The 54,681-nt window shown below is 66.8% G+C and carries 56 protein-coding genes, 1 tRNA gene and 1 pseudogene (2 of these 58 running past the window's edge); 35 read left to right on the plus strand and 23 right to left on the minus strand.

What is annotated here, in order from left to right; translation table 11 throughout:
* Both hflC and KQ910_RS10355 read left to right on the plus strand, forming a co-directional pair.
* Positions 1-339, plus strand: partial view of a protease modulator HflC gene (hflC, locus tag KQ910_RS10350; RefSeq protein WP_216959216.1) — the final stretch only. It extends 549 nt beyond the left edge of the window; only the last 339 of its 888 coding nucleotides appear in the window; the start codon falls outside the window, past its left edge; it ends in the stop codon at positions 337-339.
* 210 nt (positions 340-549) lie between these two features.
* On the plus strand, positions 550-2,034 hold the full coding sequence (locus tag KQ910_RS10355) for a DegQ family serine endoprotease (protein ID WP_216959219.1): 1,485 nt from the start codon (positions 550-552) through the stop codon (positions 2,032-2,034).
* 154 nt (positions 2,035-2,188) lie between these two features.
* Here KQ910_RS10355 and KQ910_RS10360 read toward each other — a convergent pair whose 3' ends face one another.
* Positions 2,189-3,193 carry an NADP-dependent oxidoreductase gene (locus KQ910_RS10360; protein WP_216959221.1) on the minus strand — a complete coding sequence of 335 codons (1,005 nt, stop codon included), beginning with the start codon at positions 3,191-3,193 and terminating at the stop codon, positions 2,189-2,191.
* A pseudogene (serB, locus tag KQ910_RS10365) lies at positions 3,190-4,123 on the minus strand (phosphoserine phosphatase SerB). Before serB ends, KQ910_RS10360 begins: the two are co-directional and overlap by 4 nt.
* Here serB and miaA point away from each other — a divergent pair.
* From miaA to KQ910_RS10385, 4 genes are all read left to right on the plus strand, one after another.
* Positions 4,122-5,057: a tRNA (adenosine(37)-N6)-dimethylallyltransferase MiaA gene (miaA, locus tag KQ910_RS10370; RefSeq protein ID WP_216959227.1), complete on the plus strand. Its 936-nt coding sequence runs from the start codon at positions 4,122-4,124 to the stop codon at positions 5,055-5,057. The pseudogene serB and the gene miaA sit on opposite strands and share 2 nt — an antisense overlap.
* A gap of 108 nt (positions 5,058-5,165) precedes the next feature.
* A complete protein-coding gene (locus KQ910_RS10375; RefSeq protein WP_216959230.1) occupies positions 5,166-6,941 on the plus strand; it encodes an acetolactate synthase 3 large subunit in 1,776 nt (591 codons plus the stop codon).
* Positions 6,938-7,450 (plus strand): acetolactate synthase small subunit, encoded by a 513-nt coding sequence (ilvN, locus tag KQ910_RS10380; protein ID WP_216959244.1) that lies wholly within the window; start codon positions 6,938-6,940, stop codon positions 7,448-7,450. The genes KQ910_RS10375 and ilvN overlap by 4 nt, the downstream gene beginning before the upstream one ends.
* A 2-nt stretch (positions 7,451-7,452) precedes the next feature.
* The gene (locus KQ910_RS10385) at positions 7,453-8,073 is read left to right on the plus strand and encodes a LysE family translocator (protein ID WP_216959247.1); all 621 of its coding nucleotides are present in this window, start codon (positions 7,453-7,455) and stop codon (positions 8,071-8,073) included.
* Here the strand turns inward: KQ910_RS10385 and KQ910_RS10390 are convergent.
* Positions 8,070-8,615: a hypothetical protein gene (locus KQ910_RS10390; RefSeq protein ID WP_216959250.1), complete on the minus strand. Its 546-nt coding sequence runs from the start codon at positions 8,613-8,615 to the stop codon at positions 8,070-8,072. The genes KQ910_RS10385 and KQ910_RS10390 overlap by 4 nt on opposite strands.
* A 201-nt stretch (positions 8,616-8,816) precedes the next feature.
* Here KQ910_RS10390 and ilvC point away from each other — a divergent pair, with 201 nt between their 5' ends.
* The gene (gene ilvC / locus KQ910_RS10395; RefSeq protein WP_216959252.1) at positions 8,817-9,836 is read left to right on the plus strand and encodes a ketol-acid reductoisomerase; all 1,020 of its coding nucleotides are present in this window, start codon (positions 8,817-8,819) and stop codon (positions 9,834-9,836) included.
* A gap of 163 nt (positions 9,837-9,999) precedes the next feature.
* Here ilvC and KQ910_RS10400 read toward each other — a convergent pair whose 3' ends face one another.
* The gene (locus tag KQ910_RS10400) at positions 10,000-10,758 is read right to left on the minus strand and encodes an SDR family oxidoreductase (RefSeq protein ID WP_216959255.1); all 759 of its coding nucleotides are present in this window, start codon (positions 10,756-10,758) and stop codon (positions 10,000-10,002) included.
* Positions 10,759-10,801: 43 nt separating this feature from the next.
* Here KQ910_RS10400 and KQ910_RS10405 point away from each other — a divergent pair, with 43 nt between their 5' ends.
* From KQ910_RS10405 to KQ910_RS10455, 11 genes are all read left to right on the plus strand, one after another.
* Positions 10,802-11,902 (plus strand): Zn-dependent alcohol dehydrogenase, encoded by a 1,101-nt coding sequence (locus KQ910_RS10405; RefSeq protein WP_216959257.1) that lies wholly within the window; start codon positions 10,802-10,804, stop codon positions 11,900-11,902.
* Between the two features lie 96 nt (positions 11,903-11,998).
* Positions 11,999-13,150: an acyl-CoA dehydrogenase family protein gene (locus tag KQ910_RS10410; RefSeq protein ID WP_216959260.1), complete on the plus strand. Its 1,152-nt coding sequence runs from the start codon at positions 11,999-12,001 to the stop codon at positions 13,148-13,150.
* 159 nt (positions 13,151-13,309) lie between these two features.
* Positions 13,310-13,648 carry a hypothetical protein gene (locus KQ910_RS10415; RefSeq protein WP_216959262.1) on the plus strand — a complete coding sequence of 113 codons (339 nt, stop codon included), beginning with the start codon at positions 13,310-13,312 and terminating at the stop codon, positions 13,646-13,648.
* A 192-nt stretch (positions 13,649-13,840) separates the two neighbouring features.
* Positions 13,841-14,881, plus strand: a complete 1,041-nt coding sequence (locus tag KQ910_RS10420; RefSeq protein ID WP_068189726.1) for a rod shape-determining protein — start codon at positions 13,841-13,843, stop codon at positions 14,879-14,881.
* Between the two features lie 41 nt (positions 14,882-14,922).
* A complete protein-coding gene (gene mreC / locus KQ910_RS10425; protein ID WP_216959265.1) occupies positions 14,923-15,822 on the plus strand; it encodes a rod shape-determining protein MreC in 900 nt (299 codons plus the stop codon).
* Position 15,823: 1 nt separating this feature from the next.
* Positions 15,824-16,396 carry a hypothetical protein gene (locus KQ910_RS10430; protein ID WP_216959270.1) on the plus strand — a complete coding sequence of 191 codons (573 nt, stop codon included), beginning with the start codon at positions 15,824-15,826 and terminating at the stop codon, positions 16,394-16,396.
* The gene (gene mrdA / locus KQ910_RS10435; protein ID WP_216959272.1) at positions 16,393-18,288 is read left to right on the plus strand and encodes a penicillin-binding protein 2; all 1,896 of its coding nucleotides are present in this window, start codon (positions 16,393-16,395) and stop codon (positions 18,286-18,288) included. Before KQ910_RS10430 ends, mrdA begins: the two co-directional genes overlap by 4 nt.
* The gene (gene rodA, locus KQ910_RS10440) at positions 18,285-19,439 is read left to right on the plus strand and encodes a rod shape-determining protein RodA (RefSeq protein WP_229600376.1); all 1,155 of its coding nucleotides are present in this window, start codon (positions 18,285-18,287) and stop codon (positions 19,437-19,439) included. The genes mrdA and rodA overlap by 4 nt, the downstream gene beginning before the upstream one ends.
* A gap of 98 nt (positions 19,440-19,537) precedes the next feature.
* A tRNA-Lys gene (locus tag KQ910_RS10445) sits at positions 19,538-19,613 on the plus strand.
* Between the two features lie 275 nt (positions 19,614-19,888).
* On the plus strand, positions 19,889-22,396 hold the full coding sequence (locus KQ910_RS10450; protein ID WP_216959276.1) for a cation-translocating P-type ATPase: 2,508 nt from the start codon (positions 19,889-19,891) through the stop codon (positions 22,394-22,396).
* A 59-nt stretch (positions 22,397-22,455) separates the two neighbouring features.
* Positions 22,456-24,039, plus strand: a complete 1,584-nt coding sequence (locus tag KQ910_RS10455; protein ID WP_216959279.1) for a metallophosphoesterase — start codon at positions 22,456-22,458, stop codon at positions 24,037-24,039.
* A 25-nt stretch (positions 24,040-24,064) separates the two neighbouring features.
* On the opposite strand, the gene KQ910_RS10460 is transcribed toward KQ910_RS10455, so the two are convergent.
* Positions 24,065-24,574, minus strand: a complete 510-nt coding sequence (locus KQ910_RS10460; protein ID WP_216959282.1) for a DinB family protein — start codon at positions 24,572-24,574, stop codon at positions 24,065-24,067.
* Positions 24,575-24,659: 85 nt separating this feature from the next.
* Between KQ910_RS10460 and KQ910_RS10465 the strand changes: the two genes are divergently transcribed.
* Positions 24,660-25,733 (plus strand): ATP-dependent 6-phosphofructokinase, encoded by a 1,074-nt coding sequence (locus KQ910_RS10465; RefSeq protein ID WP_216959285.1) that lies wholly within the window; start codon positions 24,660-24,662, stop codon positions 25,731-25,733.
* Here the strand turns inward: KQ910_RS10465 and prmB are convergent.
* Positions 25,730-26,611 (minus strand): 50S ribosomal protein L3 N(5)-glutamine methyltransferase, encoded by an 882-nt coding sequence (gene prmB / locus KQ910_RS10470; protein ID WP_216959288.1) that lies wholly within the window; start codon positions 26,609-26,611, stop codon positions 25,730-25,732. The genes KQ910_RS10465 and prmB overlap by 4 nt on opposite strands.
* 20 nt (positions 26,612-26,631) lie before the next feature.
* Here prmB and KQ910_RS10475 point away from each other — a divergent pair, with 20 nt between their 5' ends.
* Together KQ910_RS10475 and KQ910_RS10480 are read left to right on the plus strand one after the other, a co-directional pair.
* Complete coding sequence (locus KQ910_RS10475) at positions 26,632-27,039, plus strand: hypothetical protein (RefSeq protein ID WP_216959291.1); 408 nt, start codon at positions 26,632-26,634, stop codon at positions 27,037-27,039.
* A 4-nt stretch (positions 27,040-27,043) separates the two neighbouring features.
* A complete protein-coding gene (locus KQ910_RS10480) occupies positions 27,044-28,183 on the plus strand; it encodes a CaiB/BaiF CoA transferase family protein (RefSeq protein WP_216959295.1) in 1,140 nt (379 codons plus the stop codon).
* A gap of 44 nt (positions 28,184-28,227) precedes the next feature.
* On the opposite strand, the gene KQ910_RS10485 is transcribed toward KQ910_RS10480, so the two are convergent.
* From KQ910_RS10485 to KQ910_RS10500, 4 genes are all read right to left on the minus strand, one after another.
* Positions 28,228-28,611: a thrombospondin type 3 repeat-containing protein gene (locus KQ910_RS10485; protein WP_216959298.1), complete on the minus strand. Its 384-nt coding sequence runs from the start codon at positions 28,609-28,611 to the stop codon at positions 28,228-28,230.
* A gap of 793 nt (positions 28,612-29,404) precedes the next feature.
* The gene (locus tag KQ910_RS10490; protein WP_216959301.1) at positions 29,405-29,731 is read right to left on the minus strand and encodes a hypothetical protein; all 327 of its coding nucleotides are present in this window, start codon (positions 29,729-29,731) and stop codon (positions 29,405-29,407) included.
* Between the two features lie 177 nt (positions 29,732-29,908).
* Positions 29,909-31,435 (minus strand): amidase, encoded by a 1,527-nt coding sequence (locus KQ910_RS10495; protein ID WP_369408321.1) that lies wholly within the window; start codon positions 31,433-31,435, stop codon positions 29,909-29,911.
* A gap of 40 nt (positions 31,436-31,475) precedes the next feature.
* Positions 31,476-32,717 (minus strand): amidohydrolase family protein, encoded by a 1,242-nt coding sequence (locus tag KQ910_RS10500; protein ID WP_216959304.1) that lies wholly within the window; start codon positions 32,715-32,717, stop codon positions 31,476-31,478.
* A gap of 93 nt (positions 32,718-32,810) precedes the next feature.
* Here KQ910_RS10500 and KQ910_RS10505 point away from each other — a divergent pair, with 93 nt between their 5' ends.
* From KQ910_RS10505 to KQ910_RS10520, 4 genes are read left to right on the plus strand one after another with little or no spacing between them, the layout of a single operon-like run.
* Complete coding sequence (locus KQ910_RS10505) at positions 32,811-33,797, plus strand: Bug family tripartite tricarboxylate transporter substrate binding protein (protein WP_216959307.1); 987 nt, start codon at positions 32,811-32,813, stop codon at positions 33,795-33,797.
* A 47-nt stretch (positions 33,798-33,844) separates the two neighbouring features.
* Positions 33,845-35,005, plus strand: a complete 1,161-nt coding sequence (locus tag KQ910_RS10510) for a thiolase family protein (RefSeq protein WP_216959311.1) — start codon at positions 33,845-33,847, stop codon at positions 35,003-35,005.
* Entirely contained in the window at positions 35,002-35,433 is a 432-nt protein-coding gene (locus KQ910_RS10515; protein ID WP_216959313.1) for a Zn-ribbon domain-containing OB-fold protein, read from the plus strand. The genes KQ910_RS10510 and KQ910_RS10515 overlap by 4 nt, the downstream gene beginning before the upstream one ends.
* 22 nt (positions 35,434-35,455) lie before the next feature.
* The gene (locus KQ910_RS10520) at positions 35,456-36,427 is read left to right on the plus strand and encodes a Bug family tripartite tricarboxylate transporter substrate binding protein (protein ID WP_216959316.1); all 972 of its coding nucleotides are present in this window, start codon (positions 35,456-35,458) and stop codon (positions 36,425-36,427) included.
* Between the two features lie 148 nt (positions 36,428-36,575).
* On the opposite strand, the gene alkB is transcribed toward KQ910_RS10520, so the two are convergent.
* A complete protein-coding gene (alkB, locus tag KQ910_RS10525) occupies positions 36,576-37,217 on the minus strand; it encodes a DNA oxidative demethylase AlkB (RefSeq protein ID WP_216963761.1) in 642 nt (213 codons plus the stop codon).
* Positions 37,218-37,263: 46 nt separating this feature from the next.
* On the opposite strand from alkB, the gene KQ910_RS10530 reads away from it, so the two are divergent.
* Positions 37,264-37,653 carry a c-type cytochrome gene (locus tag KQ910_RS10530; protein WP_229600377.1) on the plus strand — a complete coding sequence of 130 codons (390 nt, stop codon included), beginning with the start codon at positions 37,264-37,266 and terminating at the stop codon, positions 37,651-37,653.
* Here the strand turns inward: KQ910_RS10530 and KQ910_RS10535 are convergent, their stop codons facing one another.
* The 3 genes from KQ910_RS10535 to KQ910_RS10545 form a co-directional block, all read right to left on the minus strand.
* Positions 37,654-38,280 carry a hypothetical protein gene (locus KQ910_RS10535; RefSeq protein ID WP_216959319.1) on the minus strand — a complete coding sequence of 209 codons (627 nt, stop codon included), beginning with the start codon at positions 38,278-38,280 and terminating at the stop codon, positions 37,654-37,656.
* Positions 38,281-38,304: 24 nt separating this feature from the next.
* A complete protein-coding gene (locus KQ910_RS10540; protein ID WP_216959321.1) occupies positions 38,305-39,516 on the minus strand; it encodes an MFS transporter in 1,212 nt (403 codons plus the stop codon).
* A gap of 84 nt (positions 39,517-39,600) precedes the next feature.
* The gene (locus KQ910_RS10545) at positions 39,601-40,170 is read right to left on the minus strand and encodes an NADPH-dependent FMN reductase (RefSeq protein WP_216959324.1); all 570 of its coding nucleotides are present in this window, start codon (positions 40,168-40,170) and stop codon (positions 39,601-39,603) included.
* Between the two features lie 85 nt (positions 40,171-40,255).
* Between KQ910_RS10545 and KQ910_RS10550 the strand changes: the two genes are divergently transcribed.
* The gene (locus KQ910_RS10550; protein WP_216959327.1) at positions 40,256-40,729 is read left to right on the plus strand and encodes an invasion associated locus B family protein; all 474 of its coding nucleotides are present in this window, start codon (positions 40,256-40,258) and stop codon (positions 40,727-40,729) included.
* 95 nt (positions 40,730-40,824) lie between these two features.
* Complete coding sequence (locus tag KQ910_RS10555) at positions 40,825-41,514, plus strand: 5-formyltetrahydrofolate cyclo-ligase (RefSeq protein ID WP_216959329.1); 690 nt, start codon at positions 40,825-40,827, stop codon at positions 41,512-41,514.
* Between the two features lie 6 nt (positions 41,515-41,520).
* On the opposite strand, the gene KQ910_RS10560 is transcribed toward KQ910_RS10555, so the two are convergent.
* The 3 genes from KQ910_RS10560 to KQ910_RS10570 are packed head-to-tail and all read right to left on the minus strand — an operon-like array spanning position 41,521 to position 44,554.
* Positions 41,521-41,922 (minus strand): GNAT family N-acetyltransferase, encoded by a 402-nt coding sequence (locus KQ910_RS10560; protein ID WP_216959333.1) that lies wholly within the window; start codon positions 41,920-41,922, stop codon positions 41,521-41,523.
* The gene (locus KQ910_RS10565) at positions 41,919-42,617 is read right to left on the minus strand and encodes an alpha/beta fold hydrolase (protein WP_216959336.1); all 699 of its coding nucleotides are present in this window, start codon (positions 42,615-42,617) and stop codon (positions 41,919-41,921) included. The genes KQ910_RS10560 and KQ910_RS10565 overlap by 4 nt, the downstream gene beginning before the upstream one ends.
* Before the next feature lie 11 nt (positions 42,618-42,628).
* Positions 42,629-44,554 carry a potassium transporter Kup gene (locus tag KQ910_RS10570; protein WP_216959339.1) on the minus strand — a complete coding sequence of 642 codons (1,926 nt, stop codon included), beginning with the start codon at positions 44,552-44,554 and terminating at the stop codon, positions 42,629-42,631.
* Between the two features lie 147 nt (positions 44,555-44,701).
* Here KQ910_RS10570 and KQ910_RS10575 point away from each other — a divergent pair, with 147 nt between their 5' ends.
* Entirely contained in the window at positions 44,702-45,904 is a 1,203-nt protein-coding gene (locus KQ910_RS10575) for a cytochrome P450 (RefSeq protein ID WP_216959342.1), read from the plus strand.
* Positions 45,905-45,950: 46 nt separating this feature from the next.
* Here KQ910_RS10575 and KQ910_RS10580 read toward each other — a convergent pair whose 3' ends face one another.
* Complete coding sequence (locus KQ910_RS10580) at positions 45,951-46,733, minus strand: HpcH/HpaI aldolase family protein (protein WP_216959345.1); 783 nt, start codon at positions 46,731-46,733, stop codon at positions 45,951-45,953.
* 73 nt (positions 46,734-46,806) lie between these two features.
* Between KQ910_RS10580 and KQ910_RS10585 the strand changes: the two genes are divergently transcribed.
* Both KQ910_RS10585 and KQ910_RS10590 read left to right on the plus strand, forming a co-directional pair.
* On the plus strand, positions 46,807-47,433 hold the full coding sequence (locus tag KQ910_RS10585) for a glutathione S-transferase family protein (RefSeq protein WP_216959348.1): 627 nt from the start codon (positions 46,807-46,809) through the stop codon (positions 47,431-47,433).
* Between the two features lie 89 nt (positions 47,434-47,522).
* Positions 47,523-48,497, plus strand: coding sequence for an NAD(P)H-dependent flavin oxidoreductase (locus KQ910_RS10590; RefSeq protein ID WP_216959350.1), 975 nt, complete (start codon positions 47,523-47,525; stop codon positions 48,495-48,497).
* On the opposite strand, the gene KQ910_RS10595 is transcribed toward KQ910_RS10590, so the two are convergent.
* The gene (locus tag KQ910_RS10595) at positions 48,480-48,746 is read right to left on the minus strand and encodes an usg protein (RefSeq protein ID WP_216959352.1); all 267 of its coding nucleotides are present in this window, start codon (positions 48,744-48,746) and stop codon (positions 48,480-48,482) included. The genes KQ910_RS10590 and KQ910_RS10595 overlap by 18 nt on opposite strands.
* Positions 48,747-49,027: 281 nt before the next feature.
* On the opposite strand from KQ910_RS10595, the gene groES reads away from it, so the two are divergent.
* The 3 genes from groES to KQ910_RS10610 all read left to right on the plus strand — a co-directional run bounded on the left by groES (position 49,028) and on the right by KQ910_RS10610 (position 51,692).
* Positions 49,028-49,342: a co-chaperone GroES gene (gene groES / locus KQ910_RS10600; RefSeq protein WP_068199492.1), complete on the plus strand. Its 315-nt coding sequence runs from the start codon at positions 49,028-49,030 to the stop codon at positions 49,340-49,342.
* Positions 49,343-49,391: 49 nt separating this feature from the next.
* Positions 49,392-51,032 (plus strand): chaperonin GroEL, encoded by a 1,641-nt coding sequence (gene groL, locus KQ910_RS10605; protein WP_216959354.1) that lies wholly within the window; start codon positions 49,392-49,394, stop codon positions 51,030-51,032.
* A 255-nt stretch (positions 51,033-51,287) separates the two neighbouring features.
* Positions 51,288-51,692 carry an NUDIX hydrolase gene (locus tag KQ910_RS10610; protein ID WP_216959356.1) on the plus strand — a complete coding sequence of 135 codons (405 nt, stop codon included), beginning with the start codon at positions 51,288-51,290 and terminating at the stop codon, positions 51,690-51,692.
* On the opposite strand, the gene KQ910_RS10615 is transcribed toward KQ910_RS10610, so the two are convergent.
* From KQ910_RS10615 to KQ910_RS10630, 4 genes are read right to left on the minus strand one after another with little or no spacing between them, the layout of a single operon-like run.
* Complete coding sequence (locus KQ910_RS10615) at positions 51,644-52,702, minus strand: hypothetical protein (RefSeq protein ID WP_216959358.1); 1,059 nt, start codon at positions 52,700-52,702, stop codon at positions 51,644-51,646. The two genes, KQ910_RS10610 and KQ910_RS10615, sit on opposite strands and share 49 nt — an antisense overlap.
* On the minus strand, positions 52,695-52,988 hold the full coding sequence (locus tag KQ910_RS10620; protein WP_216959359.1) for a DUF1330 domain-containing protein: 294 nt from the start codon (positions 52,986-52,988) through the stop codon (positions 52,695-52,697). Before KQ910_RS10620 ends, KQ910_RS10615 begins: the two co-directional genes overlap by 8 nt.
* Positions 52,989-53,002: 14 nt before the next feature.
* Positions 53,003-53,866 (minus strand): sulfurtransferase, encoded by an 864-nt coding sequence (locus KQ910_RS10625; RefSeq protein ID WP_216959361.1) that lies wholly within the window; start codon positions 53,864-53,866, stop codon positions 53,003-53,005.
* 57 nt (positions 53,867-53,923) lie between these two features.
* Complete coding sequence (locus tag KQ910_RS10630; RefSeq protein WP_216959364.1) at positions 53,924-54,268, minus strand: hypothetical protein; 345 nt, start codon at positions 54,266-54,268, stop codon at positions 53,924-53,926.
* Positions 54,269-54,395: 127 nt separating this feature from the next.
* Between KQ910_RS10630 and KQ910_RS27205 the strand changes: the two genes are divergently transcribed.
* Positions 54,396-54,681, plus strand: partial view of an AEC family transporter gene (locus KQ910_RS27205; RefSeq protein ID WP_216959368.1) — the start only. It continues 653 nt past the right edge of the window; the window shows 286 of its 939 coding nt (coding positions 1-286); the start codon lies at positions 54,396-54,398; the stop codon falls past the right edge of the window.

Genomic DNA, 54,681 nt, shown 5'->3' on the forward strand with positions numbered 1-54,681 from the left:
CGCATGAAGACCGACCGCGAGCGCGAGGCCGGCCAGCTCCGAGCCGAGGGCGACGAGGAGAACGCCCGCATCAAGGCGACGGCCGACCGCGAGGTTGCGGTCATCAAGGCCGACGCCGGGCTGAAGGGCCAGATACTGAAGGGCGAGGCGGATGCCGCCGCGACCGAGATCTACGCCAAGGCCTTCAGCAAGGATAAGGACTTCTACGGCTTCTACCGGCGCATGGAGGCCTACAAGCAGGCGTTCGGTTCGGGTGGCTCGACCATGCTGCTCAGCCCGGACAACGACTTCTTCCGCTACTTCAACGACCCGTCCGGAATACCGGCACTGAAGAAGTAGAACCCGGCAAGAACCGTACCGGACCGGCGGCTGTGGCACTCCTGCCACGCCGCCGGTTTCTTTTTGGAGACACGTGAAAAACGCAGCAAATACGGGCCTGATAACGGCCTCTTTATTTGCGCCACAATCGGGCCGCAGGTAGACAGGAACTCTAACGCGCGGCGCCGGCCGTACCGACCGTTTGGCCTTGAGCGCCGTTGGAGGTCGGTCGTGATTCTAGCTGATTTTCAAGGCTATTTCAGAGGAGCCGCTCTCGCGGCCATCGCGTCGCTTGGTCTTGTGGCGACGGAGCCGGCTTGGGCGCGCCAGCCGACGGAAAGCTTTTCCGAGCTGGTCGACAAATTGATGCCGACCGTCGTCAACATCACGACGACGCAGAACGTGCCCCAGCAGGGTCCGCGGCTGCGCGACATGCCGCAGCTTCCGCCGGGCTCGCCCTTCGAGGAGCTCTTCAAGGAGTTCTTCGACAAGAAGGGTGGCGAGGAGCAGCAGAAGCGTCGCGGTACCTCGCTGGGCTCCGGGTTCGTGATCGACGGCGAGGGCTACATCGTCACCAACAACCACGTCATCCAGGGCGCCGAGGACATCACGGTCATCTTCCGCGACGACACCCAGCTCAAGGCCAAGCTGATCGGCTCCGACAGCCGCATCGACCTGGCCCTGCTGAAGGTCGAGCCGCCGAACAAGAAGCCCCTGCCGGCGGTGAAGTGGGGCGATTCCGACAAGTCGCGGGTCGGCGACTGGGTGATCGCCATCGGCAATCCGTTCGGCATGGGCCATTCGGTGACGGCCGGCATCATTTCGGCGCGCGGCCGTTCGCTGAACGACTCACTCGACGACTACCTGCAGACCGACGCCGCCATCAACAAGGGCAACTCGGGCGGTCCGCTGTTCAACACCGACGGCGAGGTGATCGGCGTCAATACCGCGATCTACTCGCCCTCCGGCACCAATGCCGGCCTCGCCTTCTCCATCCCGTCGAATCTCGTGAAGCAGGTCGCCGACCAGCTGCGCGAGTTCGGCAAGGTCAAGCGCGGCTGGATCGGCGTCAGCTACCAGAGCGTCACCGACGATATCGCCGATTCCTTCGGCCTCGACCGTGCCCGCGGTGTGCTGGTGGCCAATGTCACGGCTGACGGCCCTGCCGCCAAGGCGGGCCTGAAGCGCAACGACATCATCATCTCGTTCGGCGGCCAGGATGTCCTCGACCTGCGCCGCTTCCCGAAGATCGTCGCCAATGCCCGGGTGGGCAACACCGTCGACGTCGTCGTCTGGCGCGGGGCCAAGGAAGTGCCGCTGAAGCTGCGCGTCGGTGAGCAGGAAGAGGCCGAGAAGCAGAACACGTCGGCGCAGGGAACGAAGAAGCCGGCCGAGCCCGACCAGCCGGTGACCTCGACCATCGAGCAGCTCGGCCTTTCCCTGCAGAAAGTCACCGACCAGCTGCGCGAGCGCTATGGTCTCTCCGACCAGGTGAAGGGCGTGATCATCACCAAGGTGGCGCCCAACAGCCCGGCCGCCGAGAAGCAGCTCCAGGCGGGCGACGTCATCCTCGAGGTCGACCAGAAGCCGGTCACGACGCCGCAGGAGGTCACCGAACTCGTGACCAAGCTGCAGCAGCAGAAGAAGCGCTCCGTGCTCCTGTTCGTCGAACGCCAGGGCGACCCCAGGTTCGCGGCGCTCCGTCTGCAGAAATAGGTTTCGCCTCCAGACAAACGAAAAGGCCGCGCACCGCGCGGCCTTTTTTGTTTCTCTGCCGTCTTGAGCAGAGCGAAAGACCTCGCCGAACGACCAGATTGCGTCCTGCGTTGTTGGCGGGAGGTCCTTCGCTGGCGCTCAGACGACAAACAGGTCAGCCGACCTTAACCACCAGTTTGCCGAAGTTCTCGCCCTTCAGCAGGCCCATGAAGGCTTCGGGTGCCTTGGCGAGCCCGTCGATCACCGTCTCGCGACTCTTGAGCTTGCCCGACGCCACCAGCCCGCCGACCTCGTTCACGAACTCGCCCATGAGGGCCACGTGGTCGGAGACGATGAAGCCCTGCAGGGTCAGGCGGCGCTGGACGATGGTGAACATCTTCTCGGGGCCTGCGATCGGCGTGGCGTCCTGGTATTCCGAGATGGCGCCGCAGAAGGCGACGCGGCCGAAATTGTTCAGGCGCGCGAAGACGGCGTGGAAGATCCTGCCGCCGACATTCTCGAAATCGGCATCGATACCCTGGGGGCAGAGCTTGTCGAGCACCGCGCCCACGTCGCGCTCGGTCTTGTGGTTGAAGCAGGCGTCGTAGCCCGCCTCGCGCACCGCCCACTGGCACTTCTGCTCGTCGCCGGCGCAGCCCACGACATGCGCGCCCGCCAGCTTGGCGAGTTGGCCCGCCACCTGGCCGACCGCGCCGGTCGCGGCGGAGACGAACACCGTCTCGCCGGCCTTGGGCTTGCAGATGTGCTTGATGCCGTACCAGGCGGTGAAGCTCGGCATGCCCAGCACGCCGAGATAGGCCGAGAGCGGGATGCCGGCCGCATCGATCTTGCGCAGGCCCTTGCCGTCATGGACCGTGTGGGTGGCCCAGTTCAGCATGCCCATCACGATGTCGCCCTTGGCGTAGCGCGGGTTCTTCGACTCGACGACCTCGCCGACCGAGCCGCCGGTCAGCGGCTTGTCGAGTTCGAAGGGCGGCGTGTAGGAGCGCAGTTCGGTCATGCGCGGCCGCATGTAGGGATCGAGCGACAGGAAGCGTTGCGCCACCAGGATCTGGCCGTCGGCCAGGGCGGGGAGCGCAACCGTTTCGGCGCGGAAGCAATCGGCAGTGACGTCGCCCTCGGGGCGCTTGGCGAGGACGATCTGCTGGATGTCTGTCATGGGTCTTTCCTCTCTTCGAAGTCGCTCAGGCGATAGCCCTGCAGGTAGAGCAGCGCGCTCAGGTCGCCGTGGTTGATGCCGGCCGGCACTTCGGCCGCCACGGCAGGTTTGGCATGGAAGGCGACGCCGAGGCCGGCGGCCTTCAGCATCGGCAGGTCATTGGCGCCGTCGCCGACGGTCACGGCATCGGCGATGGTGATGTCGTGTTCGCCGGCCAGCCGCTGCAGGGTCGTGAACTTGGCTTCCTTGCCGAGGATCGGGCGGCCGACCGTACCGGCCAGTGAGGTGCCGTCATGTTCCAGCACGTTGGCGGCATCGAAGTCGAAGCCCAGCTTCTTGCGTACCATCGACGTAAAATAGGTGAAGCCGCCCGAGACCAGCGCGCAATAGGCGCCGTGCTTCTTCATGGTTGCGACCAGGGTGGCGCCGCCCGGCATGTAGCGGATGCGCGTTGCGGCCTCGTCCAGCTTGCCGACCGGCAGTCCCTTCAGCAGCCCGACCCGCTCCTCGAGCGCTCCGGCGAAATCGATCTCGCCGTTCATGGCGCGGGCGGTGATGCCGGCGATTTTCTCGCGCAGGCCGAGAAAGTCGGCCAGTTCGTCGAGCATCTCGTTGTGGATCATGGTCGATTCCATGTCCGCGACGAGCAGCTTCTTGCGCCGGCCCTGCGAGGCGAGGACGATCGCATCGACATCAGGAAGGGCGGGCGGCGCGGCCGCGCCGTCGAACGGCAGATCGCAGGCGATGCCGGGGGCCAGCCAGTCGGGTTGGCCGACGGTGGCGCCGGCACGCTTCAGCGCTTCGGCGGCGGCCGCCACGACCGCCTCGGTGAGGGCGGGACGGGCGGGATTGGAGATGAGGACCAGTACGTTTTTCACGCCCCGGCTCTAGCGTCGGGGTCGCGGATTTGCAAACAGTGCGCCGGCTCATGGTTTCGCAGGCAAAAGCTCCTGTCATCGTCGTCACCGGACCGACCGCCAGCGGCAAGTCGGCGCTGGCGCTCGCGCTGGCCGAGCGTCGCGGCGGCACGGTGATCAACGCCGACGCGATGCAGACCTACGACGCCTTCCCGATCCTGACGGCGCAGCCGGCGCCCGAGGAGCAGGCGCGGGCGCCGCACGCGCTCTATGGCGTGGTACCCCTCGGCGAGACCGTGTCGGCGGCAAGTTGGCGCACGCTGGCCAGCGGGGAGATCGAGCGGGCGCGGGCCGCCGGCCGCGTGCCCATCCTGTGCGGCGGCTCGGGCCTCTACCTGCGCACCCTGATGAAGGGCATCGCACCGATACCCGACGCGCCGCCCGAGCTTCGGGAGCAGGCCAATGCCGACTGGGCCGCGCTGGGTCCGGCAGCCTTCCGGGCCCGGCTGGCCGAGCACGATCCCGTCCTCGTCGGCCGGCTGAAGCCGGGTGACCGCCAGCGCCATGTCCGCGCCTGGGAAGTCTGGCAGGCCACGGGCCGCCCCTTGAGTGCCTGGCAGGAGGGCGAGGCCTCGACCGCGCCCTGGCGGTTCGTGACGGTGCTGCTGTCCCCTGACCGGACCTGGCTGCGCGAACGCATCGAGCGACGCTTCGACGTCATGCTGGCGGGCGGTATCGAGGCCGAGGCGCGGGCGGTCTTCGACCGCCAGCCCGATCCGGCCTGGCCCGGTCTCAAGGCTCATGGCGCACCCGAACTGTTCCGCCATTTCCGGGGAGAGATGTCGCGGGAGGACGTCCGGCGGGTCGCCATCGATCACACGCGGCAGTATGCCAAGCGCCAGATGACGTGGTTTCGGCACCAGATGGCACCAGATCTGGTATTCGACCCAAGGGCTGATCAAGCTCTGGTCGCGATTGAGAAATATTTGGACAATCCAGACACCTGAAACTTTGCGTTTCGATCTTTTTGGATTGACCGGTTCCGACCCTGCCACTATGTTCCGCCGCGCCGCAAAACCCCCGTTTTGCGGCACATTTGTCAGAAGGAGAGCACTGTGACGAAGCCCGAGGAGTCCGCCACGACCGGCGCCGATCTGTTGGTGAAAGCCCTGATCGACGAGGAAGTCGAGGTCGTCTTCGGCTATCCCGGCGGTGCGGTCCTTCCGATCTACGATTCGCTGTTCAAGCAGAACCGGCTGCGCCACATCCTGGTGCGCCACGAGCAGGCGGCCGTGCACGCCGCCGAGGGCTATGCCCGCTCGACCGGCAAGGTCGGCGTGGTGCTGGTGACCTCCGGTCCCGGCGCGACCAATGCCGTGACCGGCCTCACCGATGCGCTGATGGATTCGATCCCGCTCGTCTGCCTGACCGGCCAGGTGCCGACTCACCTGATCGGCAACGACGCCTTCCAGGAAGCCGACACGACCGGCATCACGCGTCCCTGCACCAAGCACAATTACCTGGTGAAGTCGGTGGGCGATCTCGCCCGCTCGGTCCACGAGGCCTTTTACGTGGCGCGCTCCGGCCGTCCGGGCCCGGTCGTCATCGACCTGCCCAAGGACGTGCTGATGAACAAGCACGAGTACACGCCGCCGCCGAAGGTCGCGGTGACGCACAAGAGCTACCGGCCGCAGACCCAGCCGGACCCGAAGAAGATCGAGCAGGCGATCGAGATGATCGCGCAGGCCAAGCGCCCGGTGTTCTATGCCGGCGGCGGCATCATCAATGCCGGTCCCAAGGCCTCGAAGTTGCTGACGCAGTTCGTGCATCTCACGGGCTATCCGGTCACCAACACGCTGATGGGCCTCGGCGCCTTCCCGGCGTCGGACAAGCAGTTCCTCGGCATGCTGGGCATGCACGGCACCTACGAAGCCAACCTGGCGATGCACGGCTGCGACGTGATGATCAACATCGGCGCGCGCTTCGACGATCGCATCACCGGCAACCTGACGAAGTTCTCGCCGAACTCGAAGAAGATCCACGTCGACATCGATCCGTCGTCGATCAACAAGAACGTCCGTGTCGACCTCGCCATCGTCGGCGACGCCGGCATCGTGCTCGAGGAGCTGCTCAAGGCCTGGAAGGCGAAGCAGCCGAAGGTCGACCAGAAGGCGCTGAAGGCGTGGTGGGCCGAGATCGACACGTGGCGGGCGCGCAACTGCCTCGCCTACAAGCCGAACAAGCAGGTGATCAAGCCGCAATACGCGCTGGAGCGGCTCTATCATCACATCAAGGACAAGGACCACTACATCACGACCGAAGTGGGCCAGCACCAGATGTGGGCGGCGCAGTTCCTGAAGTTCGAGCAGCCCAACCGCTGGATGACCTCGGGCGGCCTCGGCACCATGGGCTACGGCTTCCCCGCGGCGCTGGGCGTGCAGATCGCCCATCCCGAGGCGCTCGTCATCGACGTGGCGGGCGAAGCCTCGATCCTGATGAACATCCAGGAGCTCTCCACGGCGGCGCAGTATCGCCTGCCGGTGAAGATCTTCGTGCTGAACAACCACTACATGGGCATGGTCCGGCAGTGGCAGGAGCTGCTGCACGGTGGCCGCTATTCCGAGAGCTATTCAGAATCTCTGCCCGACTTCGTGAAGGTCGCCGAGGCGTTCGGCGCCAAGGGCCTGCGCTGCGAGGATCCGGCCAAGCTCGACGATACGATCAAGGAGATGATCGATCTGAAGCACCCCGTAATCGTCGACGTCATCGTCGACGAAAAGGAGAACTGCTTCCCGATGATCCCCTCGGGTGCTGCCCACAACGAGATGCTGCTGGGTCCGGACGACAAGCAGTCCACGACGGTGTCGGAAGAAGGCATGGTGCTGGTGTGAGCAAGGATACGTCTGTGGTCGCCCACACGATCTCCGTCCTGGTGGCCAACGAGCCGGGCATCCTCGCGCGCGTGGTCGGCCTGTTCTCCGGCCGCGGCTACAACATCGAGAGCCTGACTGTCGCGGAGACCAACGCGAAGGAAAGCCAGTCGCGCATCACCATCGTGACCAAGGGCACGCCCATGATCATCGAGCAGATCAAGGCGCAGCTCGACCGTCTCGTGCCGGTCTATCGCGTGCGCGACCTCACGGTCGAGGGCCCGCACATCGAGCGCGAGCTGGCGCTGGTGAAGGTGAAGGGCGTCGGCGAGAAGCGCGTCGAGGCGCTGCGCCTGGCCGACGTGTTCCGGGCCAAGGTGATCGACGCCAAGTCCGATTCCTTCGTGTTCGAGGTCACGGGCAACAGCGACAAGGTCCAGACCTTCATCGGCCTGATGGAGACGCTGGGCCTGGTCGATGTCTGCCGCACCGGCATCGTCGCCATGTCGCGCGGCGGCGAGGCGCTCTAGGCATGGAGTACGTCGCGGCCCTTGCCGGGCTCGCGGTCGTCCATCTGCTTGCCGTGGCGAGCCCCGGCCCGTCGACGGTGCTGGTCGTCCAGACCGCGGCGGTCGCGGGCCGCCGTGCCGGACTCCTCGCGGCCTTCGCCATGATGCTGGGCGCGGTCGCCTGGGCGGCTGCAGCGCTCTATGGCCTGCAGATCCTGTTCGCGCGCTTCGAGTGGCTCTACGTCGCCTTCCGCATCGGCGGCGCGCTCTATCTGCTCTATCTCGCCTGGATGCTGCTGCGCCATGCCGGCGCGCCGCTGCCCGAGGCCGATCCGTCGGCAGGGCGGGGAGGGGCCTGGCAGGGCTTCCTGAAGGCGCTTCTGCTGCAGCTCAGCAACCCCAAGGTCATGGTCTTCATGGGCAGCATCTTCGTCTCCCTGCTGCCCGCCCAGATGCCGTCCTGGATGGAGGCCACGGTGCTGGCCATCGTGGCGGTCAACGAGTTCAGCTGGTTCGCCCTGCTGACGCTGCTCTTCTCGGGCGAGACGGCGCGCGCCTTCTACCGGCGAACCAAGCTCTGGCTCGACCGGTTCATGGGCGGCGCGCTGGCGCTGCTGGGCCTGAAGCTGGCCTTCGACCGCTAGTAGTTCGACAGGCCCTTGATCGACGCGACGCGGCCCTCGATCTCGGCCAGGTTGGCCGGCGCCTTGTCGATCACGAACAGCGCCTGGGTCCGTCCGTTCATCTGCAGGGGATCGCCGCCCTCGCGCTGCTGCATTTCGCCCAGGAAAGTGCCGGCCGGACGGCAGGTCGGGGTGGCGCTCAGCCCGCCGAAATTGACGCCCGGATAGCGCAGGCAGATCTGGGTGATCGGCTGGCCGCTCGAATCGCTGGTGTTCTCGACCATCCATTGACCCTGGAAGATGCGGCGCTGGCCGACCATCCAGACGAGGTCGCGACCGTCCGCCGTCGAGTAGTGGATCTGGGCCGGGCCGTTGCCGCGGGTCCACAGCCAGGTGTGGTTGCGCATGGCCCGGGCGGCCCCGTGCAGCGTCGAGTTCTCCACGGCGTAGTCGATGCCCGGCATGCCGACGGCCGGCCCAGTGGGCGCGTCGGAGGGCTGCGAGCAGGCCGCCAGCGCGAGGGCGGCGAGCGGGAGGGCGAGGGTGGAGCGAAGGGACGACATCAGGAAGCTTTCCTCTCGGAGGCTTGGGCGGGAGCGGCTACCCCATACCATATGTAGAATCGGGGTTCGCTGGCGAGGGGCGTCTTGGGTTCGACGCAGGGCGACCATGCATTGAAGCAGCATTCGAGGCTGGTTTTTACGGGCCGGTTTGTCTACTAACCCCCGTTCTTTGCGAGAAGTCAGCCAGGAGGAATGGCGCCAATGCGTGTCTACTACGATCGTGATGCCGACGTGAACCTGATCAAGGGCAAGAAGGTCCTTGTCGTCGGTTACGGCAGCCAGGGCCATGCCCACGCCATGAACCTCCGCGATTCGGGCGTCAAGGACGTACGCATTGCGCTGAAGCCCGGCTCGGCCACGATCAAGAAGGCCGAAGGCGCCGGCTTCACCGTGATGAGCCCGGCCGACGGCGCCAAGTGGGCCGACATCGTGATGATGCTGACCCCGGACGAGCTGCAGTCGGACATCTACAACGCCGACCTCGCCGGCAATATGAAGCAGGGCGCGGCGCTGGCCTTCGCGCACGGCCTCAACGTCCACTTCAACCTGCTGACGCCGCGTCCCGACCTCGACGTGTTCATGATCGCGCCGAAGGGCCCCGGCCACACCGTGCGCTCCGAGTATGTGCGCGGCGGCGGCGTGCCCTGCCTCGTGGCGGTGGCGGCGAACTCCTCGGGCAATGCGCTCGAGATCGCGCTCAGCTACTCGTCGGCGGTGGGCGGCGGTCGCGCCGGCACCATCGAGACCTCGTTCAAGGAAGAGTGCGAGACCGACCTGTTCGGCGAGCAGGTCGTCCTGTGCGGCGGCCTCGTCGAGCTGATCAAGGCTGGCTACGAGACGCTGGTCGAGGCGGGCTACGCGCCGGAGATGGCGTACTTCGAGTGCCTGCACGAAGTGAAGCTGATCGTCGACCTCATCTTCGAGGGCGGCATCGCCAACATGAACTACTCGATCTCCAACACCGCCGAGTACGGCGAGTACAAGACCGGCCCGCGCATCGTGACCGCCGAGACCAAGGCGGAGATGAAGCGCGTCCTCGAAGACATCCAGTCGGGCCGCTTCGCCCGCGACTGGATGCTGGAGAACAAGGTCAACCAGGCCTCGTTCAAGGCCACGCGCAAGCGCATGTCGGAGCACCCGATCGAAGAGGTCGGCGAGAAGCTCCGCGCCATGATGCCGTGGATCAAGGAAAAGGCCTTGGTCGATAAGGCGCGCAACTAAGCGCGCCTTGGCGGGCGGCAGCGCTTGTAACCAAGCGCGAGAGCCCGCACCGGGCAGAAAGGATAAAGGCGCCGAAACCGGCGCCTTTTTCTTGTCTATTTTGCACGGAGCGGGCTCCCGCGCCTCTGAAGGCGCTGCCGCCCGCCGGCGCGTGTGAACGCGCCTAGATAATATACCCGCCACCCGACGCATCGAGCATCGCGCCGGTGATGAAGGACGACTCGTCCGACAGCAGCCACAGCACCGCCTCGGCGATCTCGGCCGACCGGCCAACGCGACCCATGGGAATCGACTTCTCGATGTTGGTGCGAAACGCCGGATCCTTCAGCCGGCCCTCCGTCATCTCGGTCAGCACCATGCCGGGCCGCAGCGAGTTCACGCGGATGCCCTCGGACGCGACCTCGCGGGCGAAGCCCTTGGTGAAGGCGTCGACCGCGCCTTTGCTCGCGGCATAGGCCGAGGAGCCGAGGCGTCCGCCGAGCGTCGCCGCCATCGACGAGACGTTGACGATCGCGCCGCCCTTGCCGCCATGTTTCGTCGACATGCGCCGGGCCGCCTCGCGGCAGCACAGCATCAGGCCTGTGACGTTGGTGGCGAACAGGTTGGCCAGCACCGCGGCGTCGTATTCGTCGACCCGGCCGCGTTTTCCGTTGGTGCCGGCGCTGTTCACCAGATGGGTGATCGGCCCCAGCGCCTTCTCGGTCTCCTCGAACAGCCGCACGATGTCGGCCTCGCGCGCCATGTCGCCGGGCAGGGCGATCGCCTTGCCGCCCCTGGCCTCGATGTCGGCGACCACGGCCTTCGCTTGGGCGTCGCGGGTCCGGTAGTTGATGGCGATGCGGTAGCCGCGCGTCGCGGCCTGGCGGGCGGTCTCGGCGCCGATGCCCGAGGCGCCGCCGGTGATCAGGAGGGTTTTGCTCATGGCGCGATGATATAGTGTCGGCAACGCTTCGGGAGGAAAAAGCATGAAGGCCGCCGTTCTGTTCAAGCCCAACGAGCCACTCCAGGTCGTGGAGTGCGAACTCGACCCGCCCAAGGCGCAGGAAGTGCGCGTGAAGATGAAGGCGTCGGGTGTCTGCCAGAGCGACTGGCACATCATGAACGGCGACTGGCCCTCGCCGATGCCGATCGTGCCGGGCCACGAGGCGGCGGGCGAGATCCTGGAATGCGGTCCGGGCGTCACGACGGTGAAGCCGGGCGACCATGTGATCTTCTCGTTCCGTCCCCATTGCGGGCGCTGCCGCTACTGCACGCAGGGTCGCACGGTGCTCTGCATCGGGCGCGCGTCGGTGCCGCCGGGCGCGCAGCATGACGGCACGCTGCGGCTGAAGCACAAGGGCGAGGGCATCAACCAGATGGCCCGCATCGGCACCTTCGCGGAGGAAGTCGTGGTGCCGGAAGAGATGGTGGTGCCGATCCGCAAGGACATGCCGTGGGCTCAGGCGGCGCTGGTCGGTTGCTGCGTTGCGACCGGCGTGGGCGCGGTGACGCGCCATGCCAAGATCGAAGCGGGCTCGACCGTGCTGGTGATCGGCTGCGGCGGCGTGGGCCTCAACGCGGTGCAGGGCGCGATGCTCTCGGGCGCCAGCAAGATCATCGCGGCCGACATTCTCGACAACAAGCTCGAGATGGCCAGGACCTTCGGGGCCACGCACACGATCAACACCGCGACCGACAACGATCCGGTAAAGAAGGTGAAGGAGATCACCGGCGGGCTGGGCGTCGACTATTCCTTCGACGCGGTGTCGGTCGGCGCCACGCAGGCACTGGCTTTCGACGCGCTGGCGCCGGGCGGCCACGGCGTCGCGGTCGGCATCTCGGCGGCCACGGTGAAGGCGCAGTATTCGCCGATGATGATGGTGTTCGGCGAGAAGACGATGAGCGGCACGTTCTACGGCTCGGTTCGCCCCGATCTCGATTTCCCGGTGCTGGTCGATCACTACATGAACAAGCGCCTGAACATCGACGGCCTGATCAGCCGTACCTACAAGCTTTCGGAAATCAACGAGGGCTTCAAGCGCATGATGGCGGGCGAGGTCGCACGCGGCGTCGTGGTGTTCGACTGATCATGTCTCTTTACGAAATCCTCGTCTTCGTGGCTCTCGCCGCTGTCGGTGGCTGGGCCTACTACCTGTACCGCCAGGACACGAAGCCCAAGTGAAATGAGCACCCTCGACGAGTTCGGCCTGACCGACGAGCAGGTCCTGATCCGGCGCAACGTCGCCGAACTGCTGGCCCGCGTGCTGCCGCCGGAGGAGATCCGGCGGCTCGACGAGGAGTCGGCTTTCCCGCACGCGGCGTTCGATGCGCTGGCGCAAGCGGGCTACATGGCGCTGCCCTACGATCCCGCCTATGGCGGCATGGGCGGCAGCCGCAAGGACCTCGTCGTGCTGGTCGAGGCGCTGGCGCGTCACTATAGCGGCGCGTCCTCGCTCTATCTGCCGACCGTCGTCTATGGCGGCATGCACCTGCAACTGACGGCGGGCGAGCATCTGCGACGGCGCTATCTGCCGGAGATCTGCGCCGGCAAGCTGAAGTCGGCGTTCGCATTGTCGGAGCCCGACACCGGCTCCGACGCGTCGGGCATCAAGACGCGGGCGGTGCGCGACGGCAACGGCTATCGGATCACGGGGCAGAAACTCTACATCAGCGCCGCGCACGTCGCCGACTATTTGATGGTGGTGGCCAAGACCGACAGCGAGGCGCGGCACAAGGGCGTGACGCTGTTCTGGGTCGATGCGCGCGCGGCCGGTCTCACGATGCAGCCGCTGCCGACGCTGGGCCGGCGCACGACGCACGCCAACGAGATCTTCTTCGACGGTGTGTTCGTGCCGGCCGACCATGTGATCGGCGAGGAGAATCGCGGCTGGTCCGGCCTGATGAAGGGTCTGAACCTCGAGCGCTTGTGTCTCGCCGCGCAAGCCTGCGGCAACATGCATTTCGGCATCGAGTACGCCAAGCGCTTCGCCCAGGAGCGCATCCAGTTCGGCCAGCCGATCTCGAAGTTCCAGGCGATCCAGCACAAGTTCGCCGACATGCGCATCCTGCTGCGCACGACGCAGGCGCTGACCTATCGCCTGGCCGACATGCTCGATGCCGGTCTCGATCCGGTCGAGGAGACGGCGATCGCCAAGATCCAGGGCACCGACGGCGAGTTCAAGTGCGCCCATCTCGCCATGGAGATCATGGGCGGTGCCGGCTACACGATGGCGCACGACATCCAGCGCCTGTTCCGCGACGTCCGCGTGGGCTCGATCGGCGGCGGCACCAACGACATCCAGCGCAACACCATCGCCAAGATGATGGGCCTCTGAAGTGCGCAAGATCGGTACAGACCTCACCCTGAGGAGGCGCGTAGCGCCGTCTCGAAGGGTGACTTCAGGAACGAGGTGCGCGTTGCCCACCCTTCGAGACGCGCGCCTGCGGGGCGCTCCTCAGGGTGAGGCTGGTCGTTTGCTTGTGAGCGTGTCTTAGTGCGCAAGATCGGCGACGCGTCATTCTTTCGCATCGTCGATCGCCTGCTCGAACCCGGCACGTCGCGCGCCCTGAAGACGTCGTGGACCGTCGACGGCGTCGCCTGGCAGCGCGAGCGGCACTCTTACGCCGGTGCGAGCCACGGCTTCACCGTCGAGGTGACCACGGGGCGCGCCACCGGCGCCGCGCCCTGGACGATGCTCGTGGTGAAGGAATACTGGCGCTCGGGAACCGGCGAGGAACTGAAGTCTCATCAATGGGCGCATATCGAGACGGGCCGTCGTGCCGATGTCGTGGCCTGGATCGAACGGCAGGAGCGGCGGCTGGCGAACGCCTGACGCACCCGCAGCGCGCAACTTTTCAGTCGCGACGAATCACCAACGAGCACAAACAGTGACCATGGGTGCGGCCGTTTGAATCGCCTTGCGAGCCTTGCCTTGCCGGTCTAAACCCGGTCGCACCTCCGGCGCTGGACCTTGGAATAGCGCCAAAAATTCAAGATTTCGCCGTAATTACAGAGACTTAACTCAATGCTGTCGCGCGTCATCGGGCTATTTTCGGCGGACATGGGCATCGACCTCGGTACGGCCAATACGTTGGTCTACGTGAAGGGTCGGGGCATCGTTCTGAATGAACCGTCCGTCGTGGCCCTCACCACGCAGAGCGGCAAGCGTCAGGTTCTCGCGGTCGGCGAAGAGGCCAAGATGATGCTGGGTCGTACCCCCGGCAACATCCAGGCGATCCGTCCCCTGCGCGACGGCGTCATCGCCGACTTCGAAGTCGCCGAGGCGATGATCAAGCACTTCATCTCGAAGGTGCATAATCGCCGCAGCTTCGCCCATCCCCAGATCGTGGTCTGCGTGCCCTCAGGCTCCACCGCCGTCGAGCGCCGCGCCATCCAGGAATCGGCCGAGAGCGCCGGCGCCCGCAAGGTCTGGCTGATCGAGGAGCCGATGGCCGCCGCGATCGGCGCCGGCCTGCCGGTGACCGAGCCGACCGGCTCGATGGTCGTCGACATCGGCGGCGGGACCACCGAGGTGGCCGTGCTGTCGCTGGGCGGCATCGTCTATCCGCGCTCGGTGCGCGTGGGCGGCGACAAGATGGACGAGGCGATCATCGCCTACATCCGCCGAAACCATAACCTCCTGGTCGGCGAGAGCTCGGCCGAGCGCATCAAGAAGACCATCGCCTCCGCCTGCCCGCCCGACGACGGCGAGGGCCGCACGATGGAGATCAAGGGCCGCGACCTGATGAACGGCGTCCCGAAGGAGCTGGTCATCACCGAGCGGCAGATCGCCGAGAGCCTTCAGGAGCCGGTGAGCGCCATCGTCGAGGCCGTGAAGGTCGCGCTGGAAAACACCGCGCCGGAACTGGCCGCCGACATCGTCGACAAGGGCATCGTGCTCACGGGCGGCGGCGCGCTGCTGGCCAACATGGATACCGTGCTGCGCCAGGCGACCGGCCTGCCGGTCTCCGTGGCCGAGGATCCGCTGCTCTGCGTGGCGCTTGGCACGGGCCATGCTGTCGAGAACATCGTGCGTCTTCGCGGCGTCCTTTCTTCGATGTACTAACAGGCCGCGCCGCCGCCCGCTTGGGTTAGAATGGGCAGGAAATGGCGATTCGGGACGACTTCGAGGTAGTCGCGGGCCAGGTGCGCACGGTGGTGCAGCGCTTCGCCCTCGGCCTGCTCGTGATCGCCGCCTTCGGCATCATGCTGGTCGGCAAGGCCGACACCGTCCTGGTCGAACATGCCCGCGTGCTGGCGCTCGACGTGGCGAGCCCCGTCCTGGAGGCCATCGCCCGGCCGGCCGCCTATGCCAACCGGGCCATCGCCGATCTCCGTGAATTCGCCTCCCTGCGCGACGAGAACGCCCGTCTGCGCGAGGAGAATGCCCGGCTGCTCGCCTGGCAGACCGCCGCGCGGCGCCTCGAGAACGAGAATGAGGGCCTGCGCAGCCTTGCCAGGTTCCGAGAGGGACCCGAGGCTTCGTTCATCACCGCCCGCCTCGTGGGCGACAGCGTCAGCGCCTACATGCGCGGCGCGCTGCTCAATGTCGGCCGCCGGGTCGGCGTGGCGCCGGGGCAGGCGGTCGTTACCGGCGAGGGCCTGGCCGGCCGCATCGCCGAAGTGGGCGAGAACAGCTCGCGTGTCCTGTTCGTGACTGACGTCAATTCCCGCCTGCCTGTTCTGGTCGAGCGCACGCGCGAACGGGCGATCCTGGCCGGCGACAATTCACCCCGGCTTCGCCTCGCCCTGCTGCAAGGCGTCGCGGGCGTTCAGGCCGGCGACCGTATCGTGACCTCCGGCCATGGCGGCAGCTTTCCGGTCGGTATCCCCGTCGGTGAGGTCGTGGAAACCAGCGAAGGCAGCGTCCGCGTTCGGCCGTTCACCGATTTCTCCCGCCTCGAATTCGTGCGCGTCGTCGACTACGGCGTGACCGGCCTCGTCGGGGCCGGCGCCCCGCCGCCGCCGGCCGCGCCGCCGGGCGGCACGGCCGTGCGGTCGCGCTGACATGCGGACCGACGGCACGCTCGCTCTCTTGGACCGCTGGGGCCGCGCCGCGCTTCCCGGCACGGTGCTGCTGTTCTTCGTGCTGCTGACCCTGGCGCCGCTGCGCGCCCCGTATCTTTCGGACGCGCTGCCGCTGCTGCCGGCGCTGGTGGTCTTCCAGTTCAGCCTGGCGACGCCCGAGCGCCTGCCGGGGCCGCTGCTGCTGGTCCTGGGCGTCCTGCTCGACCTGCTGCTGGGAGGACCCGGCGCCCCCGTCGGCGTCAGCGCGCTGGGCTTCGTGCTGATCCGCGCGGCCGTCGTGGCCAACCGCCGCTACCTGGTGGGCGTTCCGTTCCTGTTCCAGTGGATCGGCTTCTGTATCGTCTGCTGGGGCTTCGTGGCGCTGGTCTGGGCCTTCACGACCCTGTGGACCTGGGCGCCCATCGATCCCGTGCCGGCGATGTTGCAGTATGTGGTGGTGATCGTGATCTACCCCCTGCTGGCCCCGCTGCTCGCGCGCGTGCGCGCCCGCGACCCGCTGAACATTCCCGAACTGTCCCGCGGCGGCGCGCGGACGGGCGAGACGGCGCTATGAAGAATTTCCGCAAGGGCGACGGCGAGCGCAGCGGCCTGTTCACGCGCCGCGCGCTGGTGCTGGGCGGCGCACAGGCGGTGCTGCTGACGGCGCTGGCCGGCCGCCTGTACCAGCTGCAGGTCGTCGAGACCGACCGGTTCGCCACGATGGCCGAGGAGAACCGCATCAACATGCGGCTGCTGGCGCCGTCGCGCGGCCAGATCTTCGACCGCAGCGGCGTGCCGCTCGCCGTGAACCGCAACAATTTCCGCGCCATGGCGACGTCGGACCGTGGCCGCGGCGCCGACCTGCTGGTCGAGCGCCTCGACCAGATCTTCAGCCTGGGCGAGGCTGAGAAGGTCCGCCTGCTGCGCGAGCTGCGCCGCAGCCGCAGCGCGCAGCCCATCGTGGTGCGCGAGAATCTCGGCTGGGAAGAGGTGGCGCGGCTCGAGTTCAACGCCCCCGACCTGCCCGGCGTGTTCATCGATCTCGGCCAGTCGCGCGACTATCCCGAGGGCGAGCTGATGAGCCACATCGTGGGCTACACCGGTCGCGTCGCCGATGAGGATCTCGCTGGCCGCGACGATCCGGTGCTGCAGCTCGCGACCATGCGGTTCGGCAAGAAGGGCGTCGAGCGCTCGCTCGAGGACAATCTGCGGGGTCGTGCCGGCGCCGTTCAGGTCGAGGTCAACGCCGTCGGTCGCGTCGTTCGCGAACTCGACCGGACGGAGGGCCAGCCCGGCGCCAACGCGCTGCTGACCATCGACCTCGACATCCAGCGCTTCGCCATGGAGAAGATGAAGGAGCACAAGAGCGGCTCCGTCGTCGTGCTCGACGTCGTCACCGGCGACGTGATCGCCATGGTCTCGACACCCGGCTTCGATCCCTCGACCTTCGCGCGCGGCATTACGCAGACCGAATGGCGCGACCTGCTCGATAATCCCGAGCGGCCCCTCCACAACAAGGCGATCGCCGGCGTCTATCCGCCGGGCTCGACCTACAAGATGGTAACGGCCCTGGCCGCCCTCGAGGCCAAGGTGATCGACCCGTGGACGCGCCTGCCGTGTGCAGGCTTCCTTGAACTCGGCAACATCAAGTTCCATTGCTGGCTGAAGGGCGGCCACGGCTCGACCAACGTCAGCGAAGCCATCGCCATGTCGTGCGACTGTTTCTTCTACGAGGCGGCGCGCCGGGCCGGCATCGACCGGGTGAGCGACATGGCCCAGCGCCTGGGCTTCGGCAAGGTGAGCGAACTCGGCCTGCCGGGCGAGTCCGCCGCCAACCAGCCGACGCGCGCCTGGAAGCAGGAGAAGATGGGCAAGCCGTGGCAGCACGGCGACACGTTCAACCTCGGCATCGGCCAGGGCTACATGACCGCGACGCCGCTGCAGCTCGCCATCATGACGGCGCGCATCGCCAATGGCGGCTACGAGGTCCAGCCCAACCTGCTGCTGGCCAAGGCGACCCCGCGCGAGGAGCTGGTGCCGCCGCCGCCGCGCACCAAGCCGACGGCGCCCTCGCTGCGGCTCAACCCGCAGCATCTGGCGATCGTGCGGCAGGGCATGTCGGACGTGGTGAACAGCAGCCAGGGCACGGCCAACGCGCTGCGCGTCAAGCAACCCGAATTCACCTATGCCGGCAAGACCGGCACCGCGCAGGTCAAGCGCATCACCGAGCGCGAGCGCGAGATGGGCATCACCCAGGCCTCGCTGCCGTGGCATCTGCGCCATCACGCGCTGTTCGTCTGCTATGGCCCGGTCGACAATCCGCGCTATGCCTGCGCCGTGATCGTCGAGCATGGCCAGGCCGGCGGTGCCACCGCGGGTCCGATCGGCCGCGACGTGCTGGTCGAGACCATGAAGCGCGACCCGTCGCGCCGCACCGACCGCTTCAAAAAGATGGCGTCGCGATGAGTCTGGCCGCCATGGGTAGCAGCGCGGCGCTCGACGCGCCGGCGCCGGTCGGCTTCGCCGAGAAGATCTGGCGCATCAACTGGGGCCTCGTGCTGGTGCTGACGGCGATCGCCGGCATCGGCGTGCTGGCGCTCTATTCGGCGGCCGGCGGAAGGTTCGAGCCGTGGGCGGCGCGTCATGCGGTGCGCTACGGCTCGGCCTTCATCCTGATGCTGGTGGTGGCCCTGATCCATCCCAAGGTCTGGCTGTCGCTGGCCTGGCCGATCTACATCGTGTCGGTACTGATGCTGGTGGCGGTCGACGTCATCGGCAAGATCGGCATGGGCGCCCAGCGCTGGCTGGTGATCGGCCCGATGCAGATCCAGCCTTCCGAGATCGCCAAGGTCGCCGTGATACTGGTGATCGCGCGCTACTATCACGGGCTGCGGCGCGAGCAGGCCTCGCAGTTCGTCTACACGATACCGCCGCTCATCATGATCCTCGTGGTGGTCGGTCTCGTCATGGTCCAGCCCGACCTCGGCACCGCGATGATGGTGCTGATGGGCGGCGGGGCGCTCCTGTTCGTGGCGGGGGTGCGGATCTGGATGTTCCTGGCGGCCGGCATCGGCGCGGTGGCCTGCCTGCCGATCGCCTGGTCGCTGATGCACGACTACCAGAAGAAGCGCGTGCTCACCTTCCTCGATCCCGACCGCGACCCGCTGGGCGCCGGCTACCACATCACCCAGTCGAAGATCGCCATCGGCTCGGGCGGCATGTTCGGCAAGGGGTTCCTGAAGGGCACGCAGTCGTCGCTCAACTTCCTGCCCGAGAAGCAGACCGATTTCATCTTCACGACCTTCGTCGAGGAGTGGGGCATGGCCGGCGCGCTCGTGCTGCTCGGCCTGTTTGCTCTCGTGGTGGTCTGGGGCTTCTCCATCGCCTTCCGCAGCCAGCATCATTTCGGCCGCCTGCTGGCGCTGGGCGTCACGGCGATGCTGTTCCTCTACGTGTTCATCAACACCGCGATGGTGATGGGCATGCTGCCCGTCGTCGGCGTCCCGCTGCCGCTGGTCAGCAACGGCGGCACCGCTCTGCTGTCGGTCATGTTCGCCTGCGGACTGCTGATCGGGGTCAACGTCTACCGCGACGCCCAGCTCCCCCGGACCCGATAGACGAACCTGCGAAAAATCCTTCGAACGGGGCTATCGACAAGGCGGAACAGCCTTGGTATAGCCGCCGCCTTCCGGGCAATGACCCTGCTAGGCAGTGGGGGCGCATAGCTCAGTTGGTAGAGCAGCTGACTCTTAATCAGCTTGTCCCAGGTTCGAGCCCTGGTGCGCCCACCAAGCCCGGTCAATGTTTCCAAGCACTTAGACTATCTGCCCCCAAGGAACATCGCGGGTACGGAATTGGACGTCTCAGAACCGCGTCCAACTCGTGGCAATTTGCACGATAGGATCGGCATCAGGGAAGGCTTCCGGCGGCTCTTGATCTGGCGCAATGTCGTTTCGACGGCATTGCGTGATCAAGCGCTCCAGTCCGCTAGGGAGAGCCTCGTGCATGCGATCGGGATGATGACGAGAGCGGTGCCGACGCTCTTTCGCCCGCGCACCGGCCCGTCATGACACCGGCCTCCGCCGGCCTCACGGAGCAGGAGGCCGGGCGGCGCCTCGCGGCCGATGGCCCGAACGAGCTTCCGGCCGCCGGTCCGCGTCGCCTCTGGCAGATTGCCTTGGAGATACTGCGCGAGCCGATGTTCGGCCTGTTGCTGGCGGGCGGGGCGGTCTACGCCGCCCTCGGCGACCTGGTGAGCGGAGTCGTGCTGCTCGCCTTCGCCTCCTTGTCGGTGTCGATCTCGATCGTGCAGGAGATCCGCAGCGAGAAGGTTCTCGACGCCCTGCGCGCGATGACGAGCCCGCGCGCCCTGGTGATCCGGGACGGCCGGTCCCGGCGCATCCCGGGGCGGGAGGTCGTCCGCGGCGATGTCGTGCTGGTGGCGGAAGGAAACCGCATCCCGGCCGATGGCGTGCTGCTGGAAGCGCGCGAGTTGCTGGTCGACGAGTCCATGCTGACGGGCGAATCGGTCGCCGTGGCCAAGCGCGCCCGCGCCTCCGACGCCGAGGGAGCGGGCATGCGGCCCGGGGGAGAGAATATCCCCGCCGTCTTCTCGGGCTCGCTGGTCGTGCGGGGAACCGGCGTCGTGCTCATCCAGGCTACCGGCGCGGCGACGGAGATCGGTCGGATCGGCAAGTCGCTCGCCTCGATCGATGCCGCCACGCCGCGCCTGGCGCTGGAGACGCGGCGGCTGGTGAGGCTGTTCGCCGTGGGCGGCCTGCTGGCGAGCGTGGCCGTGATCGTGACGTACGGTCTGTTGCGCGGCTCCTGGCTCGACGCGGCGCTGGCCGGCATCGCGGTGGGCATGGCCATGTTGCCGGAGGAGTTTCCCCTCGTGCTCGCGGTCTTCATGACCATGGGCGCCTGGCGAATCTCGCAGGCCCGCGTGCTGACGCGCCGGGCCACCGCCATCGAGACGCTGGGGGCCGCCACGGTCCTGTGCACCGACAAGACCGGCACCCTCACGCGCAACCAGATGACGGTCCAGGAGTGCGTTGCCGTAGACGGGTCTGACCGCGCGCAGCTCCTGCGATGGGCCGAGCTGGCCTGCGTGCCGGAGGCCTTCGACCCGATGGATCGCGCCATCGCGCAGGCGGCGTCCGTTCAGACGGAGGGCCGCTCGCTCGTGCGCGGCTATGCCCTGTCGGCCGACCTGCTGGCGGTGACCCAGGTCTGGCGGGTGCCCGGTGAGGCGCGGCTCGTGGTTGCCGCCAAAGGCGCGCCGGAGGCGATCATGGACCTGTGCCGACTCGCGCCGGACGCAGCGGGTTCGATCCGCGATACGGTCGAGGCACTCGGTACGCGCGGCGTGCGGGTCCTCGGGGTCGCTCACGGCGTATCCGGCGAGGGCCCGCTGCCCGACTCGCCGCGTGGCTACACGTTCCAATGGGCCGGCCTCGTGGGGCTCGCCGATCCGCTTCGGCCGGAGGTGCCAGGCGCCATCGCCGAGTGCCTCGCCGCGGGCATCCGCGTCGTGATGATCACCGGCGATCACCCAACCACGGCCCAGGCGATTGCGCGAGAGGCCGGGCTTCCGGCGGATACGGTGGTGACCGGTCGGGAACTGTCCGATCTTTCCGACGCCGCGTTGCGGGAGCGAGTCGCCAGCGTCGGAGTGTTTGCGCGCATCCTGCCGGAGCAGAAGCTGCGCATCGTCGAAGCGCTGCAGGCGCGAGGCGAGGTCGTGGCGATGACTGGCGACGGCGTCAACGATGCGCCGAGTCTCAAGCGCGCCGACATCGGCATCGCCATGGGCGGGCGCGGCACCGACGTGGCGCGCGAGGCGTCCTCGATCGTCCTGCTCGACGACGATTTCGGCTCGGTCGTGCGGACCGTGCGGCTGGGTCGCCGCATCTACGACAATCTGCGCAAGGCCATGGGCTACATCGTCGCCGTCCATGTGCCGATCGCGGGAATCGCCCTGCTGCCACTGCTGACGGGGCTGCCGCTCATCCTGCTGCCCGTGCACATCGCCTTCCTCGAGATGATCATCGACCCGGCCTGCTCCGTCGCCTTCGAGGCCGAGCACGAGGAGCCCGACGTGATGACCCGACCGCCGCGCGCGCCCGATGCCCGGCTGTTCTCGGCATCGATGCTCGCCGGGAGCGTCCTGCAGGGCGTTGCCGCGCTGTCGGTAACCGCAGCCGTCTACCTGCTCGCCGTCCAGCGCGGAATGCCGGAGGAAGAAGTCCGCACGCTCGCCTTCTTCACACTGGTGCTTTCCAATCTCGGATTGATCGTCGCGAACCGCTCCTTTCGCGGACACCCGTTCGATTTCCTGACCGGCGGCAATCGGGTGCTGCTCGGGATACAGGTGCTCACGATCGCCTTTCTGGCCGCCACCGTGACCGTGCCGTCGGTGCGGCGCCTGTTCGGTTTCGGAGCGATGCACTGGGACGATGTCCTGATGGTCGCCCTCGCGTGCACTCTCCTGGCGCTGACGCTGGCCCTGCTCCGCCTTGCCCGGCGCACCTGGGAGCGCACCAGCGGGAGGCGATTCAAGACACACTCGTGATTGCGGAGGACTTTTCACGGCTCCCGCTTGCTAGAATGGAGCGCCTCCGGAGTTCAGCCATGCGTCCCACCGTCTTCGTGCCCTTCCTCTGCCTCATGCTCGCGTGCTTCGGCGCGCATGCGCAGTCCAGGGCGCCGGATTTCTTCGCCTTCGTCCTGTTCGGTGAGGGAAGCGATGGCCAGCCCCTGCCGATGGTTCGCAGCGTCGCCGAAGGCGCCACGGCCTGTCCGGTCCTGCGCACGTCGGCGGGTGGTGGTTCGACGACGATGAATCCGCGCCGCCGCCCCGCGGGCGGTCACTTCGACGCCGTGATGGTTTGCGAGGCCCGCTATCCGGTCGGCGAGGCGGCCAGCGTCTTCCTGGGTGACCGGCGTATCGACCTGCCGGCCGTTTCAATCGCGACGCCGCGCCGCGTGGTGCTGATCGGCGACAGCGGCTGTCGCGGCGAGACCCTGGCCAAGCCGCAATACTGCGGCGGGGACGGTTTCGCCAAGGTCTGGCCGTTCGGCCTCCTGTCGGAGGAGGAGGCGCACAAGCGCCCCGATCTGATCGTGCATGTCGGCGACTACAATTATCGCGGCACGGAGCGTGGCCTCGTGCTCCCCACAAGCCTCACCGGCTATGCCACGCCGCTCAAGGTGAGCGTGTACGACACGGGTGACCTCGACGACGAGGACGAGCCCAGCCTGCCGATCGGCGCCGCCTACTGGAGCCAGAACATCGACGGCAGTCCGAATCCGGACAAGTGGACCAACTGGCGCGACGATTTCTTCCGGCCGGCGGCCCGGCTGCTGGTTGCCGCGCCGTGGCTCTTCAGCCGCGGCAACCACGAACTCTGCAGTCGCGGCGGTCCCGGGTGGTTCTATCTGCTGGATGTGAATTCACCCTTGCTCGGGCCCGGCCGCCGGCAGAAGGAGTGTCCGTCCCAGCTGCCGGCCGACTGGCGACCCGGCGCATGGCCCAAGCCGCCCGCGCTGCCTTTCGCCGGCCAGCCATTCCCGATCGTGTCCGACGCGCCGTTCCGGCTCAAGCTCGGCAGGCTCAACATCATCGCCGTCGATTCGGCCAATGCCGCCGACGCCGTGCTCTACAATCTCGAGACCTACCTCACGCAGTATGGCGAGGTAGCGAGGATGCTGGCCGAGGATCCGACGCCGACATGGCTGGTGACGCACCGGCCCGTCTGGGCCGTGGTCAGGCGCGACAAGGGCGGTCCGATCGGACTGACGTCCTACGGCTTCATCAACGAGACGCAGCGCGAAGCGATCCATCGCGTGTTCCGCGGAAGCATGCCGCGCCACGTCACGGCCGTGATTGCCGGACACATGCACCGGTTCCAGGCGATCGGTTTCGACGGGCCGCACCCGCCGCATCTTGCCGTCGGCACCGGCGGCATGGAGCTGTCGCATGTGCAGCCGCCGCCCTCGCCGGAGAACCCCAAGGCGCCGGTCCGCGTCGATGGCTTGGACAGGGGCCCGGCCTATGTCGTGGGCCTGCGCGATTTCGCGGCGATGATCGTGCAGCCCGTCGAGGACGGGACCTGGAGCAGCGTGCTCTATGGCATCGAGGGCGAGACGCTGGCGATCTGCGACTCGCGCTGGCCGGGGCCGGGGCGGCAGCGTTCGATTTGCGAACTGAAGTGATGCCTGCGCGCAGTCCGTCGATCGCTTACGCCCGGCCGGCGGTGACCTCGCGCTGATAGAAGAGCAGGTCGAGCTCCGGCGCCTCCTGGCCGAAGCCGGTCAGGATCATGTGCGCCTGGCCGCGGTGATGGGTCTGATGGTTGAACCAGTGATCCAGGGCCGGCATCAGTTCCTGCACGAATTCGTCCGGCGTCGAGACGCGGCGGTAGCGGATGACGCCCGCAAGCCGCGCCTCGTCGAGTCCGTCGATCCACGCGACGATGCGACGGTCCTCGGCTTCTCGCGCCGCGCGCAGACCGGCGAAGTCCTCGTGCAGGATCGCGTCGAGGCGTTCCGGTGCATCGCCCGCGCTGGTGAAGCGTTTCATCCAGATGCGATCGGTCGCGAGCAGATGATTGAGGGTGCCATGCATCGACTTGAAGAAGGCGCCCCGGTCGGCGCGATACGCCGGGTCGCCGAGCCTGGCGGCCGCGTCGTAGAGCCGGCGATTCGCCCACGCATTGTAGCCCGCGAAGGTGACATAATGTTTCTTCATGCCTTCATCCTGCACCGCCGCCTTGCGGTTTCAAGATTGATTGGCAGGTTCAACCCGTCGGCCCCTGGATTGTCGGAGTAAGCAGATGACGAGACGAATCGGCATCCTGACCAGCGGCGGCGATTGCGCCGGGCTCAACGCCACCATCCGGGCCGTCGCGTTGCGGGCGCATCATGGCCATGGCTGGACGACCGTCGGCGTGCGTTACGGCACGCTCGGCCTGCTCGAGCGGCCGGTGGAGGCGGTGCCGCTCGATCCCGACCGGCTGAGCGCGGCGCTGGCGCGGCAGGGCGGTACGTTCCTCGGCAGCACCAATCGCGGCGATCCCTTCGCCTTTCCGATGCCCGACGGCAGCCGCAAGGACCGGTCGGGCGAGATGGTCGAGGGGCTGAAGCAGCTCGGTCTCGAGGGGCTGATCGGCGTCGGCGGCGACGGCAGCCTCGCCATCCTGCGCAAGCTGCTGGCGCCCTCGGGCATCCCCTTCGTCGGGATTCCCAAGACCATCGACAACGATGTCGGCCACACCGAGCGGGCCGTCGGCTATTCGACCGCTGTGGCGATCGCCACCGAGGCGCTCGACCGGCTGCAGCCGACCGGCACCAGTCATGAACGCACCATGGTCCTGGAGGTGATGGGCCGCGACGCCGGCCATATCGCCATCGCGGCGGCGATCGCGGGCGGTGCCGACGTCGTGCTCATCCCCGAAGTCCGCTGGAGGCTGGAGAACGTCGTCGCGCATATTGGGCGCCTGCGTGCCGTGGGACGCACGTCGGCTTTGGTCGTCGTGGCGGAAGCGGCCGGCCAGTCGGACGAGGCCGCCGATCCGTCGGCCGATGCACCCGAACACGGCGTCGGCGACTGGCTGGCCAAGCGGCTGGCCCGGGCGACCGGTGCGGAAGCCCGTGCCACGGTGCTGGGCCATGTCCAGCGCGGCGCCATGCCGACCGCCGAGGATCGACTGCTCGCGTCCGCGCTGGGCGTCCGCGCCGTCGACCTTCTGGCCGAGGGCAAGGGCGATCACATGGTGGCCTGGTGGAACCGGCAGGTGATCGACGTGCCGCTGTCGAAGGTCGTTGGCCGGTCGCGGACGGTCGATCCCGACGGCACGCTGATCCGCACGGCGCGGGCGCTGGGGATCTGCCTGGGAGATGCCGTCTAAGCGAGATCGCTGCGCGACAGCCAGAAGACCTCGCCTTCGCTGAGTTCGGTGTCGAGCCACAGGAAGGGGAGCTTGGGGTAGGCGGCTTCCAGCGGGGCGCGGCCGCGGCCGATCTCGCAGACGAGGCCGCCGCTCTTGGTCAGGTGTTTGGGCGCGTCGGCCAGGATGCGGTGCACGAGGTCGAGCCCATCGTTGCCCGCCGCCAGCGCCATGCGCGGCTCGTGCCGGAACTCGGGCGGCAGCTTCGCCATGCCGCCGGCATCGACATAGGGCGGGTTGCTGATGATCAGGTCGTAGCGCTGGCCCTGCAGCGGCCGGAAGAGATCGCCGCGATGGACCGTGATGCGGTCGCCGAGGCGATGCGTCGCCACGTTGCGCCGGGCGAGCGCCAGCGCGCCGGCCGACAGGTCGACGGCATCGACCTTCGCGCGCGGAAAGGCCAAGGCCGCCAGGATGGCGAGGCAGCCGGAGCCGCAGCAGAGATCGAGGATGCGGCGCGGCCTTGCGGTGGGAAGCGCGCCGCCCGCGAGCAGGTCGCCGATGAAGGAACGCGGGATCAGCGCGCGCCGGTCGATGTGGAAGCGCACGCCCTGCATGTAGGCGGCTTCCAGCAGGTAGGGCGCCGGCATGCGCAGCGAAACCCGCGCTTCGATCAACGTGATGAGCCGTGCTTTCTCCGCCGGTGTCGGCACGAGGTCGAGCCACGGGTCGATCCGGTCGATCGGCAGCCGCAGCGCCTCCAGCACCATGAAGGCCGCCTCGTCGACGGCATTGGTCGTGCCGTGGCCATAGGCCAGCCTCGCGGCGCGGAAACGCGCGACCGCGAACTTGAAGAAATCACCCAGGGTGACGAGAGAGGGTTTGGTCGGTCGCGCCATGCGGGCCTACATTACCGGATATGAATCGCCGCGCGCTTCTTTTCGCCGGTCTTGCCGTCGCAGCGGCGGCAGCCGCGCCGGTCGGGTCCGCGCCGGTGGGGGCCGCTCCGGCTGAGATCAGGGTGATCCTGGTCGGCGGCCCCGATTGTCCGCCCTGTGTGCGCTGGAAGCGCGAGTACCTCGAAGCCTGGACCGCCTCGCCGGAGTTCCGGCAGGTCATCTGGGAAGAGGTCGAGGCCGCCCGCTTCCGCGAGGTCTATCAGGAACAATACTGGCCGGGCGCGCTGGCGCCGATCCTGAAACAGATTCCGCGCAAGAGCGGCGCGCCGCGCTTCCTGATCGTGCAGGCCGGCAGGCTGGTGTCGAACCATCTCGGCGTCAGCAAATGGGCCAACACGCTCGACGATCTTCGCAAACTTCTGGGATAGCAACATGGCAGGCGCTCTCGACGGTCTGGTCGTCCTCGACCTCACGACCCATCTCTCCGGCCCGTTCTGCGGCATGCAACTCGCCGACATGGGCGCCGACGTCATCAAGATCGAGAGTCCCCAGGGCGATTCGATGCGCGGCGCGCCGCCGTTCCTCGAAGGCGAGTCGGCGCCGTTCATGCTGTGGAACAGGAACAAGCGCGGCCTCAAGCTCGACCTCAAGAACGAGGACGATCTCAAGGTCTTCTGGGAACTCGTCGACGGTGCCGATGTCGTGCTGGAGAATTTCCGCCCGGGAGTCATGAAGCGGCTCGGCCTCGGCTGGGAGGCATTGCACGCGCGCAACAAGCGGCTGGTGCTGGGGTCGATCTCGGGTTTCGGCCAGACCGGCCCCTATGCCAGTCGCGGCGGCTTCGACCTGATCATCCAGGCCATGTCGGGCCTGATGTCGGTCACCGGCCCCAAGGACGGCCCGCCCTACCGCATTCCGCTCGCCATCTCCGACGTCGGCGCCGGCCTGTATCTCACCATCGGCGTGCTGAGCGCCCTGCAGGCCCGGCACAGGACGGGCGAGGGCCAGTGGGTGGAGACGTCGCTGCTGGAAGCCACCGTGTCGCTGGGCGTCTACGAGGCGGCCAACTTCTTCGCCAACGGCATCCGGCCGGAGAAGCTCGGCCAGGGGCATCGCGGCTCCTCGCCCTACCAGGTGTTCCAGACGGCCGACGGCTGGCTGACCATCGGCGGAGCGCAGCAGAATTTCTTCCGCAAGCTCTGCGCCCTGATCGGTAAGCCGGAGCTCGCCGAGGACCCGCGCTTCAAGGCCAATGCGGACCGGGTGAAGAACAACGAGCAGATCGTCGCCATCCTGCAGGCCGAGATCGCCAAGCGCACGACCGACGACTGGATGGCGGCGCTGGAGAAGGAAGGTATCCCGGCCGGGCCGGTGCTGCACCATGACGAGGTCTTCGCCGATCCGCAGATCCTGGCGCGCGGCATGGTGGCTGAGGTCGAGCATGCCAGGGCGGGCAGGCAGAAGACGCTAGGGGTGCCGCTCAAGCTCTCGGCGACGCCGGGCAGTGTCCGCCGGCCGGCGCCGACGCTCGGCCAGCACGATGCGGAGATCCGCGGCAAGCGCCGTTCCTAGAAGCCGAAACGGCGCGACCCTTGGGTCGCGCCGTCTGGCTGCACTTACCAACGCGAACGCTGGTACTTGTCGGGAACGCCGTCGCCGTTCCTGTCGCGATCGTAGCGGTCGGGAACGCCATCCCGATCGCTGTCCCTCATGGATCGGTTGTAAGACCGCTGAGGCGGCGAGACCGGCACCGGCACATAGCGGGTCTGGGTGACCACCTGCGGCCGGGGCGGCGGCGGTGGCGCGTAGTAGGAGTAGCTCGGGGCCGGCCGGTAGTAGCTCGGCTGGCTCGCATAGTTGTTGGAGTAGCCGGAGTACCCGTAGTTCGAAGAACCGTAGCCCGGACTGTAGCCGGAGGTGGTCGGATAGCCCGACTGTTCGACACATCCCGCCGTCACCATCACAAGGCCCGCGGCGGCGAGCCAACTGACGCAGCGCATTCTTTCCCTCCACCGGGAAGCCCGCCGTTCGCGAGCGGGACGTTCCCATGAAAAGAGATTCGCGAGTGACGGTGTCGCCGTGTTGTCCCAATCGGGATTTGTTGAAGGCATCCGTGATCGACTGGTGACTGGGCTGCCTAGCGAAGCGGACCAAGCGGCGAGCCCGGTGAGCGGCTCGACGGATCCTGAAGGATCGACGAACCCAGGAGGCTACGGGGCGGGTCCGGCTGCTTGTACTGGTACCTGTCGGGAATGCCATCGCCGTTCCAGTCGCGATCGCGGCCGTACTGGACAGGCCTGCGCTCGGGCGTGTCCCGGTGCAGGAGCGGCCGGGAGTAGCTCTGTGAGGCTGGCAGTTGGGGTGGCGTAGCTGGGGGCGAGTATTCGACTGGCGCTGGCCGTGACAGTGCGTGCAAGCCTGGATTGCTGCCGCGCTGAACGCTGGAAGAGGGTGATCGGTCCTTGATCCCGTATCCGTAGGTCGTCGGAGGGCTCGCGAACAACTCGCAACCCGCCGTCCCCATCGCGAGGGCTGCGGCCGTGAGCCAGGTCATGCAGCGCATTCGTCCTCCACCTATTACGTACTCTATTTATGAGAGCATTAGTTTAGTAGATACTCGTAAAAGTGGCGGTGTATGGACGCTGGCGGGATTTGTTGAAGGCGGACCCAGGAGCAGGCAGCGGGAGGGGAGGCGCCGGGTGCTCAGGAAAGGCGCTCAATACCAGGCCTCGAATCAAAACCGGCTCCCGAAGGAATTCGGGAGCCGGTCAATGGTGTCGGGTGGAGATTCAGCTAGCGCTGGAAGGCGTCCGGGACATGATCGCCGTTGGCGTCGATGTCGCGACGGTTGGGAACGCCATCGCCGTCATAGTCGCCATTCGGTCCGCGACGGTTCTGATAGCCGTAGCGGGCGTTGCTGTTCTGCGCGTAGTAGCCGCTGTTGTAGGCCGGACGGCTGTTGTAATAGCCGTTGGTATTCTGGGTGGAGTACCCGTTGTTGTAGGCGGGTCGGGAATTATAGCCGCTGTTGTAGGCATACGAATTGTCGTAGCCGGTCTGGGTACAGGCGGCAGTTGCGGCCAGCAGGCCCGCCGCGATCACGAACTTCAGCTTGTTCATCGCTACCTCCGTTTGGGGTCGAACCCTGTCTCGCGACGGGAACACTCCCTCTAGAACGAGGTACGTCGCCCGAAGTGGCATCGCCCGGGCTAAAAGATGAAGTTCTGTAAAGAAGAACGCCCGGCAACCGTGGAACGGCGCCGGGCGTTGTCGGCCTCTCTCGAAGAGGAAGTGCGCTTACAGCGCGCCGGGTGCGGGGCCGCGGGCCACCTTGGCGTTGAGCTTCGGCGGATGGGTGACGATCGACTTCAGGGCCGGCACCGGCTTGCGCAGCTTGGCGATGTTGGGGAGTGGCCGCGCGAGGATCGGGTTGGTCTTGAATGCCTGCTCCATCGCGTGGGCGGCGCCCAGCACTTCGCCGTCGCCGCGGAAGCGGCCGATCACCTGCAGGCCGAACGGCATCTTCTGGCCGTCGACGCCGCAGGGCAGCGAGACGGCGGGGTTGGTGGTGAGGGTGACGAAGTACTTCGTCGCCATCCAGTGGTAGTAGGTGCCGAGTTTCTTGCCGTCCATCTCGTCGATGTAGAGCTGCTTCCACGGGAAGGGCGAGAAGCCGACGGTCGGACCGATGACCAGGTCGTACTCCTTGTAGATTTCCTGGAAGGCCCGGAAGATTCGGGTCTGCTCGCCATGCGCCCAGGCGAAGTCGGCCAGGGTGAGCTTCGCGCCGAGTTCGTAGTTGGCGATGATGTTCGGGCCCAGCATCTTGCGATTGTTGGTATAGGTGTCCTGGTAGCGCGACAGGAAACTCACCGCGCGGATCACGTCGAAGCAGCGGTCGGCGCCGCCGTAATCCACGTCCACCTTGTCGAGGCTGCGGAACATCGGCTTCATCGCCTTGATCTTCTCGCGGAAGGTCTGGCGGATCGACTTGTCGACCGGCGCACCGCCGAAATCCTCCGTGTAGGCGACCCGCAGGCTGCCGAGATCGACCGGCCACGGCTCGGCATAGGCTTCCGGCTCGAGCGGGAAGGAGAGCGGATCGCTGTCGTGCTGGCCGACCTGCGTGGCGAACAGCAGGCAGACATCGGCGACGTTGCGGCCCATCGGACCGAGCACCGAGATCGGCGTCCAGCCCATGGCGCGCCGTTCGACGGCGACCATGCCGGGCGAGGGGCGGAAGCCCACGACGCCGCAGAAGGCGGCCGGATTGCGCAGGCTGCCGCCGGTGTCGGAGCCGGTGCAGACCGGCAGCATGTCGGTGGCCAGCGCCGCTGCCGAGCCGCCCGACGAGCCGCCGGCATTCATCATGGGATTGAAGGGATTGCCGGTGGCGCCCCAGACCGGGTTGCGGCTGTTCGAGCCGGCGCCGAACTCCGGCACGTTGGTCTTGCCGACAACGATGGCGCCGGCGGCGCGCACGCGGCCCACCATGACGTTGTCGTAGCCCGGCACATAGTCGCGATAGAGCGGGGAGCCGTAGGTGGTGAGCAGGTCCTTGGTCTCCTCAAGGTCCTTGATGCCGGTCGGCAGCCCGTGCAGCAGCGGCAGGTCCTCGCCGCGGCGCACCGCGGCTTCAGCGGCCTTGGCTTCCTTGCGCGCGCGGTCGACGCACATCGCGGTCACGGCGTTGACGGCGGGGTTCACCTCCTCGATGCGCTCGAGGCAGGCGTCGAGCAGCTCGACCGGTGAAATCTCCTTGGTGCCGATGCGGCGGCGCATCTCGACCGACGACAGCGAGACCAGCTCGTTCTTGGACATCATTTCCCCTTTTCAGAAACGTTTCAGGATCACTGGATGAAAGTCAGGGCCGGTGCAACTCGACCGGCGTCCGGGTGACGGTGCGGCGGCCGCGCTTGTAGGCGGCCAGCACCGGCGCAATCGTCCTGAGCGCCATGACGGCATCCGGCGCGTCGAGAACCACGAGGTCGGCCGGACCGCCGACGGCGATTCCGTAATCGTCCTTGCGCATCAACTTGGCGGCCGTCTTGGTCGTCATGTCCCACAGCGCCTTCACCTCGTCGTCGTTGGCGCGCTGGGTGACGATGGCGTGCATGTTGACCTGGCGCAGCAGCTGGCCGTCGCCGAACGGCGTGAACGGATTGAGGATGTTGTTGGAGGCGACCGAGCAGGTGACGCCGCGTTCGGTGAGGAAATTCAGGTCGAGTACGTTGCGCGGCACGTTGTGGTCGGTGTGGCGGCCGCCGAGATAGAGATCGGTTGCGGTCAGCACCGTCGCGGCGACGCCGGTATCGGCCATGCGCCGGGCGACCTTGTCGAGATCCTTGAACGGCATCGTCGCGAGCTTGCCGACATGGCCGACGGCGACGCGGCCGCCCCATTTGTATTTCTCGGCGAGATCGCAGACCAGCAGCGTGTCGAGATGCTCGGCCGTCGGGCCGCTGTCGACATGCATGTCGATGTCGGCATCGAACTCGCGCGCCAGCTCGAAGACGCGATGGATCTGGGCGGCGCTGTCGCTGTCGTAGCTGGGCGCCGCTCCGACGACCCTCGCGCCGTTCTTCAACGCCTCGACCATCAGCTCGTCGGTGCCCGGATTGTTGGTCAGGCCTTCCTGCGGCATGACGCAGATCTCGATGTCGATCGCCCACTTGTACTTGTCGACCAGCGCCTTGACGCCCTCGAAGCCGCGCATCCCGATCTTGGGATCAACCTCGCAATGGGGACGCATGCGGGTGGCACCGTGGCTGATGCACTTCTCGATGGTCGCCGAAGCGCGCTCGATCACGTCCTCGACGGTCATGGTGTGCTTGACCGCCGACACGCGCTCCATCGCGAGGTGCGGCATGCGCTTGGTGTTGTGTTCGCAGCGGCCGAGGATGCAGGCCTTGTCGAGATGGATGTGGGTGTCGACGAAGCCCGAACAGACCAGTCGACCATGACCCTTGTATTCTTCCCGGGCGCTGCCGCCGAGCTTGGGGGCAATCGCGGAGATGCGGCCCTGGCTTACGCCGATATCGGTGGTCGGTTGATCGGGCGTACTGTCGGGGAGCCGCACGTCGCGCAGGACAAGGTCGAAATCCATCATCACTCCAGTCGCCGGCGGCGGCCGGCACGCATGTTGCACCATGCCGTCGGCCAATAACAGCCCGACGGCCCCGGAGGCTCAGCAAGAACCATGCTTTCCCGACGTCATCTTCTGCTCGCCGGCACCGCCGCCGCCCTGTCTCCGAGCCTGGCCGCGGGCCAGACCGCGGCTCCTGCGCCGTGGCCGACCAAGCCGATCCGCTGGATCGTCAACTTTCCACCCGCGGGCGCGGCCGACATCATGTCGCGAGCGCTGGCGGAATATTTCGGCACGAAGCTCGGCCAGCCGATCGTCGTCGAGAACAAGCCCGGCGCCGGCGGCATGCTGGGTGCGGACATCGTCGCCAAGGCGCGCGGCGATGCCCACATCGTGATGATCTCCAGCGCCGCCTCGCACGGGATCGGCCCGGTCCTCTACAAGGACGTGCCCTACGATCCGCTGGCCGACTTCACGCATATCCATCTGGTCGGCACCTTCCCGACGGTGCTGGCGGTCAACGGCACCTCGCCGATCGCGTCGGCGAAGGAGCTGATCGACATGGCCCGCGCCAAGCCGGGTGAGGTCACCTACGGCTCGGGCGGCAACGGCACGATGAACCATCTGGTCGGCCAGTTGCTGGCGCTCTCGACCAAGACGCAGTTCACGCATATTCCCTATCGCGGCTCGGCGCCGGCGATGAACGACCTGCTGGGTGGCCAGATCACGGCCTTGATGGAAAGCCTGCCGACGGCGACAGGCTATTTCACCTCCGGGCGCATGAAACCTCTGGCGGTCAGCGAGGATCAGCGCGCGCCGACCCTGCCGGACGTGCCGACCTTTCGCGAGGCGGGATTTCCAGAAGTCGTGGCGACGAACTGGTTTGGTTTCTCCGCGCCGGCCGGAATCCCTCCCGAGATCGCCAAGCGATGGGAGACGGAGATCGCCGCGGCCTTGCAGAGCGCCGAAATCAAGGAGCGCTTCGAAAAGCTCGGCATCCGGCCTGGCACCTTGGGATCGCAGGGCTATACGGCGCTCATCGCCACGGAGCTGCCGCGTTGGCGCGAGGTGATCAAGGCGGGAAATATCCGCGCAGACTGATTGCCTGAGGCGGCGCTTCCGGCACAATGCGCGCCGGAGGAAATCAAATGGTGCATCCGCTTCGCGACAAGGCGGCGGTGAGCGGCATTGGCGAGACCGCATACACGCGCGGCACGTCCAAGAGCGGGCTCGCGCTGCAACTGGAAGCCAGTCTCAGGGCACTCGACGATGCGGGGATCAATCCGCGCGATGTCGACGGCGTGATTCCGTACTTTCCGGGTGGCGCGATCGCCGAGGACTTCATCGCCAATCTCGGCCTGAAGGATCTGACGCTGTCGGCCTTCATTCCGATGGGTGGGGCGACCTGCGTGGCCGCCATCCAGATGGCGGCGATGGCGGTGACAACCGGCGTCTGCAAGCACGTGCTGATCTCGGTCGGCCGCACAGGTTATTCTGGCCAGCGCGTCTCGACCCGCCTGCAGCAATTCCCGGTATTCGCGCAGGCGAACGAGTTCGAGGCGCCGATCGGCATGTTCGCGCCGGCCCAGCTCTACGCCCAGGGCGCGCGCCGTCACATGGAACTCTATGGCACGACGGCGCGCCAGATGGCGGAAGTGGCGGTCGTCACGCGCCAGCACGCGATCCTCAACGGCAACGTGGTGATGAACAAGCCGCTGACGGTCGAGGATCATCACGCCTCGCGCATGATCTCCGATCCGTTCCGGCTGTTCGACTGCAGCCTGGAGAGCGACGGCGGCGCGGCGGTGATCATCAGCGCGACCGATCGCGCAAGGGATCTGAAGAAGCCCCTCGTCACCATTGCCGGCACGGCGGAGGGCCATCCCGATTCGCCCGCGTCGATCGCGCAGCGGCCTGACATACTGGACTTCGGCCTCGTGAAGTCGGCACCGCGCGCCTTCGCGATGGCCGGCGTCGGGCCGAAGGACATCGACGTCGCCGAGATCTATGACTGCTTCACCTTCACGGTGATCCGCCAGCTCGAGATCCTGGGCTTCTGCAAGACCGGCGAGGGCGGTCCGTTCGTGATGGACGGCCGCATCGCGCTGGGCGGCGAGTTGCCGATCAACACCCATGGCGGTCTATTGAGTCAGGGCCATGTGGTCGGCCTAAACCATGTGATCGAGCTGACGCGTCAGCTTCGCCGCGAGGCCGGGAAGGCGCAGGTGAAGGACGCCGAGCTGGGCCTCGTTACCGGCTACGGCGACATGGGCGACGGTTCCATCGCGATCCTGAAGAGGGCAGCATGAGCCAGGCTCCCGCCCCGGTCGCCCCTGCGCCCGAACGTCCGCTGCCGACGCCGACGCGTGAGAGCCAGCCTTACTGGGACGGCATGCGCGAGGGCCGCTTCCTGCTGCAGTACTGCTCGTCCTGCGGCACGGTCAGGCACTATCCGCGGCCCGTCTGCTCGCACTGCTTCTCGATGGAGAGCGAGTTCAAGGAAGCGCCGCTCGGCGGCAGCCTTTACGCATGGACGGTGTGCCATCATCCGTTCAATTTCTTCTTCAAGGCATCGGCGCCCTACATCGTGGCGCTGGTCGACATGGATGCCGGCGTGCGCGTCAACGCGCAGCTGCACGGCGTACCCGAGGCGGCGCTGAAGATCGGGCTGCGTGTGAAGCTCGGCTTTGAGCCGGTCAATAAAGAGGTGACGCTGCCCGTTTTCGTCGCCGAATAGAGAAATCCTGGGAGGAAAAATCATGAAGCGTTCTGTATTCGTGGCGTCGGCACTCGCCGCGCTGGTACTGCCGTTTGCCGCCTCGGCGCAGACCGACTGGCCGCAGAAGCCGGTCTCGCTGGTTGTCCCCTATCCGCCGGGCGGCGTGAACGACGCCGTGGCCCGCGTCTATGCCGAGAAGCTCTCGGCGGAACTGGGCAAGCCGTTCATCGTCGACAACCGCGCCGGCGCTGCCACCACCGTGGCCTCCAACTTCGTCGCCAAGGCCGCTCCCGACGGCTACACGATCTATGCTGCCGGCACGTCGCTGATCATCAATCCGACGCTCACGGGCCAGGTCCAGTACGACCCCAACAAGAGCTTCGAGCTCGTGTCGCTGATGTCGTTCACGCCCTTCATCCTGCACGTCAACTCGGAGTTCCCGGCCAAGAACATGGCCGAGCTGATCGCCTACGTGAAAGCCAACCCCGGCAAGTTCAACATCGCAAGCTCTGGCATCGGCGCGACCAACCATCTCGCCGCCGAACTGCTGAAGGCGCAGGCCGGTCTCAACATCACGCACGTTCCCTACAAGGGCGGCGCGCAGGCCGGCCAGGACGTGGCCTCGGGCCAGGCGCAGATGATGTTCTCGGCCGCCCTCGAGGCCAAGCCGGTGCTGGCGACGGGCCGCACCAGGGCCATCGCCATCTCGAGCCTCAAGCGCTCCCCCGCGTTCCCCGACATCCCGACCGTGGTGGAAGCGGCCGGGTTGCCCGACTTCGAGGCCGTGTTCTGGCAGGGCATGGTGGTGCCGGCCGGCACGCCCAAGGCGATCGTCGACAAGCTGCAGAAGGCGATCGCCAAGATCGCCGCCGAACCCGAGATGATTGATCGCTTCAAGCCGCAGGGCGTGGAAATCCGGGCCTCGACACCGGCCGAGTTCAAGACGTTCCTCGACAAGGAGGAGAAGCGCTGGACGAAGCTGATCAAGGAACAGAACATCAAGCCGGAGTAGGGCGTCCGGCTCCACTTAGACCTCACCCTGAGGAGCACCGCGAAGCGGTGCGTCTCGAAGGGTGGGCAACACCGAGGCCGTGGCCCACCCTTCGAGACGCGCCCGGCGGGCGCTCCTCAGGGTGAGGTTGATATTGAAGAAGCGACTCTCAAAGCGCTTTCCGGAGCGTGAGGTTGAAGCGGCGGCGTCCGGTCAGCGGATGCTCGCCGCTTTTCAATGTCAGCACGCCGTGATGGAACAGGCGTGACGGGCCGCCCCAGACGACCACGTCGCCATGTTCCAGCGCGACCTTCCGGACGGGATCGGCGCGCTTCTGTCCACCGAACTGGAAGGTGGCGGGCAGGCCGAGGGATACCGAGACGATGGGATGGTCGTAATCGGCCTCGTCCTTGTCCTGGTGCAGCGACAGCTTCGTGCCGGGCTCGTAGCGGTTGATCAGGCAGGCGTCGGGCACGAAGTTCGCGAAGCCCGCCGCAGTCGCGGCTTCATCGGCGAGCGAGAGGAAGGCAGGCGACAGCGCGGGCCACGGCAGCCCGCTTTGCGGGTCGTGCGCCTGATAGCGGTAGCCGGAGCGATCGGTGATCCAGCCGGCCGCGCCGCAATTGGTCATCGCCACCGACATCTGGAAGCCGCCAGGCGTCACCATGTGCCGGAACGGTGCCCGGGCCGCGACATCCTCGATGGCGGCCAGCAGCGCGATATCACGCTTTCGTGCGAATCCGCGCAACACCGTGGCGCCGGGCGCCAGCGCCTCCTTTCCGCCATCTGCGTCGAACAGGCTCAACCTCATCGGCCAGATATAGGGCATCATTTGCCGGAACATCAGGAGTAGCGTGATGAACAATTGGATCACTGCCGCCGCTGTGATCGTCGCCGGCATGGCGACCGCGGGTGGCCCTGCCGCCGCGCAATCCGGAGAAGCCTCGAAGGGGCAGCGCGTCTTCAACACCCAGTGCAAGGCCTGCCACACCGTGGAGAAGGACGGCACGAGCCACACCGGTCCCAACCTGCACGGCCTGTTCGGCCGCAAAGCCGGCACGGGCGGCGGCTACGAGTCTTCCGACGCCATGAAGAACTCGGGTATCGTCTGGGACGATACGACGGTCGCCGAATACAGCCGCGACCCCAAGGGCAAGGTGCCGGGCACCAAGATGCTCTACAACGGCGTGAAGAATGCCGGCCAGCTTGCCGACCTCGTCGCCTATCTCAAGGAAGCGACGAAATAGTCAGCGCGTCATCGCGCCGACCAGGGTCTGCGTGAATCCGTCGACCATCGACTGGCTGATGGCCGAGCCTTCCAGCCAGTCGAGGCGCAGCTTCAGGAAGTTGTCGCGATAGCCGGTCAGCATCAGCGCCGAGTAGACGGGCTTCCTGTCGGCGCTGCGGATCGCGGAGAGGGTGATGCAGCGGAAGACCAGGCTGCCGATCGTGCAGTCGGTAGGCCCTCTGGCCGTCTTGATGTCCTCGTAGCGATTGTATTTCGCGAGCTGGTGGATTTCCTGCAGCGACGTCTGGAATTGCTGCTGGACGACCGGGCTCGACGGTCCGTCGGGAATCGACCTGATAGAGAGATCGTAGACATAGACGGTTGCAATGAGCTGGTCGCCGATCCGGTAATTCCAGCCATAGCCGAGCTCCGGCTTGCCCGCCGTCTTCCCGAAATCCGTGGAGCCGAACCTGGTCGCACCGGCGATCTGCTGTGGAAAGCTCAATCCCGTGGCGGCGTGGCGATCGGGCGCCGGCACGCGTTGCGACGACGACGATTCCGGCTGGCTCTGTCCAATCGCACCGCCGGCGGCTGTGACGAGCAGCGCCAGAGCGAGGGCCGTGACGCGAAGCATCGATGCGAGCATGAGCGCCTCCGTGGGGCGCTGACCTTACGTGCGCGCCGTGAAGCTGTCGCGTGCCCGAACGTAAGCGATCGAACCGAGCGCGAGGCCGGCGGCGAGCATGCCGAACACCCAGCGATAGGCGGTGTCGCCGGCGCCGAAAGCCTCGACGATGTAACCCGCGAGGGCGGGCAGCACCGCGAGACCCAGGCACTGCGCCATGTTGACGGTGGTGACGCCGCGGCCGGCCAGGCGGTCGGGGAACAACGCACGCCCCTGCGCCACGATCACCGTGCCGTAGGCGCAGAAGAAGCAGAAGGCGATCAGCAGCGTCACGGCGAGCCAAAGTGGCGGGTTGGGCAGTGCCGCCAGGATCGCCAGCAGCACCATCGAGATTGCCGCGCCGCAGAACACCACGCGCTTGCGCGAGCGCAGGACGCGATCCATCGGCCCGTAGGCCAGGATGCCCAGGATCTGAGCGACACCCATGGCGAGCAGCACGTTGCCGCGTGCCACGCCGTCGAGCTTGTGCACGTCGTAGAGATAGGGGCCGCCCCACACGCCGAGCACGGTGAGCATCGTGGCGTAGGCGAAGAAGTGCATCGACAGCACGGGGCCGAGGCCGGGCGTCCGCCAGACTTCCCAGAGGCCACGCAGGATCTGCCCGGGCGACTCCTTGGCCGCTTCAGGGCCGCGATACTCCGGCGGCCGGTCGCGTACGAAGACGAGGAAGCCGATGGCCACCAGCAGGGTGACGGCGGCGAGACCCAGGAAGCCGGCGCGCCATCCGACCGTCGCCGCGATCCAGGCGAGCGGCGTCGCCGCCGCCAGCGTGCCGATGTTGGAGGCCGCGAACACCCAGGAGAGGCGCGTGGCGAGCTTGGCCTGCTCGAACCAGCGCGAGCACAGGAAGACGACGGACATGAACGAGGCGGCGCAACCGACGCCCACGATGGTGCGGCCGGCGATGAGATCGGCGGCATCCGGGGCGCGCGCGATCCAGATCGAGCCCAGCATCGCCAGCAGCGACAGGACCGCCACCGTGCGGCGCGCGCCGAACCGATCGAACCACAGGCCGACCGGTATCTGCACCGCGAACAGCGCGAAGAAGAAGGCGCTGCCGGCCCAGCCGAGCTGCCGCGCGCTGAGGTCGAGGTCGCGCACCAGCTCGGGCGCGATCACGCTGTTCGACACGCGATAGAACTGGCTGAGGCAAGTGACGGCGATCAGCAGGATGAGGAGGGGCAGTCTCGACGCCATCCCTCCTTGCTAACACGATCGCGGTCGACATTCCTTCGGTGTGGGCCGAAGGGTCAGCCAGTCCCTGCCGGAAGCTGGATCGACCTATTTGACGGCGGCGGCCGCCTTCGCCTGGCGGCAGGCGAGCGCCAGCGCGGCGCCGAGATCGCCGAGCAGCTTGCCCGTCATCTCGTCGGTGAGTTTGCCGTCGGCGAACTTGTTCTGCGCCTGGGCGATCATGACCTCGGGCTTGTTGACCGGACGGCCGTCGAGGAACACCAGCGTCTGGCGAAGCTGGTACTGTGCGCGCGCCGTGCCGAGCACGCCCATCGAGGCGCCGAACAGCGCGACCGGCTTGGCGGCGAAGGGCTGCGGCGTCATGCGCGACAGCCAGTCGATCGCGTTCTTCAGCACGCCCGAGATTCCGTAATTGTATTCCGGGCTGACCAGCACGATGCCGTCGGCCTCCAGCATGGCCTTCTGCGCGGCCTGCACCTTGTCGGGGAAGCCCTTGGCCTGGACGTCGGCGTCATAGAGCGGCCAGTCGCCGATCTCGATCGTCTCGCAGGAGGTGCCGGCGGGGAGTCGTTCGACGAAGGCCTGAAGAGACAGGCGATTGAGCGATGCCTTGCGCAGGCTGCCGCAGAACGCGACGAGTTTCAGGGTCTCGGACATGCGAAGGGTTCCTTTGTCAGCGTGTGGCCGCGGCGCTACATAGGTGGCCCTTGAAACATTGGCAAACGCGGGAGCTAGGCGACCGATGAAGCGATACGCACTCGTGGCCGCCGGCCTTTCGGCCGCCGCCCTGACCCTTTCGCTGCCGGCCGCCTCGCAGGACCAGCCGCCCGACAAGTGGGTGACGTCCTGCACCATGGAGGGCGGCAAGGATTGCGGCGTGCAGGCCACGATCGACGGTAACAGCCTGCTCGGCCAGTTCCTCGTGATGCGCTACTCGGCGGCCTACAACAAGCTCTCCGTCGTCGGCGACGGACAGGGGGTGCGGGCCAGCGTCCAGGTCGATTCGAACCCCTTCATCTCGACCAGCACCTGCGGCCAGGGCATCTGCCAGTTCGACGACTACAAGTCGGGCCAGCTGCTGCAGCAGATGCGCACGGGTCGCAGGATCACGGTGCAGCTCCAGTTGCAGGGAACGGAGGCCGGGCCCTTCGACCAGACGCTGAACGGCTTCGATGCCCAGTTGCAGAGGGCGCTCGCCGCCCAACGCGGTCCCTGAGATGTGCGGCGCCTTCCACGGCAAGACCATGCCGACCTGGCGCACATGCTTTCTTGCCACGCGGGCAACATCAGTCTCGCCAACCCGGTGATCGCATGATCGCCCACGACAACGATGCAGGACGTGACGGGCCGGACGACGACTACGGCTCGCCGGCCTGCATGATCCATCTCGTCGATCCAGCTTCAGGTGCGTTGTCCGACCAGGACCCCCGGCAGCAGCAGGATTTGAAGCGTTGGCGCTCCGTCGAGCGCGAGCGGTTGGTCGCGTTGCGGCGGGCCATCCCGGCCGAGGAGAGGCGCGGTCTCTCGGACCGGATCGCCCGTGAACTCGACCGGTTGCTCGGGGATCTGTCCGGGAAGACCGTTGCCGCCTACCTGCCGTTCCGCGGTGAGCCCGACCTGCGTTTCTGGATCGAGGGACTCTCGGTGCGCGGCGCGATCGCGGCTCTGCCGGTGGTCGTTGCCCCGCGCTCGCCGTTGGAGTTCCGCACCTGGAGCCGCGGCGAGCCGCTCCGGCCCGGTGTCTGGACCATTCCGGTGCCAGCCGGAGGAACGCTCGTGACGCCGGATGTCGTGATCGCGCCCGTCGTCGGCTACGACGCGGCCTGTTACCGGCTGGGACATGGCGGCGGCTATTACGACCGCACGCTGGCCGCCTTGCCGCGCCGCCCGCGCATCGTGGGCGTGGGCTACGAGCGCCTCGCCCTCCGCACCATCTATCCGCAGACCTACGACGTGCCGACGGACGCCATCGTCACGGAAGCCGGCGTGTCGACCCGATAGCCGGCCCTACTGCTGGCGGCGGTAGAGGAAGCAGTTGTCCGCCTTGGGCATCTTGATGCCTTCGTAGTACGTCATCGCCGTCGGGGCCGAGAGCAGCAGCGTCGTGGTGTTGGCGCCGCCCGCCTCGGTGCGGGTCATCTCGATCAGGCGCCTTCCGATGCCCTGCCCCTGGCAGGCCTTGTCGACCGCGAGGTCGGAGAGATAGCAGCAGAAGCAGAAGTCGGTGAGCGAGCGCGCGAAGCCCACCAGCTTGCCGTCCTGGCGCGCGGTCAGGATCAGGTTGGCCTGCTTCAACATCTGCTCGATACGCGGCCGGTCGCCGATCGGGCGGTTCAGGCCCGACTTGGCGACCACGTCGATGTACTCGTCTGCACCGAGATCGTCCTCGCGGGCGTAGATCGTGTTCATTGCGTCAACCATCTCCTCAGGGCGGCCGAGACCTCGGCCGGTTTCTCCAGCGGCGCCATGTGTCCGCACTCCTCGATCACCACGAGCCGCGCGTTGGCGATGTCGGTGGCGATCTCCTCGGCGCGCGCCGGCGGCGTGACGAGGTCCTGGCGTCCGACGACGACCAGCGCCGGCACCTCGATGTCGACCAGCAGCGGACGGCTGTCGGCGCGGCCCAGGATGGCCTGCTGCTCGCGCACGAACCCGTCGCCGCCCACCTCGGTCGCCATGTCGAGCAGGGGTTGCGTGACGGCCGTGTCGGCGGCGCGCGAGGGATGAACGAGCTGCGGCAGCAGGGTTGGATGCACGCCATGGAAGCGGCCGATACGGGTCTGCTCGATGAAGCCGCGCCGGCGCGCTGCCGTCTCGGGCGAATCGGGGCCGGCCTGGGTGTCCATCAGGGCGATGCGTTCGACCCTATGCGGCGCGCGGCGGAAGATCTCGAACGCGACGTAGCCGCCCATCGAGAAGCCGCAGAGGGCGAAGGTCGGTGGCGCCAGGGCGAGCGTCGCCTCGGCCATCGCCGCCATCGTCTCGTGGTGCCAGAGTTCGGGGATCGTGAAATCGGCGATGTCGGCCAGCGCCTCGACCTGGTGATCGTAGACGCGGCGTGTGTTGAGCAGGCCCGGCAGCAGGACGAGCGGAGAACGCGGCATGGCGTACGGCCTCAGATCTGGATCTGGTTGCCGAGTTCGATAGCGCGGTTGGGCGGGATACGGAAGAAGGTCTTGGTGGCCGAGGCCGAATGGGAGAGCGAGATGAACCAGTCGCGGCGCCAGCGGCCGAGCCTGGAATGCTGCGACGGCACCAGGGTCTCGCGGCCCAGGAAGAACGAGGTCTCCATCTCGTCGTAGGCGATGCCATGCGGCCGGCAGGCGCGCAGCGCCTCGGGGATGTCGGGCTGTTCGGTGAAGCCGTAATGGGCGATCACGGTGTGGAAGCCCTTGCCGAGACGCTCGACCTCGACCCTGTTGGCTTCCGACACCACGGGCACGTCCATCGTGTCGACCTGCAGGATGATGATGCGCTCGTGCAGGACCTTGTTGTGCTTGAGGTTGTGCAGGAAGGCGGCCGGCGTGTGGCCGGCGTCGGCGGTCAGGAAGACGGCGGTGCCGGCGACGCGGTCCGGCGCGCGTTCCATGCGCTCGAGGAACTGTTTGAGCGGCAGCGAGCCTTCGCTGAGTTCCGTGGCGACCAGTCGACGGCCACGCCGCCAGGTCATGATGGTGAAGTAGATCAGCGCGGCCACGATCATCGGCAGCCAGCCGCCGTCGGGGATCTTCAGCGCGTTGGCGATGAAGAAGGCGAGGTCGGGAATGGCCAGGAAGCCGAACACCGCCGCGGCGAGCGGCCAGGACCAGCGCCAGACCAGGATGGCCACGGCCATGGCGAGCGCGGCGTCGACGAGCATGGCGCCCGTCACGGCGAGGCCGTATGCGCCGGCGAGCGCGCCCGACGAGCCGAAGCCCACGACCAGGGCCACGACGCACGACATCAGCAGCCAGTTCACGCGCGGAATGTAGATCTGGCCGATCGCGGTATCGGAGGTGTGGTGGATCTCCATACGCGGCAGATAGCCGAGCTGGATGGCCTGGCGGGTCAGCGAGAAGACGCCGGTGATGACCGCCTGCGAGGCGATGACCGCCGCCAGCGTCGAGAGGATGACCAGGACGATGATGTAGTCCTTCGGAACCAGCTCGAAGAAGACCTGCCGGACGACCTCGGGGTTCGCGATTATGAGCGCACCCTGGCCGAAATAGTTCAGCAGCAGGCCCGGCATCACAAGGCCTACCCAGCCGATCCGGATGGGCTTGCGGCCGAAATGGCCCATGTCCGCATACAGCGCTTCCGCGCCGGTCACGGCCAGAACGATGGAGCCGAACGCCCAGAAGATGCCGAAACCCTGGTCGGTGACGAGATAGTAGGCATGTATCGGGTTGATGGCCTCGAGCACCGAGGGGTTCTTGGCGATCTGCCAGGCTCCCAACACGCCCAGCACGACGAACCAGACCAGCATGACCGGGCCGAACAGCCGGCCGACGTCGGCGGTGCCGCGGGCCTGCAGCACGAACAGCCCGATCAGGATGATCAGCGACAGCGGCAGGACGAAGGGCGTGAGCGCAGGCTCGGCGGCCGACAGGCCCTCGACGGCGCTCATCACCGAGACGGCCGGGGTAATCATGGCGTCGCCGTAGAACAGCGCCAGTCCGATCACGGCGAGCACCAGGATGGCCCGGCGGGTCTTGCGTGCCTTGCCGCTCAGGCCCCTTGTCGCCAGGGTCGCCAGCGCCAGCACGCCGCCTTCGCCCTTGTTGTCGGCGCGCATGATGAGCACGACGTACTTGATGGTGACGGTGAGCGTGACCGCCCAGAACAGCATCGACAGCACGCCCAGCACATGCTCCGGCGTCGGCGCCATTCCGGAGCCGTGGAGAAACGTCTCGCGCAGTGCGTAGAGCGGGCTGGTGCCAATGTCGCCGAACACGACGCCGAGCGCACCGACAACCAGTGCAGCGCCTGCCGGATGAGGGGCATGCGGGGTGCTGGTGGCGGGTTCGCGGGAGGAGGACTGGCTGGTTTCGGCTGGTGCCATGATATCGAACGCCGCCTGGACGGCGGCGCGGCGAGGGTTTGCGCTCCGCCTCCGGCGCTGTCAACGAGCCAAATGAGGCGCCGTTGCGACGAAAGCGCTTGACTTGGAACCACCCCACAGGCGGCCTTGAGAATAGGGAGGCTCCCAATGCAAGAACATGCCGATGTCAGCCAGCCGCAGCTCTACCGCGAGGATAATTGGGGGCCGCATTTCGCCCGTTTGCGGCGGGAAGACCCGGTTCATTTCCATCCGGAGAGCCCGTTCGGCCCTTATTGGTCGGTCACCCGGTATGCCGACATAACGAAGGTCGAGCTCGACCCGGCGACCTTCTCCTCAGCCTCGGAACTGGGCGGCATCCAGATCACCGACCAGCCCCAGGGCGAGGAACTGCCCAACTTCATCCGCATGGATCCGCCGCGCCACACCGCCCAGCGCAAGACCGTGGCGCCGATCGTGGCGCCGTCCAACCTCGCCAACATGGAGGGGCTGATCCGCCAGCGCACCGCCCAGGTGCTGGACGGCCTGCCCCGCGGCGAGACCTTCGACTGGGCCGACCGCGTCTCGACCGAACTCACCGCCATGATGCTGGCGACACTGTTCGACTTCCCGCAGGGGGACCGTCGCAAGCTCACCTTCTGGTCCGACGTGGCGATCTGCAACATCGAGGCCGAGGATGCGATCGTTAAGACCAACGAAGCGCGCATGGCCGAACTCAGGAACATGGCCGAGACCATGGCGGCGCTGTGGCAGGAGCGGGTGGCGAAGCCGCCGACCTTCGACCTGATCTCGATGATGGCGCACAGCGAGGCGACGAAGAACATGCCGACGCGCGAGTTCATCGGGAACTTCGCGCTGCTGATCGTGGGCGGCAACGACACGACCCGCAACTCGATGAGTTCGGGCCTGATGGCGATGCTCGACAATCCGCGGGAGGTCGAGAAGGTGAAGGCCGATCCCGCGCTGATGCCGAGCCTCGTGTCGGAGACGATCCGCTGGGCGACGCCGGTGATCCACATGCGCCGCACCGCGCGCAAGGACTGCGAACTCGCCGGCAAGCAGATCCGCGCCGGCGACAAGGTGGTGATGTGGTACGTCTCGGGCAATCGCGACGAGGCGGCGATCGACGAGCCCGAGCGTTTCGTCGTCGGCCGGCCGAAGGCACGGCATCATCTGTCGTTCGGCGCCGGCATCCATCGCTGCGTCGGCGACCGCCTCGCCGAGATGCAGATCCGGATCCTGTGGGAAGAGCTGCTGAAGCGCGACCTCGAGATCGAGGTCGTGGGACCGCCGGTGCGCCTCTATTCCAACTTCATCCGCGGCATCCGCTCGCTGCCGGTCAGGATCAGGTGAGAGTCGTTCCTCCCCCGTCAAACGGGGGAGGAGAAGATTTTTCGGGTCAGGACGACGAACTGCGGATCGTCTCGACGCCCGCAGCGAAAGCCTGCTGGAGCAGCCAGACGTCGCCCGCGATCGAGACGAAGTCGTAGCCGAGCTTCACGAACTGGGCGGCCTGTTTGGCATCGACGGCGAGGCGGCCGGCGGACTTGCCGTGCTTCTTCGCGGCCGCGATCGTCGCCTGCTCGGCGGTGAGAAAGTCGGGATGGTCGAAGGCGCCAGGTTCGCCCATCGCGACGCTGAGGTCGTTGTGGCCGAGCCACAGCATGTCGACGCCCGGCATCGAGGCGATCTCGTCGGCGGCCGCGGCGCCGCGCGGATCCTCGACCTGCAGGATGATGGCGGTGCGGGCGTTCTGTTCGGCGAAGCGCGGCAGCAGTGGCTCGGAACGCATCGCGAAGCGCTCGTGCGCGAGGCCGAGCGCCACGCCGCGCGTGCCGTCCGGCCAGTATTTGGCCGCATCGAGGACTGCCTTGGCCTGCTCGACCGACGAGACGATCGGCACCATCACGCCGTCGGCGCCGGTGTCGAGCGCGCGCGAGATGTGGTGACGCGACTGCGACGGCACGCGCACCACGATGGGCAGGTTTGCGGCCTGCATGTAGCGCACGACCTGGCGGACGGTATCGAAGCCGAAACCGGTATGTTCCATGTCGAGCACGGCGAAATCGGCGCCGGCCGCCTTCAGTATCTGTCCGATGCCGGGCGTGGCGAACTCGAACAGGAAGGTCCCGATCTTCGTGGGCTTGGTGCCGACGAGTGCCCTCAGTCCATTACTTGCCATTATCGTTTCCCCCTTAAGGTCCCAATGCTAGCGTGGACCGTCCCCACCAATCACCTGCTTTAGGGAGAGAATCATGAAGCTCTATTACATGCCCGGCGCCTGTTCGATCGGCATCCACGTGCTGCTCGAGGAAATCGGCAAGCCCTACGACGCGCACAAGGTCGACGGCGCCAAGCAGGAGCAGTACGGCCCGGATTTCGTGAAGCTCAATCCGAAGTCGAAGGTCCCGACCCTGCAGCGCGACGACGGCTCCGTGCTCACGGAGTTCCCCGCGATCGCCGTGTGGCTCGCCCGCAAGAACCCCGAAGCCGGCCTGCTGCCGTCCGATGCCGATGGCGAGGCCGCGGCGCTCGAAGCGATGGATTATGCCGTGTCGACCATGCACATGCAGGGTTTCAGCCGCATGTTCCGTCCGGCCAACTTCGCGCCGACCGAGGCCGACCACGACAAGGTGAAGGCGCGCGGCAAGGAGATCATGGAGAAGGGCCTGGCGCTGATGGACAAGGCGCTCGAAGGCAAGGAGTACCTGGCGGGCAAGTTCTCGGTGGCCGATGCCGCCCTGTTCTACGTCAGCTTCTGGGCCGCGGCCCGCATGAAGATGCCGCTGCCCAAGAACGTCGCCGCCCACTACGAGCGCATGAAGGCCCGCCCGGCCGTGCAGCGCGTGCTGGAGCAGGAAGGCCTCACGGCCGCCGCCTGATCCCGGTTGCGATCCATGGACCGCCGCGTTCGCGTGGCGGTCCGATGGCGCATCTTCGGTGTCGCCCCGCGCTGAGCTAAGCTCGCGCCATGTCCCTGCCTGCATCCCTTCGTGACCGCCTCCGCCTGCCGCTGATCGCGGCGCCGATGTTCCTCGTCTCCGGCCCCGCCCTTGTGACGGCGGCCTGCCGCGCCGGTGTCGTGGGTTCCTTCCCGACCGCCAACTGCCGCACTGTCGAGGAACTCGACGTCTGGCTGGCAGGCATGGCCGACGACGCCAGGCGCGCCGCCGATGCCGACGGTCGTGCGCCGGTGCCCTGGTGTCCGAACCTGATCGTGCACCGCTCCAACCCGCGCGTGCCCGACGACCTCGCGGCCGTGCTTCGTCACAAGGCCGAGATCGTCATCACCTCGGTCGGTTCACCCGAGCCGGTGATGAAGCCGCTGAAGGATGCGGGTTGCCTGGTGCTGGCCGACGTCGCCTCGGTGCGCCACGCCGAGAAGGCGGTGGCGGCCGGGGTCGACGGGCTGGTGCTGCTGACGGCCGGTGCCGGCGGCCAGACCGGCTGGGCCAATCCCTTCGCCTTCGTGCGGGCGGTGCGTCAGTTCTGGGACGGCATCGTCGTGATGGCGGGCGGCATGGCCGACGGTCATGCCGTGGCCGCTGCCCAGGCTCTGGGCTGCGACCTCGCCTACATGGGCACCCGGTTCATCGCCACGCGCGAAAGCCTGGCCAAGGACGCCTACAAGGAAATGCTCGTATCGAGCCGTCTCGACGACGTGCTTCTGACCCGGGCCTTCACCGGGCTCGAAACCAACATGCTGCGCCCCTCGATCGCCGCGGCCGGCCTCGATCCCGACAACCTGCCGGTGCGCGGCAAGATCGACATATCGAAGGACATCAACGCCGCCGAGCGGGACCGGCCGGATGCCAAGCGCTGGAAGGACATCTGGAGCGCGGGTCACTCGGTTTCCGGGGTTCGCGACGTCCCCCCGGTGGCGGCGCTGATCGAGCGCACCGCCTCCGAGTACGACGCCGCACGCCGGTCAATGCAGGGCGTATAGGCCGCAGGAGAAGCGGAATTCGGCCGGCTTCACGAGCTGGGCGTTGGCCACGCGAACCCGGTGAACCTTGCCGTCGAGATTGTTCTCCCAGAAATCGAGGAACTTGGTGAGGGCGGGGAAACGGGGCGCCAGATCCAGATTCTGCCAGACGAAACTCTGCAGGACGTGATTGTGGTCGGGCATCCAGTAGAGAATTTCGGCGGTCGTGATGCGGTAATCCTTGAGCTGCGCAACGAAACTGCTGTCCATCCTAGCCTCTCCTTGACTTGGTGCGGCTGCGGGAATAGTCACGCAACCTCGCCAGGAAATCAGCAAAAATCGTTCCAGATCAAATGCTTAGCAGCAGTATGTGCCGATTGCTGCCAGTGCGAAGCGACTTTGGGAACCTTTCGCCAGTCTCCTTGACTCAGACCGGTGGCGACCCTAAATCCCCTGCGCCATTGGCACTCACTGTCTGAGAGTGCTGACAGCAACGTATTCGCCGCAGCCGTCAGGTTGCGCAGGGTCAACAGTCCACTGGAGGAAGAACCATGAAGTTCCGTCCGCTTCACGACCGAGTCGTGGTCAAGCGCGTAGAAGAAGAAGGCAAGACCAAGGGCGGGATCATCATTCCCGACACCGCCAAGGAAAAGCCGATGGAAGGCGAGATCGTCGCCGTCGGTCCGGGCGCCCGTGACGAGAAGGGCAACCTGGTTGCGCTCGACGTCAAGAAGGGCGACCGCGTCCTGTTCGGCAAGTGGTCGGGCACCGAGATCAAGATCGACGGCCAGGATCTCCTGATCATGAAGGAATCCGACATCATGGGCATCATCGAAGCCTCGGCTTCGATGAAGAAGGCCGCCTAAGGCGCCGCTTCGCACCCGAATCAATCACAACATTCGAGAGGAATAGAAAATGGCAGCCAAGGAAGTCCGTTTTAGCGCCGATGCCCGCCAGCGCATGCTGCGCGGCGTCGACATTCTCGCCGACGCGGTGAAGGTCACGCTCGGCCCGAAGGGCCGTAACGTCGTCATCGACAAGTCGTTCGGCGCCCCGCGCATCACCAAGGACGGCGTTACCGTCGCCAAGGAGATCGAGCTCTCCGACAAGTTCGAGAACATGGGCGCCCAGATGGTGCGCGAAGTGGCCTCGAAGACCAACGACATCGCCGGCGACGGCACGACGACGGCGACCGTTCTCGCCCAGGCGATCGTGCGCGAAGGCGTGAAGTCGGTCGCGGCGGGCATGAACCCGATGGACCTCAAGCGCGGCATCGACCTCGCGGTCGACGCGGCCGTCGAGGACATCAAGGCGCGCGCCAAGAAGATCACGGGCACGGACGAAGTCGCCCAGGTCGGCACCATCTCGGCCAACGGCGACAAGTCGATCGGCAAGATGATCGCCGAAGCCATGAAGAAGGTCGGCAACGAAGGCGTCATCACGGTGGAAGAGGCCAAGAGCCTGGACACCGAGCTGGACGTTGTCGAGGGCATGCAGTTCGACCGCGGCTATCTCTCGCCGTACTTCATCACGAACGCCGACAAGATGATCGCCGAGCTCGACTCGCCGTACATCCTGCTGTTCGAGAAGAAGCTGTCGGGCCTGCAGGCGATGCTGCCGGTGCTCGAGGCGGTTGTGCAGTCGGGCAAGCCGCTGCTGATCATCGCCGAGGACGTCGAGGGCGAGGCCCTGGCGACCCTGGTCGTGAACAAGCTGCGTGGCGGCCTGAAGATCGCCGCCGTCAAGGCGCCGGGCTTCGGTGATCGTCGCAAGGCGATGCTCGAGGACATGGCGATCCTGTGCGGCGGTCAGCTGATCTCCGAGGACCTCGGCATCAAGCTCGAGAACGTCACGCTCGACATGCTCGGCAAGGCCAAGAAGGTCATCGTCGAGAAGGAAAACACCACGATCGTCGACGGCTCGGGCAAGAAGGCGGACCTCCAGGCCCGCATCAGCCAGATCCGCGCGCAGATCGAGGAGACCACTTCGGACTACGACCGCGAGAAGCTCCAGGAGCGCCTGGCCAAGCTCGCCGGCGGTGTTGCGATCATCAAGGTCGGCGGCGCCACCGAAGTCGAAGTGAAGGAGAAGAAGGACCGCGTTGACGACGCCATGCACGCCACCAAGGCTGCGGTGGAAGAGGGTGTCGTCGCCGGCGGCGGTTCGGCCCTGCTCTACGCGATCCGCGCGCTGGACAAGGTCCGCACCTCCAACGACGACCAGAAGGTCGGCATCGAGATCGTGCGTCGTGCGCTGCAGGCGCCCGTCCGCCAGATCGCCGAGAACGCCGGCTACGACGGCGCCGTCGTTGCGGGCAAGATGCTCGAGCAGAAGGACACGAACTTCGGCTTCGACGCCCAGAAGGGCGACTATGTCGACATGATCAAGTCCGGCATCATCGACCCGGTCAAGGTCGTCCGTACCGCCTTGCAGGACGCCGCCTCGGTGGCCGGCCTGCTGGTCACGACGGAAGCCATGATCGCCGAGAAGCCGGAGAAGAAGGCCCCGATGATGCCGCCGGGTGGCGACGGCGGCATGGGCGGCATGGACTTCTAAAATCCATTCTTCTCAAGGATTGCGGAAAGGCCGGGGAGCGATCCCCGGCCTTTTCTTTTTGTGCGGGCATCGGTCTGCGGCTCTCGCCTCCGCTCGTAGGCAGGTGGCCGGCCTGTGTTTTCCGAGGGCAAACAAGGTCCTTCGCTGCGCTCACGATGACACCGTTTTCTGCATCGACGCACGGCGCCAATCCCAGCAAAATTGTCATTCTGAGCTCAGCGAAGGACCTTCAATTCAAATGCGATGGGCGAGCCCGTGAGCTATCCGCTTTCGATCAAGGGCGTGCTGATCCATGAGAGCCGCGTCCTGCTGTTGCTGAACGAGCGGGACGAATGGGACCTGCCGGGCGGGCGGCCGGATCCGGGTGAAGATCATCGTGCGGCGCTCATCCGCGAGATGCGTGAGGAAACGGGACTCGCCGTCGAGGTCGGCAGTCTTGTTGACGAGCATCTGTTCGAGGTGTTGCCGCAGCGCTTCGTGCGCATCGTCGCCTATGCCTGCACGCTACAGGCCGAGGGCGCGATTGCCCTCAGTCATGAGCATCACGAAGCAAGCTGGGTCGGACTTGACGAAGTCGGCGAACGGATTGCCGGCCGTCTGCTCCCCGCAGGCTATCTCGGTGCGATCCGCCAGGCCGCCTGCCAGCCCTTGTCGCCGTAACTGCGGCTGGTCTCGACCTTCAGGAAGCGGTCGTGCGCGCCGGCGGCGCCGAGCCACAGCTCGTTCCAGGCGTCGAAGCCGGCCAGCGGATCGGCGAGCTGCAGTTCGCGAGCGAGCTTCCAGCCTTCCATCCGAACGACCACCGCGCCGTCTTTCTCCTCGGTGACGATTTCCTCACCCTCGGCGGCGAGGATCGCGGACAGCCAGCGCGCGAACAGGCGCGCGCTGTCGAGATCGCCCGTCTCGACGTCGGTCGGCAGGTCGAGGTCGCGCGCCGTCTCCTCGTGGAACTGCAGCCCGACCAGGCGCGCGACACGGCCCATCTCGGTGGCTGCATCCTTCGGGCCGAGCTGGTCCTGCAGGACCGGTAGCATGGTCTGCACGTAGCCCATCGCATAGGAGCGGAAGGTGCGCAGGCGGCGCTCCTCGGGCCAGTTTGCCGTCTCGAGCTTCGGCTGCGTCTTCCAGTCGATGCGCGGCATCTCCTCGTCGTAGGCGAAGCGGACGCGCTCCTCCTCCTTCAGCGGCCGGCCGTAGTCGTAATAGTAGCCTTCGAGGCCGGGCTTGCCGTCGACCGTCATGCCGGTGCAGACGAAGCCGAGGCCGGTGTTCTTCAGGGAGGTGCCGTTGTGGCCGTGCCAGGCGTGCAGGAAGGCCGCCGACACGTCGTGCGGCACGGCAGCGATGGCGGTGCCCTTCCACATCCAGCGCGGCGGCGGATAGCGCACCCACGCCTTGGTGTCGCTCTCGCGCAGATAGCCCGTCTTCACCCCGCCCAGCGCGTTGGAGTGATAATGGTAGAGCGCGCAGGCCGGCGCGTCCTTCTCGCCCGCGATGCCGAGCTTCTGGAGCCCGGGCAGGAACTTGTCGAGATGCTGCCGGCGGAAGTGGCGGAAGATGTATTCGCGCGCCGTGTCGCCCCCGCGTCGCGACACGAGACTGATGACCAGGCCGGTCATCAGCGCATTGTAGAGCGTGCCGACAGCCCGGTAGGCGGCCACCTCAGCCATTATGGCCGTCGACCAGGATCGCCTTGGAGTGACCCGCCTTCAGTCGCATCGCGAGGACGGGCTTGTACTCCTCCGAATGATAGAAGCGCTCGGCCTTGGCGCGGTCGGGGAACTCCAGCACCACGACGCGGGCCGGCGTCCAGCCGCCTTCGAGGCTCGTGCAGTTGCCGCCGCGCACGATGAACTTGCCGCCGAACTTGGAGACCAGCCCCGGCGTGTGCTTGCGGTACTCCGCCATCAGCTCTTCGTCCCTGGTGTCGATCTCGACGATGATATAGGCCGTCACTTCTTCCTCCCTCGTCAGCCGGTTTCCATGGGCAGGGCCGGGTCGTTGGCCCATTCCTGCATGGAATTGTCGTACACCGAGACGTTCCTGTGACCCAAGAGGGCCGTCAGCACGAAAGCGTCCAGCGTGGCGGCAATGCCGCCGCCGCAATAGACCAGCACGCGCTTGTCGGGCGCCGCTCCGACGCCCTCGAAGGCGGCGCGCAGGTCGGCGATCGGCTTCAGTGCCTTGTCCGGCCCGAACAGGCTGGCGGCCGGCACGCAGGAGGAGCCGGCGATGCGGCCAGGACGGCCATAGACCACGCCGCCCGCGCCATTGTGCTGGTCGTGGCTGAGTGCGTTCAGGGTCAGCGTCGATGGATCGCCGATCGCACTCCTGATCCTGTCCTTGTCGACGAAGATCTCGGGACGACCACGCAGCGACAGCGTGGCGGGTGGATGCGTTGCAGGTTCGGTCGAGAGCGGACGTCCTTCCGCCTTCCATTTGTCGAGGCCGCCGTCGAGGATCGCCACTTCGTCGAAGCCGACGGCGCGCAGCATCCACCAGATGCGGCTCGCCCACACGGGCGAGGCATGGCTGTAGAGAACGACGAAGGTGCCGTGGCCCACGCCCTTGGCCGCGAAGGCCTTCGTGAGGTCCTCCAGCGACGGCAGGGTGAAGCGCAGCTTCGATGTCTTGTCGGAGAGGTCGGCCTGGAGGTCGAGATAGGCCGCGCCCGGAATGTGGCCCTTGTCGTAGTTGGCGCGACCGCTCTCGGCGATGTAGCGCCCGTCGGGTCCGGGCTTGAGATAGGTGGTGCAGTCGAACACGCGCAGCGCGGGAGCGCCGAGCTGGCGTGCGAGGTCTTCTGTCGTGATCAGGTTGGCCGAATGGGCCATGTCGCTCTCCCGGGGTTGGGGAGAGCGGAGACTAGCGCGGTTCTCGGGAGAGGCGCGTTAAATCGTCTTCGACGGCAGCGGCGGAACGCTGACCTGGCCGGAGGACGGCGCGCTCGTGGGGGCATTGAGCTGGCCGACATCGGGCGACTTCGGCGCCGCGGGCGTGGCCGTGGGCTTCTTGGTCTTCTTCGCCGGCTGCGCCTTGGCGACCTGGACCTTCTTCAGGCAGGCGCTGCGCTGCGAGCTGCTCTTGATCTTGTTGCAGGACGCGGCAGTGGTGCCGGCCTTGGGCTTGGCCGTCGGCGACGACGTGGGGGCGGGCATCGTTTCGTCCTGAGCAAAGGACGGAGCGGCATAAGCGACAGCCGCCAAGGCGGCCATGCTGGCGATCAAAAGACGCATGATATTCTCCCGGGCCGCTTGCGGTGAGGGGACGGGCGCGGCCTCGCAATATACTTAAAATGCTATGTGATTTGTACCGTTTATGTCAAATTCTTAATAGATTAGAGCAACTGCAATCGGAAAGCCCGTGCAGGCCATCCTCAACGTCGCCTTTCCGATCTTCGGCGTTATCCTCGCCGGCTATCTGGCCGGCCGCTGGCGTATCCTGGGGCCCGAGGCGACGACGGCGCTGAACGCCTTCGTGAGCTACTTCGCCCTGCCGGTGCTGTTCTTCGGGACTCTGGCGCGGACGCCGGTCGCCGCCGTGCTCGATCCTGCCCTGATGACCGGCTTCACCGTCGCTGTGGTCGCGACCTTCATCGTCGGCATGGTGACGACGCGTCTGGTTTCGCAAGGCGGTCTTGCCGCCATGA

Source organism: Reyranella humidisoli (assembly GCF_019039055.1).
Classification (GTDB): Bacteria; Pseudomonadota; Alphaproteobacteria; order Reyranellales; family Reyranellaceae; genus Reyranella; species Reyranella humidisoli.

Bases quoted from the DNA above. Each gene is read 5' to 3' on its own strand.
- KQ910_RS10455 (WP_216959279.1), top strand. From the start codon at position 22,456: ATGCGTCCCACCGTCTTCGTGCCCTTCCTCTGCCTCATGCTCGCGTGC.
- groES (WP_068199492.1), top strand. From the start codon at position 49,028: ATGAAGTTCCGTCCGCTTCACGACCGAGTCGTGGTCAAGCGCGTAGAA.
- KQ910_RS10595 (WP_216959352.1), bottom strand. From the start codon at position 48,746: ATGGACAGCAGTTTCGTTGCGCAGCTCAAGGATTACCGCATCACGACC.
- KQ910_RS10360 (WP_216959221.1), bottom strand. From the start codon at position 3,193: ATGACAGACATCCAGCAGATCGTCCTCGCCAAGCGCCCCGAGGGCGAC.
- mrdA (WP_216959272.1), top strand. From the start codon at position 16,393: ATGAAGAATTTCCGCAAGGGCGACGGCGAGCGCAGCGGCCTGTTCACG.
- KQ910_RS10520 (WP_216959316.1), top strand. From the start codon at position 35,456: ATGAAGCGTTCTGTATTCGTGGCGTCGGCACTCGCCGCGCTGGTACTG.
- KQ910_RS10615 (WP_216959358.1), bottom strand. From the start codon at position 52,702: ATGGCTGAGGTGGCCGCCTACCGGGCTGTCGGCACGCTCTACAATGCG.
- KQ910_RS10550 (WP_216959327.1), top strand. From the start codon at position 40,256: ATGAAGCGATACGCACTCGTGGCCGCCGGCCTTTCGGCCGCCGCCCTG.
- KQ910_RS10485 (WP_216959298.1), bottom strand. From the start codon at position 28,611: ATGCGCTGCGTCAGTTGGCTCGCCGCCGCGGGCCTTGTGATGGTGACG.
- KQ910_RS10385 (WP_216959247.1), top strand. From the start codon at position 7,453: ATGGAGTACGTCGCGGCCCTTGCCGGGCTCGCGGTCGTCCATCTGCTT.
- KQ910_RS10540 (WP_216959321.1), bottom strand. From the start codon at position 39,516: ATGGCGTCGAGACTGCCCCTCCTCATCCTGCTGATCGCCGTCACTTGC.
- KQ910_RS10505 (WP_216959307.1), top strand. From the start codon at position 32,811: ATGCTTTCCCGACGTCATCTTCTGCTCGCCGGCACCGCCGCCGCCCTG.
- KQ910_RS10585 (WP_216959348.1), top strand. From the start codon at position 46,807: ATGAAGCTCTATTACATGCCCGGCGCCTGTTCGATCGGCATCCACGTG.
- KQ910_RS10530 (WP_229600377.1), top strand. From the start codon at position 37,264: ATGAACAATTGGATCACTGCCGCCGCTGTGATCGTCGCCGGCATGGCG.
- KQ910_RS10465 (WP_216959285.1), top strand. From the start codon at position 24,660: ATGACGAGACGAATCGGCATCCTGACCAGCGGCGGCGATTGCGCCGGG.
- KQ910_RS10500 (WP_216959304.1), bottom strand. From the start codon at position 32,717: ATGGATTTCGACCTTGTCCTGCGCGACGTGCGGCTCCCCGACAGTACG.
- KQ910_RS10480 (WP_216959295.1), top strand. From the start codon at position 27,044: ATGGCAGGCGCTCTCGACGGTCTGGTCGTCCTCGACCTCACGACCCAT.
- KQ910_RS10545 (WP_216959324.1), bottom strand. From the start codon at position 40,170: ATGTCCGAGACCCTGAAACTCGTCGCGTTCTGCGGCAGCCTGCGCAAG.
- KQ910_RS10390 (WP_216959250.1), bottom strand. From the start codon at position 8,615: ATGTCGTCCCTTCGCTCCACCCTCGCCCTCCCGCTCGCCGCCCTCGCG.
- KQ910_RS10625 (WP_216959361.1), bottom strand. From the start codon at position 53,866: ATGGCCCATTCGGCCAACCTGATCACGACAGAAGACCTCGCACGCCAG.
- KQ910_RS10490 (WP_216959301.1), bottom strand. From the start codon at position 29,731: ATGAACAAGCTGAAGTTCGTGATCGCGGCGGGCCTGCTGGCCGCAACT.
- KQ910_RS10450 (WP_216959276.1), top strand. From the start codon at position 19,889: ATGACACCGGCCTCCGCCGGCCTCACGGAGCAGGAGGCCGGGCGGCGC.
- mreC (WP_216959265.1), top strand. From the start codon at position 14,923: ATGGCGATTCGGGACGACTTCGAGGTAGTCGCGGGCCAGGTGCGCACG.
- KQ910_RS10630 (WP_216959364.1), bottom strand. From the start codon at position 54,268: ATGCGTCTTTTGATCGCCAGCATGGCCGCCTTGGCGGCTGTCGCTTAT.
- KQ910_RS10580 (WP_216959345.1), bottom strand. From the start codon at position 46,733: ATGGCAAGTAATGGACTGAGGGCACTCGTCGGCACCAAGCCCACGAAG.
- KQ910_RS10560 (WP_216959333.1), bottom strand. From the start codon at position 41,922: ATGAACACGATCTACGCCCGCGAGGACGATCTCGGTGCAGACGAGTAC.
- KQ910_RS10510 (WP_216959311.1), top strand. From the start codon at position 33,845: ATGGTGCATCCGCTTCGCGACAAGGCGGCGGTGAGCGGCATTGGCGAG.
- KQ910_RS10405 (WP_216959257.1), top strand. From the start codon at position 10,802: ATGAAGGCCGCCGTTCTGTTCAAGCCCAACGAGCCACTCCAGGTCGTG.
- rodA (WP_229600376.1), top strand. From the start codon at position 18,285: ATGAGTCTGGCCGCCATGGGTAGCAGCGCGGCGCTCGACGCGCCGGCG.
- miaA (WP_216959227.1), top strand. From the start codon at position 4,122: ATGGTTTCGCAGGCAAAAGCTCCTGTCATCGTCGTCACCGGACCGACC.
- KQ910_RS10410 (WP_216959260.1), top strand. From the start codon at position 11,999: ATGAGCACCCTCGACGAGTTCGGCCTGACCGACGAGCAGGTCCTGATC.
- KQ910_RS10555 (WP_216959329.1), top strand. From the start codon at position 40,825: ATGATCGCCCACGACAACGATGCAGGACGTGACGGGCCGGACGACGAC.
- KQ910_RS10400 (WP_216959255.1), bottom strand. From the start codon at position 10,758: ATGAGCAAAACCCTCCTGATCACCGGCGGCGCCTCGGGCATCGGCGCC.
- KQ910_RS10515 (WP_216959313.1), top strand. From the start codon at position 35,002: ATGAGCCAGGCTCCCGCCCCGGTCGCCCCTGCGCCCGAACGTCCGCTG.
- alkB (WP_216963761.1), bottom strand. From the start codon at position 37,217: ATGAGGTTGAGCCTGTTCGACGCAGATGGCGGAAAGGAGGCGCTGGCG.
- KQ910_RS10570 (WP_216959339.1), bottom strand. From the start codon at position 44,554: ATGGCACCAGCCGAAACCAGCCAGTCCTCCTCCCGCGAACCCGCCACC.
- KQ910_RS10590 (WP_216959350.1), top strand. From the start codon at position 47,523: ATGTCCCTGCCTGCATCCCTTCGTGACCGCCTCCGCCTGCCGCTGATC.
- KQ910_RS10420 (WP_068189726.1), top strand. From the start codon at position 13,841: ATGCTGTCGCGCGTCATCGGGCTATTTTCGGCGGACATGGGCATCGAC.
- KQ910_RS10575 (WP_216959342.1), top strand. From the start codon at position 44,702: ATGCAAGAACATGCCGATGTCAGCCAGCCGCAGCTCTACCGCGAGGAT.
- KQ910_RS10430 (WP_216959270.1), top strand. From the start codon at position 15,824: ATGCGGACCGACGGCACGCTCGCTCTCTTGGACCGCTGGGGCCGCGCC.
- KQ910_RS10495 (WP_369408321.1), bottom strand. From the start codon at position 31,435: ATGATGTCCAAGAACGAGCTGGTCTCGCTGTCGTCGGTCGAGATGCGC.
- groL (WP_216959354.1), top strand. From the start codon at position 49,392: ATGGCAGCCAAGGAAGTCCGTTTTAGCGCCGATGCCCGCCAGCGCATG.
- KQ910_RS10460 (WP_216959282.1), bottom strand. From the start codon at position 24,574: ATGAAGAAACATTATGTCACCTTCGCGGGCTACAATGCGTGGGCGAAT.
- KQ910_RS10475 (WP_216959291.1), top strand. From the start codon at position 26,632: ATGAATCGCCGCGCGCTTCTTTTCGCCGGTCTTGCCGTCGCAGCGGCG.
- KQ910_RS10565 (WP_216959336.1), bottom strand. From the start codon at position 42,617: ATGCCGCGTTCTCCGCTCGTCCTGCTGCCGGGCCTGCTCAACACACGC.
- KQ910_RS10535 (WP_216959319.1), bottom strand. From the start codon at position 38,280: ATGCTCGCATCGATGCTTCGCGTCACGGCCCTCGCTCTGGCGCTGCTC.
- prmB (WP_216959288.1), bottom strand. From the start codon at position 26,611: ATGGCGCGACCGACCAAACCCTCTCTCGTCACCCTGGGTGATTTCTTC.
- ilvC (WP_216959252.1), top strand. From the start codon at position 8,817: ATGCGTGTCTACTACGATCGTGATGCCGACGTGAACCTGATCAAGGGC.